Origin of the sequence: Streptomyces sp. NBC_00984 (assembly GCF_045162475.1) — a bacterium.
Lineage (GTDB): Bacteria > Actinomycetota > Actinomycetes > Streptomycetales > Streptomycetaceae > Streptomyces.
Genome location: NZ_CP108734.1, coordinates 691,290 through 748,960 on the forward strand (window position 1 = coordinate 691,290; position 57,671 = coordinate 748,960).

General features: G+C 70.7%; 46 protein-coding genes, 3 pseudogenes and 1 riboswitch (2 of these 50 cut by a window edge). Of the genes and pseudogenes, 27 read left to right on the forward strand and 22 right to left on the reverse strand.

What is annotated here, in order from left to right:
• From OG520_RS02900 to OG520_RS02910, 3 genes are all read right to left on the reverse strand, one after another.
• Positions 1 to 576, reverse strand: partial view of a LysM peptidoglycan-binding domain-containing protein gene (locus tag OG520_RS02900; RefSeq protein WP_266430806.1) — the 5' portion only. Its footprint begins 147 nt before the window's first position; 576 of the gene's 723 nt are visible here — the first part of the coding sequence; it begins with the start codon at positions 574 to 576; its stop codon lies beyond the left edge, outside the window.
• A 60-nt stretch (positions 577 to 636) separates the two neighbouring features.
• The gene (locus OG520_RS02905; RefSeq protein WP_266430804.1) at positions 637 to 1,062 is read right to left on the reverse strand and encodes a phage tail protein; all 426 of its coding nucleotides are present in this window, start codon (positions 1,060 to 1,062) and stop codon (positions 637 to 639) included.
• Positions 1,063 to 1,124: 62 nt separating this feature from the next.
• The gene (locus OG520_RS02910; protein ID WP_406012050.1) at positions 1,125 to 1,517 is read right to left on the reverse strand and encodes a hypothetical protein; all 393 of its coding nucleotides are present in this window, start codon (positions 1,515 to 1,517) and stop codon (positions 1,125 to 1,127) included.
• 748 nt (positions 1,518 to 2,265) lie between these two features.
• Between OG520_RS02910 and OG520_RS02915 the strand changes: the two genes are divergently transcribed.
• The gene (locus OG520_RS02915) at positions 2,266 to 2,718 is read left to right on the forward strand and encodes a hypothetical protein (RefSeq protein ID WP_406012051.1); all 453 of its coding nucleotides are present in this window, start codon (positions 2,266 to 2,268) and stop codon (positions 2,716 to 2,718) included.
• Between the two features lie 399 nt (positions 2,719 to 3,117).
• On the forward strand, positions 3,118 to 4,008 hold the full coding sequence (locus OG520_RS02920; protein WP_406012052.1) for a hypothetical protein: 891 nt from the start codon (positions 3,118 to 3,120) through the stop codon (positions 4,006 to 4,008).
• Between the two features lie 129 nt (positions 4,009 to 4,137).
• Here the strand turns inward: OG520_RS02920 and OG520_RS02925 are convergent, their stop codons facing one another.
• The 5 genes from OG520_RS02925 to OG520_RS02945 form a co-directional block, all read right to left on the reverse strand.
• The gene (locus OG520_RS02925) at positions 4,138 to 4,296 is read right to left on the reverse strand and encodes a DUF6760 family protein (RefSeq protein ID WP_266430796.1); all 159 of its coding nucleotides are present in this window, start codon (positions 4,294 to 4,296) and stop codon (positions 4,138 to 4,140) included.
• Positions 4,293 to 4,796 carry a hypothetical protein gene (locus tag OG520_RS02930; protein ID WP_399330937.1) on the reverse strand — a complete coding sequence of 168 codons (504 nt, stop codon included), beginning with the start codon at positions 4,794 to 4,796 and terminating at the stop codon, positions 4,293 to 4,295. The genes OG520_RS02925 and OG520_RS02930 overlap by 4 nt, the downstream gene beginning before the upstream one ends.
• A complete protein-coding gene (locus tag OG520_RS02935) occupies positions 4,793 to 5,233 on the reverse strand; it encodes a phage tail protein (protein WP_072486912.1) in 441 nt (146 codons plus the stop codon). Before OG520_RS02935 ends, OG520_RS02930 begins: the two co-directional genes overlap by 4 nt.
• A gap of 40 nt (positions 5,234 to 5,273) precedes the next feature.
• Positions 5,274 to 6,803 carry a phage tail sheath family protein gene (locus OG520_RS02940; protein ID WP_406012053.1) on the reverse strand — a complete coding sequence of 510 codons (1,530 nt, stop codon included), beginning with the start codon at positions 6,801 to 6,803 and terminating at the stop codon, positions 5,274 to 5,276.
• A gap of 521 nt (positions 6,804 to 7,324) precedes the next feature.
• Positions 7,325 to 8,641, reverse strand: coding sequence for a hydrolytic protein (locus OG520_RS02945; RefSeq protein WP_406012054.1), 1,317 nt, complete (start codon positions 8,639 to 8,641; stop codon positions 7,325 to 7,327).
• 204 nt (positions 8,642 to 8,845) lie between these two features.
• Here OG520_RS02945 and OG520_RS02950 point away from each other — a divergent pair, with 204 nt between their 5' ends.
• The 4 genes from OG520_RS02950 to OG520_RS02965 all read left to right on the forward strand — a co-directional run bounded on the left by OG520_RS02950 (position 8,846) and on the right by OG520_RS02965 (position 15,791).
• Positions 8,846 to 9,574 (forward strand): LuxR C-terminal-related transcriptional regulator, encoded by a 729-nt coding sequence (locus OG520_RS02950; protein ID WP_406012055.1) that lies wholly within the window; start codon positions 8,846 to 8,848, stop codon positions 9,572 to 9,574.
• 216 nt (positions 9,575 to 9,790) lie between these two features.
• Positions 9,791 to 12,958: a hypothetical protein gene (locus OG520_RS02955; RefSeq protein ID WP_399330929.1), complete on the forward strand. Its 3,168-nt coding sequence runs from the start codon at positions 9,791 to 9,793 to the stop codon at positions 12,956 to 12,958.
• Positions 12,955 to 13,659: a DUF4255 domain-containing protein gene (locus OG520_RS02960; RefSeq protein ID WP_406012056.1), complete on the forward strand. Its 705-nt coding sequence runs from the start codon at positions 12,955 to 12,957 to the stop codon at positions 13,657 to 13,659. Before OG520_RS02955 ends, OG520_RS02960 begins: the two co-directional genes overlap by 4 nt.
• The gene (locus OG520_RS02965) at positions 13,656 to 15,791 is read left to right on the forward strand and encodes an ATP-binding protein (protein ID WP_406012057.1); all 2,136 of its coding nucleotides are present in this window, start codon (positions 13,656 to 13,658) and stop codon (positions 15,789 to 15,791) included. The genes OG520_RS02960 and OG520_RS02965 overlap by 4 nt, the downstream gene beginning before the upstream one ends.
• Positions 15,792 to 15,832: 41 nt before the next feature.
• Here the strand turns inward: OG520_RS02965 and OG520_RS02970 are convergent, their stop codons facing one another.
• The 5 genes from OG520_RS02970 to OG520_RS02990 are packed head-to-tail and all read right to left on the reverse strand — an operon-like array spanning position 15,833 to position 21,246.
• Complete coding sequence (locus tag OG520_RS02970; protein WP_406012058.1) at positions 15,833 to 16,657, reverse strand: ECF transporter S component; 825 nt, start codon at positions 16,655 to 16,657, stop codon at positions 15,833 to 15,835.
• A complete protein-coding gene (locus OG520_RS02975) occupies positions 16,654 to 18,318 on the reverse strand; it encodes an ABC transporter ATP-binding protein (RefSeq protein ID WP_406012059.1) in 1,665 nt (554 codons plus the stop codon). Before OG520_RS02975 ends, OG520_RS02970 begins: the two co-directional genes overlap by 4 nt.
• The gene (locus OG520_RS02980) at positions 18,315 to 19,499 is read right to left on the reverse strand and encodes an energy-coupling factor transporter transmembrane component T (protein WP_406012060.1); all 1,185 of its coding nucleotides are present in this window, start codon (positions 19,497 to 19,499) and stop codon (positions 18,315 to 18,317) included. Before OG520_RS02980 ends, OG520_RS02975 begins: the two co-directional genes overlap by 4 nt.
• 5 nt (positions 19,500 to 19,504) lie before the next feature.
• Positions 19,505 to 20,425 carry a hypothetical protein gene (locus OG520_RS02985; protein ID WP_406012061.1) on the reverse strand — a complete coding sequence of 307 codons (921 nt, stop codon included), beginning with the start codon at positions 20,423 to 20,425 and terminating at the stop codon, positions 19,505 to 19,507.
• Positions 20,422 to 21,246 carry a prenyltransferase/squalene oxidase repeat-containing protein gene (locus OG520_RS02990; protein ID WP_406012062.1) on the reverse strand — a complete coding sequence of 275 codons (825 nt, stop codon included), beginning with the start codon at positions 21,244 to 21,246 and terminating at the stop codon, positions 20,422 to 20,424. Before OG520_RS02990 ends, OG520_RS02985 begins: the two co-directional genes overlap by 4 nt.
• A gap of 229 nt (positions 21,247 to 21,475) precedes the next feature.
• A riboswitch (cobalamin riboswitch) is annotated at positions 21,476 to 21,550 on the forward strand.
• Between the two features lie 122 nt (positions 21,551 to 21,672).
• Between OG520_RS02990 and OG520_RS02995 the strand changes: the two genes are divergently transcribed.
• Positions 21,673 to 23,085 (forward strand): hypothetical protein, encoded by a 1,413-nt coding sequence (locus tag OG520_RS02995; protein WP_406012063.1) that lies wholly within the window; start codon positions 21,673 to 21,675, stop codon positions 23,083 to 23,085.
• A 164-nt stretch (positions 23,086 to 23,249) separates the two neighbouring features.
• Here OG520_RS02995 and OG520_RS03000 read toward each other — a convergent pair whose 3' ends face one another.
• The gene (locus tag OG520_RS03000) at positions 23,250 to 23,744 is read right to left on the reverse strand and encodes a carboxymuconolactone decarboxylase family protein (protein ID WP_406016410.1); all 495 of its coding nucleotides are present in this window, start codon (positions 23,742 to 23,744) and stop codon (positions 23,250 to 23,252) included.
• 132 nt (positions 23,745 to 23,876) lie between these two features.
• Here OG520_RS03000 and OG520_RS03005 point away from each other — a divergent pair, with 132 nt between their 5' ends.
• The gene (locus tag OG520_RS03005; RefSeq protein WP_406012064.1) at positions 23,877 to 24,866 is read left to right on the forward strand and encodes a pirin family protein; all 990 of its coding nucleotides are present in this window, start codon (positions 23,877 to 23,879) and stop codon (positions 24,864 to 24,866) included.
• Positions 24,867 to 24,907: 41 nt separating this feature from the next.
• A complete protein-coding gene (locus tag OG520_RS03010) occupies positions 24,908 to 25,246 on the forward strand; it encodes a GNAT family N-acetyltransferase (protein WP_399330907.1) in 339 nt (112 codons plus the stop codon).
• Between the two features lie 216 nt (positions 25,247 to 25,462).
• Here the strand turns inward: OG520_RS03010 and OG520_RS03015 are convergent, their stop codons facing one another.
• Positions 25,463 to 27,181, reverse strand: a complete 1,719-nt coding sequence (locus tag OG520_RS03015) for a hypothetical protein (RefSeq protein ID WP_406012065.1) — start codon at positions 27,179 to 27,181, stop codon at positions 25,463 to 25,465.
• A 307-nt stretch (positions 27,182 to 27,488) separates the two neighbouring features.
• Between OG520_RS03015 and OG520_RS03020 the strand changes: the two genes are divergently transcribed.
• Together OG520_RS03020 and OG520_RS03025 are read left to right on the forward strand one after the other, a co-directional pair.
• Positions 27,489 to 29,075, forward strand: coding sequence for an IS1182 family transposase (locus OG520_RS03020; RefSeq protein ID WP_266815641.1), 1,587 nt, complete (start codon positions 27,489 to 27,491; stop codon positions 29,073 to 29,075).
• A gap of 245 nt (positions 29,076 to 29,320) precedes the next feature.
• Positions 29,321 to 29,494, forward strand: a pseudogene (locus OG520_RS03025) (N-acetyltransferase); the annotation flags it as partial.
• A 33-nt stretch (positions 29,495 to 29,527) separates the two neighbouring features.
• On the opposite strand, the gene bla reads toward OG520_RS03025, so the two are convergent.
• On the reverse strand, positions 29,528 to 30,478 hold the full coding sequence (bla, locus tag OG520_RS03030) for a class A beta-lactamase (RefSeq protein ID WP_406012066.1): 951 nt from the start codon (positions 30,476 to 30,478) through the stop codon (positions 29,528 to 29,530).
• A 177-nt stretch (positions 30,479 to 30,655) separates the two neighbouring features.
• Here bla and OG520_RS03035 point away from each other — a divergent pair, with 177 nt between their 5' ends.
• Both OG520_RS03035 and OG520_RS03040 read left to right on the forward strand, forming a co-directional pair.
• Positions 30,656 to 31,558 (forward strand): LysR family transcriptional regulator, encoded by a 903-nt coding sequence (locus OG520_RS03035; protein WP_406012067.1) that lies wholly within the window; start codon positions 30,656 to 30,658, stop codon positions 31,556 to 31,558.
• Positions 31,555 to 32,457, forward strand: coding sequence for a serine hydrolase (locus OG520_RS03040; protein ID WP_399330897.1), 903 nt, complete (start codon positions 31,555 to 31,557; stop codon positions 32,455 to 32,457). The genes OG520_RS03035 and OG520_RS03040 overlap by 4 nt, the downstream gene beginning before the upstream one ends.
• 294 nt (positions 32,458 to 32,751) lie before the next feature.
• Here OG520_RS03040 and OG520_RS03045 read toward each other — a convergent pair whose 3' ends face one another.
• Positions 32,752 to 34,542: a protein kinase domain-containing protein gene (locus OG520_RS03045; RefSeq protein WP_406012068.1), complete on the reverse strand. Its 1,791-nt coding sequence runs from the start codon at positions 34,540 to 34,542 to the stop codon at positions 32,752 to 32,754.
• A gap of 478 nt (positions 34,543 to 35,020) precedes the next feature.
• Entirely contained in the window at positions 35,021 to 35,545 is a 525-nt protein-coding gene (locus OG520_RS03050; protein ID WP_406012069.1) for a transglycosylase SLT domain-containing protein, read from the reverse strand.
• 404 nt (positions 35,546 to 35,949) lie between these two features.
• On the opposite strand from OG520_RS03050, the pseudogene OG520_RS03055 reads away from it, so the two are divergent.
• The 5 genes and pseudogenes from OG520_RS03055 to OG520_RS03075 form a co-directional block, all read left to right on the forward strand.
• Positions 35,950 to 36,691 (forward strand): annotated as a pseudogene (locus OG520_RS03055) (AraC family transcriptional regulator); the annotation flags it as partial.
• A 39-nt stretch (positions 36,692 to 36,730) separates the two neighbouring features.
• Positions 36,731 to 37,792: pseudogene (locus tag OG520_RS03060) on the forward strand (MFS transporter); the annotation flags it as partial.
• Positions 37,793 to 37,846: 54 nt separating this feature from the next.
• Positions 37,847 to 39,292, forward strand: a complete 1,446-nt coding sequence (locus OG520_RS03065) for a glyceraldehyde-3-phosphate dehydrogenase (protein ID WP_399330038.1) — start codon at positions 37,847 to 37,849, stop codon at positions 39,290 to 39,292.
• Between the two features lie 224 nt (positions 39,293 to 39,516).
• On the forward strand, positions 39,517 to 40,116 hold the full coding sequence (locus OG520_RS03070; RefSeq protein ID WP_406012070.1) for a GNAT family N-acetyltransferase: 600 nt from the start codon (positions 39,517 to 39,519) through the stop codon (positions 40,114 to 40,116).
• A 52-nt stretch (positions 40,117 to 40,168) separates the two neighbouring features.
• A complete protein-coding gene (locus tag OG520_RS03075; protein ID WP_406012071.1) occupies positions 40,169 to 40,681 on the forward strand; it encodes an amidase family protein in 513 nt (170 codons plus the stop codon).
• Between the two features lie 63 nt (positions 40,682 to 40,744).
• On the opposite strand, the gene OG520_RS03080 is transcribed toward OG520_RS03075, so the two are convergent.
• Together OG520_RS03080 and OG520_RS03085 are read right to left on the reverse strand one after the other, a co-directional pair.
• On the reverse strand, positions 40,745 to 42,379 hold the full coding sequence (locus OG520_RS03080; protein ID WP_406012072.1) for a beta-N-acetylhexosaminidase: 1,635 nt from the start codon (positions 42,377 to 42,379) through the stop codon (positions 40,745 to 40,747).
• A gap of 106 nt (positions 42,380 to 42,485) precedes the next feature.
• Positions 42,486 to 43,637 (reverse strand): ROK family protein, encoded by a 1,152-nt coding sequence (locus tag OG520_RS03085; protein ID WP_406012073.1) that lies wholly within the window; start codon positions 43,635 to 43,637, stop codon positions 42,486 to 42,488.
• 79 nt (positions 43,638 to 43,716) lie between these two features.
• Between OG520_RS03085 and OG520_RS03090 the strand changes: the two genes are divergently transcribed.
• From OG520_RS03090 to OG520_RS03110, 5 genes are all read left to right on the forward strand, one after another.
• Complete coding sequence (locus OG520_RS03090) at positions 43,717 to 44,967, forward strand: Gfo/Idh/MocA family protein (protein WP_406012074.1); 1,251 nt, start codon at positions 43,717 to 43,719, stop codon at positions 44,965 to 44,967.
• 69 nt (positions 44,968 to 45,036) lie between these two features.
• Positions 45,037 to 46,299, forward strand: coding sequence for an ABC transporter substrate-binding protein (locus OG520_RS03095; RefSeq protein ID WP_406012075.1), 1,263 nt, complete (start codon positions 45,037 to 45,039; stop codon positions 46,297 to 46,299).
• A gap of 4 nt (positions 46,300 to 46,303) precedes the next feature.
• Positions 46,304 to 47,257 carry a carbohydrate ABC transporter permease gene (locus OG520_RS03100; RefSeq protein ID WP_406012076.1) on the forward strand — a complete coding sequence of 318 codons (954 nt, stop codon included), beginning with the start codon at positions 46,304 to 46,306 and terminating at the stop codon, positions 47,255 to 47,257.
• On the forward strand, positions 47,254 to 48,120 hold the full coding sequence (locus OG520_RS03105) for a carbohydrate ABC transporter permease (protein ID WP_385547088.1): 867 nt from the start codon (positions 47,254 to 47,256) through the stop codon (positions 48,118 to 48,120). Before OG520_RS03100 ends, OG520_RS03105 begins: the two co-directional genes overlap by 4 nt.
• 101 nt (positions 48,121 to 48,221) lie before the next feature.
• On the forward strand, positions 48,222 to 50,234 hold the full coding sequence (locus OG520_RS03110) for a discoidin domain-containing protein (RefSeq protein WP_406012077.1): 2,013 nt from the start codon (positions 48,222 to 48,224) through the stop codon (positions 50,232 to 50,234).
• Between the two features lie 131 nt (positions 50,235 to 50,365).
• Here the strand turns inward: OG520_RS03110 and OG520_RS03115 are convergent, their stop codons facing one another.
• Positions 50,366 to 52,018, reverse strand: coding sequence for an amidohydrolase (locus OG520_RS03115; RefSeq protein ID WP_406012078.1), 1,653 nt, complete (start codon positions 52,016 to 52,018; stop codon positions 50,366 to 50,368).
• A 101-nt stretch (positions 52,019 to 52,119) separates the two neighbouring features.
• Positions 52,120 to 53,535: a purine-cytosine permease family protein gene (locus OG520_RS03120; protein ID WP_406012079.1), complete on the reverse strand. Its 1,416-nt coding sequence runs from the start codon at positions 53,533 to 53,535 to the stop codon at positions 52,120 to 52,122.
• A gap of 175 nt (positions 53,536 to 53,710) precedes the next feature.
• On the opposite strand from OG520_RS03120, the gene OG520_RS03125 reads away from it, so the two are divergent.
• From OG520_RS03125 to OG520_RS03140, 4 genes are all read left to right on the forward strand, one after another.
• A complete protein-coding gene (locus OG520_RS03125) occupies positions 53,711 to 54,316 on the forward strand; it encodes a TetR/AcrR family transcriptional regulator (RefSeq protein ID WP_399330027.1) in 606 nt (201 codons plus the stop codon).
• A gap of 82 nt (positions 54,317 to 54,398) precedes the next feature.
• Positions 54,399 to 55,820 (forward strand): NAD(P)/FAD-dependent oxidoreductase, encoded by a 1,422-nt coding sequence (locus tag OG520_RS03130; RefSeq protein WP_406012080.1) that lies wholly within the window; start codon positions 54,399 to 54,401, stop codon positions 55,818 to 55,820.
• 413 nt (positions 55,821 to 56,233) lie between these two features.
• The gene (locus tag OG520_RS03135; protein WP_406012081.1) at positions 56,234 to 56,563 is read left to right on the forward strand and encodes a hypothetical protein; all 330 of its coding nucleotides are present in this window, start codon (positions 56,234 to 56,236) and stop codon (positions 56,561 to 56,563) included.
• A gap of 48 nt (positions 56,564 to 56,611) precedes the next feature.
• A protein-coding gene (locus OG520_RS03140) for an MFS transporter (RefSeq protein WP_406012082.1) crosses the window boundary here: on the forward strand, positions 56,612 to 57,671 show its 5' portion. Its footprint extends 191 nt past the window's final position; 1,060 of the gene's 1,251 nt are visible here — the first part of the coding sequence; it begins with the start codon at positions 56,612 to 56,614; the stop codon falls past the right edge of the window.

The window sequence follows — 57,671 nt, forward strand, 5'->3', positions numbered from 1 at the left end:
CGGCAGGCTGTCCCCGGCGACGACCCGGTGCGTACGGCGTGCCTCCCGCGAGCCGGACGTGGGGTTCTGGCCCGCCGGATCCACGCTCGCCTCCTCGATCGACAGGGCGCAGGTGGCGCGCAGCGGCTTCCCGTCGACGTCGAAGAGGGTGTACGAGACGGAGAGGTTGGACAGCACACCGTCGAACGAGGTGGTCTTCGACGTGCCCCAGTCGAAGCGGACCCAGGGGCTCGCGGGTGTCTTGCGGGCCAGGCTGCTCGGTGTGGGCACACACGCCGTCATCAGCTGCTCCACCGCCTTCTCCACCGAGTTGTCGTGGGTGGCCGTGGAATCCAGGAAGACCTCCAGGGACAGCGCCCGGGGCCCGCTGCCCACGAATTCGGGCAGCGCGGACTGTCCGGCCATCCGGGACGGCGTGCGCCGCCACTCGGTGCTCTTGCTCAGCGACAGCTTGGCGGGGTTGAACTGCAAGGTGAGCCGGGCGAGGGTCCCGCCCGGTTTGGCGCCGACGGTCGCCGGCGGTTCCATGATGGTCAGCTGGGCGCGAGCACGGCTCGTACGGACAGCGGGTGACATTGCGCTCCTCCTTCCCGATCTTCTCTGCTACCTGTACCTGCTAAGGACTGTGACGATCCATCAGGAAGGCTCCAGGCCCTCGTGCGCGATCTCCAGCGTCTCGATCGCCGCCTGGGAACTGGCGGGGTCGAATGACGGCCCCTGCCAGCGGACCGGCACGATGCCGTGCACCTGCCAGCTGATGATGCGGCTGAGGTCCGGACGGAGCGCGACGATCTCGCCGTCCTTGGGTTCGACCCGCTGGATCGTCTCGTTCAGCCACCGTGCGATCTTGAGCGTGTCGGCGGTGACGGGGCGGGTCAGCGTGATGTTGGTCCAGGTGATCCGTCCCGGCAGCTGCCAGGTGAACCCGTTGTTGCCGCCCTCGGCGTACTGCTCCATCTCCACCTCGGCGCCCAGGCCCGAGCAGGTGTGGAAGGCCCCCAGGTCACTGCCGCCGATGACGAGCTTGAAGAAGACGCTCGTCGCGAAGATGTTGTCCGTCATGTGCTTCTCTTCTTCTCTGCTGTTTCCAAGTACCGTGCCGTGTCCAGCTGTTCGGGCCGCCGTCAGCGGCGCCCGTCGTACAACCGTCCGGTACGTTCCCGTCCTCTGCGCATGTCCGCGCGGATCAGCCGGCTCACCGGATCGAGCAGACGACGGGCCAGTTCCTCGATGTCCGCCGCGGTGACCCGGTTCGCGGGCGGAGCGTCCGCGGTGGCCGAGTCGGCCGATCCGGCCGGGCCGGTCCTTCCCGACGGCGCGGCGGGCTTCACCGGGGCCGCCCTCACCGGAACACCGGTGATTCCGGCGTCGGCCGCCGCGCGCTGAAGCACTTCGGCCGTGGCCCCGGAGGCGCCCGCTCCGGCGGCCGGAGCGGGTGCGCGTCGCGGAACCCGTACCGAAAGGCTCGGTGGTCCGGGAAGGGGAGCACCGGCTCCGGCCGCCGGTCCGGTGGCCATGGGAGCGCCGGAATCCGCCACTACCGGAAACGCCATCCGCTGTACGGGCACGGCGGCTGCTCCCGGCCGGTCCGTTGCGGGCGGATGCGGACGCACGACCGGAACCGGCTGTGCGGCGGACGGCGCGGACAGGGGTGCGGAGGGGGCCACGTACGCGGTCGGGGGTGCGGGTCGTGGTGGCGGGGACGGCGGTCCGGGGCGGCGGGCGGAGTCTGACTCCACGGGGCTCCGCTCCGGCAGGTGGGCGTCGGGACGGGACGGCGGCGTGGTCGCGCCGCCGCGTACCGAACGCTGCACGAGCCGCAGGAGCGAGCCGCCGACTCCCGTTCCGCGCCCCGTCCGGTCGGCGCCGACGCGGGCCACGGTCCCGGGACCGGCGCCCGGAACGCGAGTGGGGTCACCGGCAGGCGTCCGGCCGGAGTGCGTCCCGCTCCGCGTGGTGCCGGGCGACGGGCTCCCGGGCACGAGACGTTGGACGGTTCCGCCGGGCGCCGTAGTCCCGCGCTCCGTAGTCCGAGACACCGTAGTCCCGGGCGCCGCAGTCCCGGGCGTCGGCCCACCGTGCGTCGGCGCCCGGCCGGTCGCACGTGTCCGGTGCGGCGCAGCAGGATCGGAGGGGCGGGTGCTCGGGTGAGGAAGTGCCGGCCCGGATGCGGCGCCCGGCGGCGTCCGGTGCTCCCCGGTCCGCGTGCTCCCGGGCCCCGGCGACGGCACATCGGACCCCGGCTGCCGGCCATCACGGCGCCAGGTGGCTGCCACGACCGGCCGGGCCGCGCTGCCTGACGCAGGCGCCGAAAAGCCCTCGCTGGAGCCGGTGCTCACCTTCAGGGCCCTCCCCGCGAGCAGGGCACGCGACCGCTGCACGGCGGGCATCGGCCCCGCCGCCGAGGAGGCGGGGCCGGATGTCCGTCCCTTTCTCCGCTCCGGGGTGATCCTCCGGACACGTACCGGCGCGACGGGAGCGGCGGGGGCAGGGGTGCTGACGGGCGAGCTCGGACGCGTGGTGTCCGCCGCGCGCTGGACAACCGCGGGTTGCGGTGCGGACGCATCGGACCGGGCAGCCACGGGGGGCGTCCGCACCGGCATCGCGGAAGGCTCGTTCGGGAGCTTCGACATCGGCTTGGCGGGTACGGAGGGCGGGGGCGCCCCGGGCTCCCCCGTCGGCGTCGCGCCTTGCCGCGGGCCCGCGGTTCCCGGCTGAGGCCCACGACGGTCGCCGAGCAACGGAGCGTCGTTCCGGAGCCTGGCCGTCGGCGGAAGCGAGGGAAGGGGGGTACCGATCCCGCCCCGGGCACGAGCCGGTGAGCCGGACCGGTCGGGCTGTGGCGGCCGCGGGGCCCGAACCTCCGGAGACCTGGCTTCCGTGGACCGAATCTCCGGAGACGACGGCTGACGTACCGACGGCTTCGCCGCTTCTGGCGAACGCGCGGTCACCGGAGAGGTTGCCGAAGGGGTTGCCGGAGAGGTTTCCGTCTCCGATGTCTGGCGTTGGAGTACGGGCATGTCCGCTGTCCGTTGCCCCTCCGGGGCGGACGGTACGACCTCGCTCCGCACTGCCGGACCTGACGGTACGGCCCCGGTGGGCAGTTCCCTCAGGGGCTTGCCCAGGGCGGGACGCACCGGTGCGGCGGTGGGACGGTCGGTGCCGGCGTCCGGACCGGCGGGCGCGGTCTGGTGCGACGCGCCCTGCTGCACAGCGGCGGTGGTGGTGACGGGAGTGGCCGATGCGGAGGTCGTGGCCGGCAGAATCCCGGCGATGTGCCGCAGTGCCATCGCCGGACGCCTGGCAATGATCAGGGGTGGGGCGGTCCGCCGCGGACGTACGGCCGCGGGCCGGGCCCGCTGGGGCGAGACCGGTGCCGGCGCGGCGCCCGCGGGATGCCGCGACGCCGACGCGGCGGCCGGACTCGAAGCCGGTCCCGGGGCCGCGGCGGGCGCCGTGCCCTTCGCCGGGGCCGCCTCCGCCGTGGCTTCCGGAGCGGTTGCGCCACCACCGCCGGTCCGATGCCCCGGTGCCCCGCTCCCGGAGGAACGGGAGGACGAGGAGCGGGGGGGCGAGGCAGGGGCGGGCGAGGGACGGGAGGACACCGTGCGGCTCGCCCGCTGGACGGTTGTGGTCGCAGGGGCCGGCTTCGCGCCCGCCCTGCCCCTGCCGACCTCGCTGCCCGCTGCGGCGGACGGCAGGCCCGCAGCAGGTTCCGCTTCCCCGTCCGTTCCGGTCCGGGCGGCACGCAACAGCAGCGGTCCACCGGGAGACTCGGAACGCGCGCTGCCCGGACGGGCGACGCCGTGGATGAGGCCCACCGGCGCGGACGGCAGTACGGCATGGCCGAGTTCGCTTCCGAAGGCGAGGTCCTGCCACGAGGCGAGGCCGTCCCTGAACCGCAGTCCGTCGCTCACCCCGATCGAGGACCGGGCGACGGTCACCGTCGGGGGCGCGACCTGCCGCCAGCCGCCGTCCCAGTCCCCGCCCCCGACGCCGTCCCGCTGACCGGCCCCGCTGTCGCTCCGGTCGGCCTCCGGTTCCGGAGCGTGCCCGGTCTCGGCTCCGGCTCCGCCCCGGGGCGGCGTTCCGGGCTGCCGGTCCCCCCGGCGGAGCCAGATTCCGATCCCCACACGATCACCCGCCTTCGTTGACGCGGGTGTTGATCCGCGCTATCTCCCGCACCCATTCCTGACGCTCGCCGTGGGTGAGGTCGAGAATGTCCTCTCGCTGCCAATGGAAGTGGTAGGCGACGTACGCGATCTCCTCCCGCAACCGGGGAAGCGCGTACGTCACGATTCCCCCAGGCGCCCACCCGAGAGGTCCACCTCGAACGCCCCGTGGCACAGCGGGCAGGTCACCGCGGCGTGCGTGTGGCCCTCGCTGTTGATCCGGCGGTAGAAGTCCTGGAGGAACGCGACATCCGTCGCGTACATCCGCTCGACGACCCCGGCGTGCACATCGGTGATGGTGCCGAGCTGGGTGATCACCTGGCTCAGCAGCACCACGGACAGGTACGCCGGGTTCTCCTTCACCCGCAGGTCGATCTGCGGGCGCAGCTCGTCCCGTGCCGTCGCGAGCCGCATCGAGCCGCGCCGGTGGACCTGGCCCTCGTCGTCGACGTAACCGCGCGGGAGCTCGAACTCGAACTCCGTACGCAGATCCATCTGGTCACGGTCGCGGTCCCGGGCCGAAGGCGGTACGGGAGCCGCCTCCTCGCGTGCGGCGGGCGGGGCGGACGCGAGGCTGTCGAGGACTTCGTCGAGCCCGCCCGACGTAACGGTCCTACGCCTCATTCGACCACGATCTCCTCGAAGGTGATGGTCACCGACTCGGTGGCCGCACTGGACTCGCCGGCCTTCAGCGAGGGCCCCTCCCACTTGCTGGCCCAGCCCTGCATCAACTGGATGCGCCGGACCGTCTCACCCTTCGAGTCCTTGATCTCGATGGTCAGGTTCTGGCGCGCGGTGTCGACGGCCCCGTTGTTGAGCGTCTCCTTGATCCATTTGGTGAACTCACTGCTCTTGTCGAGTCCGCGGGTGATCGTCACCTCGCCCGCCTGGCGTGCGCCGGGCTGCTTGCGGATGATCTGCTTGCCCTCGGCGGTCACTTGACGGACCTCGACGACTTCCTCCTCGACGGTCAGGCCGCTGATCTCTTGGATCGACTCGACGAGATAGCCGCCGAGCTGCACGCCGAAGACGTGGGTGGAAAGAGCGTCGCCCTCTGCCATGACTCTGTGTCACCTGTTCCGTTTTGCGGACCCTGCTGGGTCACTCGTTGACGAGGCTGGTGCTGTCGGAGAACTGTGCGAGGCGGAAGATCACGAACTCCGCGGGCTTCACCGGGGCCACGCCGATCTCGCACACGACCTGGCCGAGGTCGATCGACTCCTGCGGATTGTTGTCGCGGTCGCACTTGACGTAGAACGCTTCCTCGGCCGTGCGGCCGAAGAGGGCGCCCCGGCGCCACTCCTCGGTGAGGAAGGCGGTGACGTTGCGCCGGATGCTCGACCACAGGCGGTCGTCGTTCGGCTCGAACACCACCCACTGGGTGCCCAGGAGGATCGACTCCTCCAGGTAGTTGAAGAGGCGGCGTACGTTGAGGTAGCGCCAGGCCGGGTCGGACGAGAGGGTGCGCGCGCCCCAGATCCGGATACCGCGCCCGGGGAAGGCGCGCACGCAGTTGACACCGATCGGGTTGAGCAGGTCCTGCTCGCCCTTGCTGAGGCGGATCTCCAGGTCCAGCGCACCGCGGATGACCTCGTTGGCGGGGGCCTTGTGCACACCGCGCTCGCCGTCGCTGCGCGCCCAGACGCCGGCCACATGGCCGCTCGGCGGCACCAGGGAGTTCTGGCCGGTCGCCGGGTCGAAGACCTTGACCCACGGGTAGTACACGGTCGCGTAGCGCGAGTCGTATCCGGCGTCGTCGTTGCGCCAGGTACGGACGCGCTGGGCGTTCATGCCCGGCGGGGTGTCCAGGATGGCGACCCGGTCGCCCATCTGCTCGCAGTGCGAAATCACCGCCAACTGAACGGCCTTGACGCCCTCGGCGTCGATGTCGCCGCGCTGGTGGGCGCTCATCAGGTCCGGAACGGCGACCATGGTGATCTCGTCGATCGCTTCGAGGCCCGCGAAGCCCGTACGGGCGGCGGCGTCACCGACGTACTCGGCCGGGTCGAGCCGTGCGACACCGGATCCGGGGGCGGCGGCGGTGGACGCGAGGGCGAGGGTCTGGTTCTCGGGCCGGGTCTGGGCCGCGCCGGGCTGCTCGGTGACCTGGATGAGCTTGGACTGGCGGGTCTGGGCGACCAGATAGCCCTTGACGTTCTTGCGGGTGGAGACGTCGTAGGTCTCCACCACTTTGCCGGCCTGCCGCACCAGCAGCCGGAACCGGTCCTCCGGAACGTTCTCGCCCTCGGCGTCGGCGACCTCGACGGAGAGGTCTCCACTCGTTCCGGGCCGTGCGGAGACCAGGAATCCCCCGATGGCTGCGGGCGGGACCGCTTCGGCGGCGGATCCCTGCGCCGAGTCCTGTGCGGGGCCCCCGATGCGCACGATGTAGGCCGCGCCGCCACCGTTGGCGAAGAAGCCGTAGACCGCGGGCGTCAGGTACGTGTCGGCGGTGAAGGTACCGAAGGTCTGGACGTACTGGTCCCAGTTCGTCACCAGCGTCGGCTGGTGGAAGGGGCCGGACTCCGCGAAACCGACGAAGGCTGCGACCGCGGTGCCGACTCCCTCGATGGGCCGCGCTCCGGACTGCACCTCCTCCACGTATACACCGGGGGTGAGGTACGACGGCATGCTCGCTCCTTCGCGTGGTCGTTCGTTCGCCGCCGAGTCTTCCTCGGCGGCTGTGGCGGACAGTAGGTCTCAAGGTCCTGGGCACGGGGCAAGGGTGCTGCCTTCCCGGGCACCTGTGGGACAGGAAAATCTTCCCCTTGTGGACCGGTCGCGGCGACCGCCGCATTTCCCGTTCCGATCGTGTGACAGCAAGGTGTACTGCGGATTTCCGGAAGACGTCCGCCGGCAGGGGAACAGACAGGAATCAGCCAGAATTCGCGGATATCGGCCGTCCGCTCGGGACCGGGCGACCGAATCCGATCCTTGACCGGGCCAGGTGCCCTTCCAGAGGTACCCGAGAGGCCTGTGGTCGGAAAACTCCTCACCCACTGCCGACATCGCGGAACCCGGACGGCCCGGATGGCCTCTCCTGTGCGCAGGAGAAGGAAACTGCCAAAGACCGGCAAGCCGGGTTCCCCTCGGTCGGGATTTCTGCTGTTCTCATCTCCTGTGGGGGAAGCAGGAGGCCGGGCACTTTGTTTCTACGGTGCGAGATCGCTCAGCACACCGCTGACATTGAGTACTTGGTGGCATTCGGAGGCCTGAGTTCCGGTTGCCGGCGTACCGGGTTTGGCGCAGGTCACGGACGCGGTGACCGTGTCGTTCTCCTGGATCTCGATGGGGGTGACCCAGTGGTAGTCCTGGTTCCGGAAGGTCTCCAGAGCGATGGTGGTGATCTTCCGCTCCCCGAAGGAGATGGTCAGCACTCCTTCGTCGCCCTGGAAGTTCGCGACCACGATGTCCGTGATGCCGAATACCTTCCCCTTCGGAACCCGGTACGTCCCGTTCTTCTTGGCCCCGGACCCGGTCTGCACATCGATCGTCGCCGAGCTCTGCTGTGTGCCCCCCGTTCCCCCGCCCGTTCCCGAACTGGAACCGCCCGAGCCGGAGCCTCCGGACGCGTTGGGCTTGCCCTGCCCCTTGTCATCTCCCTGACCACCGGTCGGGTCGCCCGTGCCGCCCCCTGTCGCCGAACCCTGTTGCCCGCCGGGGGGCGTCTTCTCCTGTGCGGCCTCGTGCGCCGCCTGCTTCGCGGTGCTCCGTACCGCGGGCCGGACCAGCGCGAACCACGCGAGCAGCAGCGCGAGCAGCGCGGCCAGGACCATCAGCAGCCACCTGGGCAGTACGGGCAGTTGCGCGAACTCACCGGGCAGTGCCTCGGACCGGCCGGCCTGCTCGCCGTCGGTGTCCCCTTCGGTGCCCTCGGCGGACTCGACCTCGAACGGCCAAGTGACCGGTTTCCCGAACCAGATGAGCTTCCGGGCCCGGATCCGCAGTCCCACCTCGGCAGACTCGCCCGGTTCCAGTCGTCGTTGGCCCGGGGTGAAGGCCAACCGGAGTTCCTCACCGGCCTGCTTGCCAGTGACAGCGACATCGACCGCGGTGTTGCCCCGGTTCTGCACCGAGGTCCGGAACCGGGCGCCCAGCCAGCCGGAACGCCGTCGCGGATCGAGCTCCGCCCGGAGCTCGTGAAAGGGCCCGACGATCACCGTGGCCTCGGGGACCGCCACCGACTCGGGGTGCTCCGTGGGCAGCACGCGGACACCCAGGGGTATCTCACCGGCCCGTACCTCGTGGGACCGCGGCGGCGCGAGCCGTACGGTCACCACCTCGGAGGTGCCCGGGTAGAGGGACACCCGCGCCGGCTCCACGGTGCTCCAAGCCGCGCAGTCGCCGACCACTTCGAGTGTGTACGCCTCGACGATGTCGCCGTCGTTGCGCACGGTCAGTGTCGTCGTCGCTTCGGCGCCGGGCGACACCGTCACCGTAGGCGTTTCGAGTTCGGCAGATGTGGTCACGATGCGACGTTAGGCCACCCCTGCGGCACCGCAGCAGAGACGCGAGGGCAACGATCGGGCAGGGGTGGTGCCCTGAGGGCACAACGCCACGATGTCCCGGCGACCCTCCCCCGGGCCCGTTCACCGTGCCGGAGGCCGACGCGGTCGAGTGCGGCAACGGGCGTATCGGACGGAAGTATCTGAGAAGGACAGGCACACAATCGAATGACGACGACAGCAGACACGCAGTACAGGGCAGTGGAGCGCGGCCAGTACCGCAGGCCCACCGCTTCGGAGCGCTCCGCCGGGAGCGGCGCCAAGGAGGCTCCCGGGGGCAGAGTCTCCGTAGCCGTGTACGCGGAGGACCTGATCCTGCGGACCGGTGTGGTTCACCAGATGCGCCCACGGCCCGAGATAGAGCTCATCGCGGAGTCCGAGGCGGACCGGGCCCAAGTCTCCTTAGTAGTAGTGGACATGGTGGACGAGCGCACCGTCCAGCTCCTGCAGCGTCTCCAGCGCAATACCGCGACCCGCACCGGGCTCGTCGTCGGGTTCTTCGAATCGGGCGCGCTCCAGACCATGATCGAGTGCGGCGTCGCCGCCGTGCTGAGGCGCGGGGAGGCCGACCAGGACAGTCTCGTCCACCTGGTGACGGCGATGGCGAACGGCGAAGGTGTCCTGCCGGGCGACCTGCTCGGAAAGCTCCTCGACCACGTCAGCAGCCTCCAGCGCACGGTCCTCGACCCGCGGGGACTCTCGCTCTCCACCCTCACGACGCGCGAGGCGGAGATGATCAGGCTGGTGTCGGAGGGCTACGGCACCGCGGAGATCGCGCAGAAGACCTCGTACTCCGAACGCACCGTCAAGAACGTTCTGCATGAGGTGGTGACACGGCTCGAACTGCGCAATCGGGCCCACGCCGTCGGCTACACCATGCGACACGGACTCATCTGAGTCCCGCCTCGGGCCCTCGCGCGGACGGCCGTTCGGACGTCGCGGCGCGGGGGCCCGTCGGTGCTCCTGGCCGGAGGGGCCGGGCGGGGTGGCCGGGTGGGCGCCGCAAAGGGCAACGGCCGCTTCCCCCGGTCCGGGTACTACGGACCTGTCGCTGTCCCTTCGCAGGCATGATGCTTGCCTTGGAGAGTCATCAACAGGACTGTGAGGTGGGCCGTGACCGGCACTGCTGGCCCTGCCCGGCATACCAGGCTGGGCCGACTGGTGGGCGCTGTGATGCTGTTGGCCCCGCTGCTGGTGGCGGGCTCCGCGTCCGCTCCTCAGGGTGCGCCACGGCTGGCCGCCGCCGCGGACGAGGCCCCGGTCGATGCCGGGCGCATCACCTACGCCGGGACCGAGCACCGCAGCATCGGCCGGGTCACCAGTACGACCGACTCCGACCCGCTGTTCGGGGACGGGCCGGCCCACTACGACCAGGACCCTTTCGTACGCGGCGATGTGATGGTCTTCACCAGCCTGCGCGACAGCGTCCGCCCGCAGGTGTACGTGCGTGGGGCGGACGGAGCGGTACGCAAGCTCACCAGCGACCGGGACGCCGCGCACCCCGAACTCTCCCCCGATGGACGGACCGTGGCGTTCGACTCCGCGGAACGGGACGCGGACGGCACGGTCCAGCGCGAGCTGTGGATCGTCGGCGTGGACGGCACCGGTCTGCGGCGGCTGACCGACACCCCCAACAACGAGACCTCCCCGACTTTCTCCCCGGACGGCACCCACCTCGCGTACTCCTGCGACTCCGGCTACGAGGGCGCCGGGCTCATCTACGAGCGGCGGGTGGACGGCGGCTCGGCGGTGGTGGTCAGCGAGAACCAGGGCGCAGAGGGTGGCAGCGCGACCGAGCCGGCGTGGAACCCGGTGGACGACGACACCCACCGCGCCCAGGTCGCGTACACCCTCACCAAGGAGACGGACGATCCGAGACTGTGGGTGACCGAGGGTCGCCCCGGCACCAACCGCCAACTGCTCGGCGGTGGACAGGCGACCTGGCGCACCCGCTCGGCTGCGTGGCTGCCGGACGGAGAGGCCTTGCTCTTCCTCGGCCGCGACTGCACCTGCCAGTACGAACGTGTCTACCGGGCAACCGCCTTCGCCACGGCCGCGCCGACCACCGAACTGGACGAGAGCCGCAAGCTCGAATCGCCCACCTGGACCGGCCCGCTGGACACCGGGACCGTCATCGTCTCCCGGCAGACGTCGCGCAGGCCGAACAACGACAACGAAGACAAGACGGTTGTCGCGACGCTCCAGGACGTCCGGCAGGACGGCTCGGACCCGCGCGACCTCGGGATCCCCGTCCTGTGGGAGGACCCGGACGCCACCGGCAACGCGGACCTGCTGTTCAACCCGGGGAAGGACTACGACCCGTGGACCGAGCGGCAGAGCTACACCCCGGACGGCCGGCGCATCGTCGTGACCCGCTTCGAGGGCGAGAAGGGCTCGCGCTCCGAACGGATCTGGCTGGCCGACGCCGACGGCGGCAACGCGGCGGCGATGCGGCTCGCCGGGCACAACCCCGGTGACTGGGACACCGACCCGGCGTTCTCCCCCGACGGCACCAAGCTGGCGTTCACCAGGACCTCGCCCGGCGGGGTCGGCGAGAACGCGGGGCAGAGCAGCGTCCTCATCGCGGATGTCGCGACGGGCGCGATCATCGGCAAGGTCGTGCCGCCGGCCGGGCAGCTGACGGGGCAGGACGCACAGCCCGCCTGGTCGCCCGACGGCACCACCCTCGCCTTCACCCGCAACCATGTGATCCGGGGCCTGGGCGGCATCAAGCACATCTGGACCGCGCCGGTGAACGCGCTCGGCCAACAGCGCGACCTCAGCGCCACGATCTGCCCCGGTGAGTGCAAGAAGATCGACGACAGTCCCGCCTTCTCCCCCGACGGCACCAGCATCGCCTTCAACCGCAAGGACGGCGGCAACGACCAGAACAGCGGCCGCGGCGGCATCCTGATCACCTCGCTCAACGGGGACGAGTGCCGGATGGCACTCCCGGCCGGCCAGGGCGGCAACCCCGACGCCTGCCGCCAGGAACTGCCGGACACCCCGCCGAACGGCCCCTTCCAGCCCCGTGACGTGGCCTGGTCACCGGACGGCGGGCGGCTGGTGCTGAGCTCGCGCCGTCAGGCCGAATCCGCCTCCCAGGAGCAGCTGTCCATGCTGGACCTCGCCTCCGGCACCCTGACGCCGTTCGGCGAGCGGCTGGCCGGGCGGCAGAAGGAGCCCGCCTTCCAGCAGTCGGTCGACCTGTCCCTGACCGCACCGCCCACCGGGCCCGAGGTGAAGGTCGGTGACTCCGTGTCGGTGACGGTCACCGTCACCGACAAGGGTCCCGCGCCCTCGCCCGGCACCACGTTGACCGTCGACGCCCCGCCCGGCGCGCGCCTGGAGGAGCTCACCACCCCGGCCGGGTCCTGTGCCGCCGATTCGCCCCAGTGCGACCTGGGTGTGCTCCAGCCGGGGACCAGTGTGGAGGTCACCGCCCGGTTCACCGGGGTGACGGCCGGGGACCAGCAGATCGGTTGGTCGGTCGATGGAGCCGTGGTGGACCCGAACCCCACGGACAACGCCGGCGACACGACCGTCGCTGTCACGGACGCGCCTCCCACACCGACGCCCACCCCGTCTCCTTCGACCTCGCCGCCCAGGCCCCCGGCCCCCGAGCCGCCAGCGCCGAAGGCCGGACCGGGCGTCACGGTGCGGGCACAGCCCAGCCCCGGCTTCGTCGGCGGCCGGGTGGTGGTGACGTACACCGTGCGCAACGGCCGGAACGCGCTCGCCACCGGTCTGCGGCTGAGGCTCGGACTGCCCGCGCGGATCCCGGCGGGTCCGCTTCCGGCGGGCTGCGCCGCCGGGGTGTGCACGCTGCCCGACCTGGCACCCGGCGCCTCCACGGTCGTCCGTGTCGTGCTCAGGCCGGACCGGGCGCTGAGGACGACCATCACCGGAACGCTCACCACGACCGGCACCGACGCCGACACCGGCGACAACGTCTCCAGGAAACCGCTGCGCATCCTCCAGCCCCGGATCGTCGCGGTGCCCGCCGTCGGCAAACCCGGGTTCGTCACCTCCGTACGGGGCAAGGACTTCCCGCCCGGGGCACCGGTGAAGCTCAGCTGGAAGCCCGGGATCACGGCAGCCGCACAGCCCGCCTTCCCGCGCCGGGACCGTACGTTCATCGCGCAGTTGCTGATCCTGGCGAAGGACCAGACGGGGCCGCGCACGATCACCGCCGGCGGACCGGGGTTCAGCCCGGTCACCACGCCCTTCCTGGTGGTCGCCGGCACCATCGTCCCGCCGGACGAGGTGGGGCGCCGATGATCCACGAAGTGGACGAGGGGCTGCGGCTGCTGCTGGTCGACGCCGGCCTCCAGGAGAGCGGTGTCGACCTGGTCTTCGACGCACCGACGAAGGACTGGTCCGCCCGGCGCAACGCCCCCACGATCAGCGTCTTCCTCCACCGCATCCGTGAGGATGCGGCCCGCCGCCGCACCGGCACGGCCGAGGAGCACGACGACCAGGGAGTGGTCATCGGCTGGCGGACCCCGCCGCGCTGGTTCGAGCTGACCTATCTGGTGACCGCCTGGACCAATCGACCGCAGGACGAACACCGCCTGCTTGCCGAGGTGTTGCGCTGCCTCGTGCGGTCGGACGTCCTGCCCTCCCGCATGTACACGGGCAGCCTCGCCGAGCTCGGGCTGGCCGTGGAGATCGAGGCGGCGGGTCCGGGCACCGACGGGCCGTCCGCCTCGGACGTCTGGTCCGCGCTCGGCGGTGAGCTGAAGGCCGCGATCGACCTGCGCGTGTGGGCACCGCTGGCCGGTGAACGGACCGACGCCGGCCCGCCGGTCACCGAGGGGCTGGTGGTGAGGACCGCGCCCGGCCGGGACGGCGACGGTGCGGGACCGGGGCGCCGGCTGCGCTACGACGGGGCGTCCGACCCCGGCGCGCAGGGCTTCGCCGCGGAACGCGAACGGCAGTTGCCGCCCGGCCGGCGCAGGCGCGGGGGCGCGGCCCGATGACCACGACACAGGGCACCCGTGCCGTCCGCGAACCGGCCGACACCCCGGCGGCGGTCATCGAGGACCTCTGGGAGCAGTTGATCCACGTCGAGCAGCGGGTCAGGAACGCCGTGGCTCTCCGGCGGGCCGCCGACCCGCAACCGGACGATCCGTACCGGGGGCAGTACCTCACCCCCGAGGCGGCCGCGCGGATCGTGGAGTCCCGCGACGCGTTCGCACCCGTACCGGCGCACGGCTCCGAGCCTTCGCCGCAGTCACCGCCCGGGAGCCGGATCCGGCAACTCGCCGAGGACTTCGGCCTGATGCCGCTGGACGTCGACCTCCTGCTGGTCGCGATGGCCCCGGACATCGACAACCGGTTCGAGCGGCTCTACGGCTACCTCAACGACGACCTCACCCGGCGAAGGCCCACCATCGGCCTGGCGCTCGACCTCTGCGGGCTGCCCGCCGCGAGCTCCGGCCGCTTCCGGTTCTCGCCGTCCGCCCCACTGGTCGCGGGCGGACTGCTGGAGGTCCTGGAGGCCGACCGCCCGCTGCTCTCTCGGGTGCTGCGCGTGCCGGACCGGGTCACCGCCCACCTGCTCGGCGACGACGAGATCGACGGGAGGCTGCGCGGCCTCGTCCGGGCGGTCGCGCACGCGGAGGAGCCGGACACCGGGCGGGAGGCCCTGCGGGTCGCGGCGGCGCTGGGCACGGGCAGTGGCCTGGTGCATCTGCTCGACCGGGGAGGCGACCCCGGCGGGCTGGCGGTCGAGGCGCTTCTCGCCGCGGGACGTCGTGCGCTGGTGGTCGACATCGCGGCCCTCGCCGCCCTTCCCGAACCGGCGGAGGTCGTACGGACCCTGGCGGCCGAGGCCCGGCTGAGCGGCGGCGGGGTCGTCCTCGGGCCACTGGAAGCGCTCGCCCCCGAGCGGCCCGAGAGAGCCCGGCTGCTCGGCGGCCTCTGTGCGGCGGTCAGCGGTGCGCCTCTGGTCGCGTACGGGAAGAAGAACTGGGATCCCCTGTGGACCGGGGAGAGTCCGGTTCCGGTCCACGTCCTGTCTCCCGGCCCCGCGGGCGTGGCGCGGCAGTGGCGCCGGGCGCTCGCCGAGGCCGGCACGTCGGTCGGGCTGCCCGCCGGGAGCGTGGCGGCCGACGAGGAACTCATCGAGGCCACCGCCTCCTACCGGCTCGACTCCGAGCAGGTGCGCAAGGCCGCCGTTGTCGCCTCCCGGCTGGCTGTTCTGGAGGACCGCCCGGTGGACGCGCAGGATCTGCGCACGGCGGTCCGGGCACAGAACGGCGCGGGGCTCGAACGGCTCGCCCGTCGCATCGAGCCGGCGGTCGGCTGGGACGACCTCGTGCTGCCCGCCGCGACCCGCCACGAGCTGTCCGAACTCGCCCTGCGCGCACGCCACCGCGAGCAGGTGCTCGGGCAGTGGCGGATGCGTCCCGGCGGTGGCCGGGGACGCGGGATCATCGCGTTGTTCGCGGGCGAGTCCGGCACCGGCAAGACCATGTCCGCCGAGGTGGTGGCATCGGAGCTCGGCATGGAGCTCTACGTCGTGGATCTGTCCACCGTGGTGGACAAGTACATCGGCGAGACCGAGAAGAACCTCGAAAGGATCTTCGTCGAGGCGTCCGACGTCAACGGCATCCTGCTGTTCGACGAGGCGGACGCCATCTTCGGGAAGCGCTCACAGGTCAAGGACGCGCACGACCGCCACGCCAACGTGGAGTCGGCCTATCTGCTGCAGCGGATGGAGTCCTTCGACGGGATCGCGGTGCTCACCACCAATCTGCGGGGCAATCTCGACGAGGCCTTCACCCGGCGTCTCGATGTGATCGCGGAGTTCCCCATGCCGGACGCCCGGCAGCGACTGGCCCTGTGGGACCGCTGCCTCGGGACGGCGATCCCCCGCGAAGCCGGACTCGACCTGGAATTCTGCGCGGGACGCTTCGAGCTGGCGGGTGGTTCGATCCGCGCCTGTGCGGTGACCGCCGCCTATCTGGCGGCGGAATCGGGCAGTCCGCTCGGCATGGAGCAGATCGTCTCGGCCGTGCTCCAGGAGTACCGCAAGCTCGGCCGCCTGGTCCGGGAGAGCGAGTTCGGCCCTTGGCTGGACCGTACGCGAGGAGGCGGGGCGGGGTAGCGCCGTCGGAATCCCCGGTCGTGCTCTCCCGGCCGTCGGCCTCAGTTCCTGTCGGGTGCGGCCGGGCGGGCGGGCGCGAAGCGGACCGGAGCCCTGAAGCGGGCGCGGCGGGCGGCTCGGCGGAAGGTAGTGAGTACGGCCGGGCCGGCCAGCGTGATGCAGACGAAGTTGGTGACCGCGCGCCCGGTGTCCCAGCCGAGCGAGGTGGCGAGGTCGAAGGCCAGGTAGCGGTGCCACTGCTCCGTGAACGCCAGTCCTGGGAGGTAGGCGATGGAGCTGTTCGGGTCGAGGGAGAACGGCCAGAAGGAAAGGTTTAGCAGGAATCCGAAGAGGTAGCCCGAGACCGATCCATAGGCGGCGAGCATCAGGACCTCGCGGCGGCCGGCGGCGCGGGGCAGGAATCCGGCGAGCATGCCCACGAAGGCGCAGCCGAACATCTGGTACGGCATCCACGGTCCGACACCGCCCGTGATCAACGCGGAGGTGAAGAGCGAGGTGCAGCCGAGGGTGAACCCGAAGCCCGGCCCGTAGACGCGCCCCGCCAGGACCAGGACGAAGAAGACCGTTTCGATGCCGGCCGTTCCGGCGCCCAGGGGGCGCAGGGCCGCGTTGACGGCGGACAGTACGCCCAGCATGGCCAGGGCCTTGGAGTTGATGCCGCCTTCGGCGATCTCGGAGAGCGCCACGCAGAGCACGAGGACCAGGAGGACGCCGAAGATGAGCGTGGGGGTGTAGTTCGAACCGAACTCTCCGGGCGCGACGACGAAGGGCCAGAAGAAGGCCACCACGCCGACGAAGGCGGCCAGGGCGATGACCAGCGAGACCCGGGGGCCGAGCCGGATGGCCGTCGTGCCTTCGGCGCTCATGTCCGGTCCTCGCCGTCGGGAAGTGGGGCATCGCCCGCGTCGAGTGCCGAGGTCACCTGGTCGACGGTGAGGAAGGGCAGCGGTGCCAGGATCTTGGCGGTCTGCGGGGCGAACACCGGTGAGGCGACGATGACTTCGGCGGTGGGCCCGTCGGCGACGATGTCGCCCTCGGCCATGACGACGACCCGGTCGGCCGTCCGGGCCACGAACTCGACGTCGTGCGTGGAGATGACGACCGAGCGGCCTTCCCCGGCGAGTGCGGCGACGATCCGTGTCAGCTCCGCCTTGGCCCGGTAGTCGAGCCCGCGGGTCGGTTCGTCGAGGAGCAGCACCTGAGGCGTCGCGGTGAGCTGGATCGCGAGGACGAGGGCCAGCTTCTGTCCTTCGGACAGGTCCCGGGGGTGGGTTTCTTCGTCGATGCCCGGGGCCAGGCGGTCGAGGATATCCCGCGCCCCAGGGCCCTCGCTCCCGCCGGCCGACTCGCGGTCGGCCTGGCCGAGTTCCTGCTTGACGCTTTCCAGGTAGAGCAGGTCGGCGGGTGTCTGCGGAACGAGCCCGACGAGCCGCCGCGCTTCTGCCGCGGACAGGGTGTGCGGATCGCGCGGTTTCCCTTCGCCGATGACGCGGACGCTTCCCGCTCTGCGCGGGCCGGATCCCTGCAACGCCCAGAGCAGGGAGGACTTCCCTGAACCGTTGCGTCCCATCAGGGCCGTGATCTCGCCGCTGCGCAGGTCGAGGTCGACCTCGCGGACGGCGGGGACGCCGTGATAGCTGACGGTGATGCCCCGGGCCGTCAGCGACTCCGGACGGTCGGCAGCCGGAGCGGGACGTACCGGGGTGGGCGTCGCACCGGCCAGCGCGGCACGGAGCGGGGCGGCGGCACGGCGGGCGTCGCGGATGGACAGCGGTAGCGGGTGCCAGTCGGCGGCACGCGCGAGTTCGACGATCGGCGGAGCGATGGAGGAGGACCTGAGGATCTCGGCGGGGGCCCCGTGCACGACACACCCGTCGCCCGGCAGGTGGACCACGCGGTCGGCGTACTGGACGACGCGTTCGAGGCGGTGCTCGGCCATGAGAACGGTGACACCGAGGTCGTGGACGAGCCGGGTGACAGCCGCGAGTACCTCGTCCGCGGCGGTCGGGTCCAGCGCGGAGGTGGGCTCGTCGAGAACGAGGACACGGGGATGTGCGGTGAGGACCGACCCGATCGCCACCCGCTGTTGCTGTCCGCCGGACAGTTCGTGCAGCGCGCAGTGGCGGAGGTCGGCCAGGCCCAGCAGATCGAGGGTCTCTTCGACGCGCTTGCGCATGACCTTCGGAGCAATCGCCAACTGTTCCATCGCGTAGGCGAGTTCCTCCTCGACGGTGTCGGTGACGAAGCCGTCGAGCGGGTCCTGCCCGACCACGCCGACCACGTCGGCGAGCTCCCGGGGCGGATGGGTGGCGGTGTCCCGGCCGTCGACGGTGACACGGCCGTGGAGCGTGCCGCCGGTGAAGTGCGGTACGAGCCCGTTGACGGCACCCAGGAGAGTGGACTTGCCGACACCGGTGTGACCGACGACGAGACAGAGCTCGCCCTCCTCGATGGTGAGGTCGACCTCGTGCAGGGCGGGTTCGGCCGCGCCGTCGTAGTGGACGGTGACCTGATCGAAAGTGATCACGTGGCTCCGGCTTTCTCGGTGCGCTGCGGGGGAACGACCGGGTGCGGCGCGTCCGGCGGCGGCGCAAGGAACCCGGCGGTCCCGGCGAGCAGGATCGCGAACGTCGGCACGAACGGCAGCGAGGGCCAGCTGAGCGGGTAGATGGAGGGATTGAGCTCGGCCGCGTCGTAGCCCGCATTGCTGAACAGCAGGACGGCGGAGAGCACCCCCGCTCCGGTGACAGCCCATTCGGGCAGCCGCCACGGGTCGGGCCGGTAGGTCGTACGGCTCACCCTGCGTCCCCCCAGACGCAAGCCCGCCATACACAGCACGGCCCCCACCACCATGGCCGGAAGACCGAGGAACGTGGGCGTGGTCGCGTCGAGGAGCCCGTAGGCCCCTGTGCACAGACCGCACATGCCGAGAAGCATGAGTGCCCCGGTGATACGGCGGGACCGGCGCGTCGCAGTGCCGGCGCGTCCGTAGCCCCGGGAGTCCATTCCGGCGGCCAGGCGCAGCGAGCGTTCGAGGGCGTCCTCCAGGACAGGGACGACGATGCCGCGCAGCGCCTTGAGCCCCTTGCTGCGCCCGGCCCGGAGTCTGCGGGCGCGGGCCACTCGCTGCACACTCTGCACGAGTTGGGGGGCGACGCTGATGGCGACGGTGACGGCGACGCCGAGTTCGTGGAGGGCACCGGGCAGGACTCTCAGGGCCCGTTTGGGGTTGGCGAGGGTATTGGCCGCGCCGATGCAGCAGAGCATGCAGGCCAGGCGCAGCCCGTCGGTGGCGGCCGAGAGGAGGGCTTCCAGGGAGACGGGTCCCCCGAGCCGGATGCCCGCGTACCAGTCGGGGGTGGGGATGTGCGGGAGCGAGAAGAGGAAGTGGTCGTGAGGGGTGATACCGGTGGCGAAGACGGCCCGGAACAGGACGCGGATCGCGACCACGGTGAGGGCGAGGTAGAGGTAGTACTTGAAACCGCGGGCCCAGGGAGCCTCGGTGCGGCGCGCGGTGACGACGTAACCGAGAACGGCGAGCACGAGGAACAGCAGCAGGGGGTTGTCGGTGCGGCTGACTGCGGTGGCCAGGGCGAGTGCCCAGATCCACCAGGCGACCGGATGAAGCGTTCTGGGCAGGCGACGGCCGCCCGTGTCCGGTGCTCGTCCGGACGCGGGCGTCGTCGCTGCGGGAGTGGTGTGCGACACCGCGGCTACTCCGTACGGCGTCGGCGTCTGGCGGCCAGGACGGCCGCTCCGCCGACGAGCACGATCAGCGAGCCACCCACCACCACCGGCAGGCGGGGACCCGCGTCGTGCGCGGCGTCGGGTGCCGGGGCCGCGTCGACAACCCTGGTTCCGGAGCCCGCGGGCTCCGTGACGGGTGTGGTGATGCTCGGGGAGGGGCTGGGCGACGCGGACGCCGACGCGCTGGGCGACGGGCTTCTCGACGGATTCGCCGAGGCGGAACCGGACTTCGACGGTGAGGGCTTCTTGTCCCCGGGCGGCTCGGGTCCGGTGTCGGTGCCCGGTGGCAGCCCGGGAGCCCGGTCGGTCGACGCGGGCTTCCCGGCGTTGCCGTTCGGCCGGGCGTTGTGGGCGCGCAGTTGGTCGGGAGTGAGCTCGGGCCGGCCCTTGGTGCCACCGATGTCGGTGCCGCCGAAGATCCACAGGTCGACGCTGCCGGGCTCCGGCTTGTAGAGCATGGCGCCGAGCCGGCTGTACTCCCAGGTGTTCGCGCCCGGGTCGGCGTGCCAGTACGACCAGTAGGCGGAGGCGGGTGGCGTCAGGACGCAGTCGTCCTGCTCGGGCGTCGGGTACTGCTTGCCGCCCCGGTGTCCGCTGTACCCGATGCGGCAGATGAAGGCGGGGCCGTCGTGGCCGGTGCCGGTGGTGCGCCAGCCGCCCTGGTTGAGCAGCTCGTAGCCGGTCGTGGGTGTAGTACCGCAGGAGCGGTAGACCGGGCCGCCCCAGTGGCTGAAGTCGACGGCGAGAACGGCTCCGGATGTGGTGGTGCACTGGCCCATGGGCTGCGGATCCGCCGCCGCTGACGGCGCGTTGGCCGTCAGTACGGCGGTCGACAGCAGGAGCGCGGCCGACGCCCGTACGGTCCTGCGCCGCACGGGGCTAGTCATATCCGTCCCCCTGTGGCTGCCCGGCGGCGGGCCACGACGACCACGCGCCACCCGGCACCGACGAGCACGGCCGCGAGACCGACGAGCGCACCGATCCCCGTGCCGGTCGAGGCCAGCGCTCCCCCGCCGGATCCGCCCGCGTCGGTGTCGACGTTGCCGCCCGCTCCCCCTGTCGTGTCCCCGGGGGTGACGATCTGCGGGGTGGAGGCACCGGGGCTGGGCGTGGGCTGCGGCGTGGTGCCGGTCAGGCTGCGCTCCAGGGTGCCGAACGAGATACCGGTCGCCCCTCCGACCGCCTGGGTGGAGGCGCGCAGGTCGGAGCCGCGCTGCCCTTCCTTCGCCACGTTGAACCCACCGTCGTTGTTCTGCTGGCCCGCGAGGAACTTCCGGGCCCCGGCGATCTCGGCGGTGTACCGCTTCCCTTCCAGGGAGAGCGCCTGGACGGCGAGGGCGGCGGAGTTGACGGAGTCGCCGGCCGCGCCCGGGAAGCCGCCGTCGGACAGCTGCTTGCTCGCGATCCAGGTCAGCGCCTTGTCGACGGCCCTGTCGGCCTTCTCACCGCCCGCAAGGTCCAGCGCCATGGCCGCGATGGCGGTGGAGTCGACATCGGAGTCCCCCGTGGCGGGAATCAGGCTGGGCCAGGCACCACTGCCGTGCTGAAGGCTTTCCAGGTACGCGATCGGCCTCTGGGCGGCTGTCTTCTCGTCGGCCCGCAACTGGGCCATGATCGCCAGCGACTGGGCGAAGACGGAAGGGGCATAGGCGTAGGCCCCCTTGGCGGCGCAGCTCCGGTCCGGAGCCTTGCTCGGCCCGGCGCACACCGCCTTGTCGAGAGCGGCGACGAGGTCCTTGCCGCCGAAGGAGCGCGGGTCCCGGCCGACGGTCTCGGCCAGCAGAGCGGCCTTGCCGATGGAGCCACCGAGTGCGTACTTCGTACCTGTCCCGGTCCAGTCCTGAAGGGTCCTGCCGTCGCCGTCCTCGCCGCCGTTGTCGAGGAAGTCGACGATGCCGCGGAGCTTCTCGTTGTTCAGTCCGGTTGCCGCGAGTGCGGGGGAACCCGGTGAGAGTCCGGGGCTGGCGCGCAGCGGTGTGGGACGGCTGGGGCCGTTCCGAGCCCGAATGCCCAGGCGGCGACGCACCACAGGAAGCCGGTCCACGCGTTCGGGCGGCGGCCCTGCCTGCTGTTGTCTCCCGCCCGGGAAGGCCGTGGGCCCAGGGCGGCGCGCCCCTCATCCCAGGAGCAGGCCATGTCCCGTCCTTTGATCCCACGTCGTCTTGCGTTCACGGCGACCGCCTCCGTCGGGGCGTTCTGTCTGAGTGTCCTGCCGGCCGCTGCCACTGCCACGCCGGCCCAGATCGCCACGTCGAAGGCGAACGGTGTCACGTACCTCAAGTCCCTTCAGTCGTCGGATGGTTCCTACGCCGGGGCCGGACTGTCGAACGAGTGGGCGTTCAGCGCACTCGCCTCCGCCGGCACCGCGGCCGTCGACGTCACACCTGGCGGCGACACCACGAAGAACGCGAGATCCGTGTACCGAACCCTGCTGTCCACGGCCAGTTGGCCGTCCGCGACGCCGGTGGTCACCGACTACGAACGCGCCACCCTCAACTCCTACGCGGCGGGCATCGACCCGGCCCGCGTCTCCGCCTCACGCAATCTCATCGGCGACATCTACAGCTACTGGCAGAAGGCCGAGCCCGGATACTTCGGCCCCTCGGCGAACTTCAACGGGACCGTGTTCGCCGCGCTCGCCCTCGGCGGCGCCCGGACGCAGGCGGGAACGCAGCGGATACCCAAGTCCCTGCGCGACTCCCTGATCACCCGCATCCGCGCCAACCAGCACAACGACGGCGGCTGGAACTACAGCAAGGCCGAAGGTGATCCGGGACAGCTCGGCTCGGCCGGCGATGTCGACATGACCGGCGCCGCGATGGCCGCGCTCTGTGTCTCCGGCGTCCCGAACACCTATGCGGACATCGTCCAGGCCAAGGCATTCCTCAAGAGCAAGCTGGTGCCGGGCAGCGGTGCGTTCAACGCCATGTTCGGCGTCAACACCGACTCCAACGGCTGGGCCGTCTCGGGGCTCAACGCCTGCGGCATCAATCCGCAGACCGGCGATTTCCTCACCTCCGCGGGCAAGACACCCGTCGACTTCCTCATCGCTCAGCAGTTCAACCCCGGTGGCGGCTTCAAGTACCTGCCCGGCGACACCGAGCCGTCCGCCTACGCATCCATCGACGGCCTCCGCGCCGTCGCGGGAGGCGGCTTCACCGCCGCTCCCCCGGTCCCGGCCACCGGCGGCGCACCCCAGTGGGTGGCCCGGAGCACCTTCGCCTCCGGCACCGCCACAGAACTGGCCCTGACCGTGGACGACGGCGCGGGCGGCTTGAAGGTGTGCTCCGTCGCCTTCACCCCCACCGGCACCACAACCACCCTCGGCGCGGTTCTGGACTCGGCCACGACCGCGGCCACCCCGTCCGGCTGCGTGAGCGGCGTGACCCCCTCCTCCGGAACGGGCACGATCACCGCTCTCAACGGCAAGTCCAACAGCGGGTCGAGCACCTGGAAGGTCAGCGTCGACGGTTCGGCGTTCACCGGAGCCGACCGCGGCAAGGTGATCAACGCGGGTGACACGGTCGCTCTGCGCTGGGGTGCCTGAGCCCACGAGAACGCACGGTGCTGATGGAGGTTTCTGGAAGCCAAGGGCTGGACCGATGCGAACCGCTCCTGATCCGCGGTTCGAGCGGCGACCCGGAACCCGATCGTCCGATGATTACCTTCCATCGCGTCATGATCCCAGACCGCCGTGCGTACGCGAGGGAGTCAGCGTCCCGAGGCCGACGTTCCGGGTGCCCTGCGTACGGGATGCCTGCTCAGAATGGAGACCCGGTTGAAGGCGTTGATCGTGATCGCCACCCATATCACCGCGGAGATCTCGTCGTCACCGAACACCTCACGGGCCGCACCGTAGGCGGCCTCCTGCGCGGCGGCGTTCGCGGGATCAGTGGTCGCCTCCGCCAGAGCGAGCGCCGCGCGTTCCCGCGGTGTGAACACCTCCGTGTCCCGCCAGGCCGCCAGCACCCCGAGGCGCTGCGTGGACTCGCCCGCGCGGAGCGCCGCCCTGGTGTGCACGTCGAGGCAGTAGGCGCAGCCGTTGAGCTGCGAGACGCGGAGGTTGATCAGCTCCACCAGTACACGGTCGAGGCCGGCGTCGACGGCGGTCGCACGGACCGCCTCGGAGGTCTGGACCAGGGCGTGGTACGCCTTGGGCGCCTGCTTGTCGACGAAGACCCGTCGGTTGCCGGGCGTTGCCGTCACGTCGCTCACTCGGTTCTCCTTCTCGCCGTACCGGTCCGCCCCGCCCTTGCCGTGCGCTTCGGACGTTGGTGCTCTAGGATTCAAGCATGATAGTTGAATATGCAACAAGCACTGTGACGGGGGTGACACGCGATGAACGACACTGAGACCGAGCCGGCCGGGGCACGCTGCGCGGCTTCGCCGGGCGAAGGGCACAGCGACGGGACGCCGCAGGTCGAGGTGCTGTCCGCGCGCGATGTCCCGTTGGGCGGCCCGCGGGCGATGACGGTGCGGCGCACCCTGCCGCAGCGGAGCCGCACTCTGATCGGCGCCTGGTGCTTCGCCGACCACTACGGCCCCGACGACGTCGCCGAGACGGGCGGCATGGATGTCGCGCCCCACCCCCACACCGGGCTGCAGACCGTGTCCTGGCTCTTCAGCGGGGAGATCGAGCACCGCGACAGCCTGGGCAGCCACGCCTTCGTGCGTCCCGGTGAGCTCAACCTCATGACGGGCGGGCACGGCATCAGCCACACGGAGGTCTCGACCCCGGGGACCACGATCCTGCACGGTGCCCAATTGTGGGTGGCGCTGCCCGAGGAACACCGGCACGCGGAGCGCGACTTCCAGCATTACGTCCCCGAGCCCGTCCGCCTGGACGGGGGCGAGGCCAGGGTCTTCCTCGGAGCACTCGCCGGCAACGCGTCCCCGGTGCGGACCTTCACCCCCCTGCTCGGCGCCGAACTCCTCCTCGACCCGCACGCGAGAGTCACCCTCGCCGTGGACGCCGGCTTCGAGCACGGCGTGCTCGTCGATCAGGGAAGCATCCTCCTGGGTGAAACCCCCGTACTCCGGGCCGAGTTGGGCTACGTCGGCCCTGGACCCGACACGTTGACGCTCACCAATGCCTCCGATGACACGGCACGGCTACTGCTGCTCGGCGGCACACCGTTCGACGAGGAGATCGTCATGTGGTGGAACTTCATCGGCCGTAGCCACAAGGACATCGTCGAAGCGCGCGAGGACTGGGAAGGCGCCTCCGAACGCTTCGGCACCGTCCACGGCTACGCCGGTGACCGCCTCCCCGCACCCATCCTGCCGAACGCCACCGTCCAGCCGCGCGGGAACCCGTCGCGCCGTTGAACCACCAGCCTCCGCAACCAGTTGAAGGAATGGAAAACGCCATGACGCAGAATGCCTCCGAGCCCGTCGTGGAGCGAATCGACGCGAAGCACCGGTACGCGATCCGGGTGGACGGTGCGACCGCAGGCTTCACCGTCTACCGCGACCGGGACGGACAGCGGGTCTTCTACCACACGGAGATCGACGACGCCTTTGCCGGACAGGGCCTGGCCTCGGTTCTCGTGACAGAGGCCCTGAACGACGTACGCAGGAGCGGCATGCGCATTGTTCCCGTCTGCCCCTATGTGGCCAAATACCTCAAGAAGCATGAGGAGTTCGCCGACATCACCGACCCCGTGACCCCCGAGATCCTTCAGTGGCTCAGGGGCGAGCAGCCGTAGCCGGTCTCGTTCCGATCACCACGCGGTGAGCGCGTCCGTCCGGGACGTACGGGAACCGTCGAGGCATCCGCGACCGGCTGCGGTGCGACCGGCCCACGTCCCCGTCCGGTGCTGCTCAGTTCGTGAGTGGCTTGGTGCGGGAACAGTTGGTGAATTCCTTCCACGGGCGGGTTCCGTCCGGTCCCGGGCACCACTCCGGTCGGGGCTTCCGGTCGCTCAGCCGGCGCCGGCTTCGGCGGCGGCTTCGGCGAGCAGTTCCGGCAGGGGGCCTTCGCAGTCGGGCAGCCGCTCGGCCAGTACGCGCCACAGGCCGGGCCCGCCCCGGTCTGCGGCCCGCCGGACCAGTTGCGCGCACACGGCCCGCCACGCGTCGCGGCCCGCTGCGTCCCGTGGCTGTTCGTATCCGTGGCGCAGCGCCGCGCTCGCGGGCTGGATGGCGGCCACCACCGACTCGTCGTCGAGCACGCCGGACGCGCGGACCCGATGGATCACGTGGTCGGACATGGACGCATCGCCGACGTCGGACAGCGCCGACCGGGCAGCGGCGGGGCCGTGCGTCGACCAGTAGAACCGGGTCGAGCCCGGCAGCTCCTGCGCGAGAACGTCGGGAAATCCCGGGCACGCGGCCAGCGTGTACAGCACGGGCAGCGGGAGCGGCTCGGTGGCATGGGCGCGGACCAGTTCCGGCCACGGGGTCGCGGCGTCGCCGCAGGCACCATCCAGAACGGCCTGTGCCGCGACGGAATCGGTGCAGAGCCGCAGCTCCGCAACCCGGTCCAGGCTGAGGGGCAAGGGCCGTCCGAGGGCGGCGAGCCCACGGCGCAGTGCCCGGTCGTGATCCGCTTGCCTGACGAGGCGCTCGTCCAGCCGGTCGTCCAGGCCGTAGAGCCAGAGGCAGTCCGCAGAGCTTCGGTACGGTGCGGCCCAGCGCGCGAACAGTGCCCGGCGCGGAACACCGGCCGCGTGCAGTCGCGGGGTGACGGCCGACCGGAACGAGGGCTGGTCGCGGACCCCGTGCCAGGAGTCCTCGGCCGCCTGCTCCAGCTCCTCGTCGTCGAGTTCGCCGACGACGGCGACCACCACCGCGGCCGGAGCCGTCAGCAGGACGCGCAGATCGGGGAAGGGACGTTCCGCACCCTTCGCAGGCTCGCCGAGCCCCTGGAGCAGCCGCTCCAACGTGCCGTGATGAAGAGGGAAGCGCTGGGCGGCGACGTACCAGCTTCGCGGGTCGTCGCCCAGTCGCGCGTGCAGCACCGCGCCGACCACTGTCCAAAACGCCTCGGCCGCAGGGAAGTTGTTGTGGTCGTAGCCGTTCACGGCGCGCACCAGGTGGTCGAGGTATCGCGCCGAACGCAGCACCTCGGGCAGGTTCGCCCCGGTGAGTACGTGGCGCAGCAGTGCGGGCCGGGTCTCCCCGATCCGATCCAGGCAGGGCCACCATGCGGAGGTGGGCAGCTCCTGCCGACGGGCCACCAGTCGGTTCGCGATCCTGGGGTCCCAGGGTGTGAGGAGAGCGACGGTGAAGTCGTCCGGGCAGTCGGCGCGGGCTATCAGGGCCCGTCGCTGGGTGCGTGCGAACGGTTCACGCCGGTGTGCGGCAGCCAGCGCGGGCCAGTCGACGGGGCCTGCGGCGAGTACCACGTCGGCGTCCAGCACGGTGCCGGCGGCACGCAGTGCGGCGATCACTTCCTCGGGGCGGGCCTGCGGCGTCGGCGCCGGCCGGGCGTGGGCCGCCGTCCCGTCCTCGCCGCTGTGCAGCAGCGCGTCGAAGCGTCGGCTCCGGGCGGCGAGGGCCGTGTCGTTCAACTCTGCCGCGGCGGGTGGGCGCGCCTCCGACGACAGCAGCGAGACCGCCCAGGTGAGCAGCCTGTGGAAATGCGCGGCCTGTCTGTCCGCGGCTGCCTGCGCCGTCGCGAGCCTGGCGTTGTGAACCATCCGACCAACCGTTTCCGTAGGTGCTCCGCCGTGCGTCGTCCCCGTCGCGTCGATGCGGGCGGCCCGTCATGGCCCAGCCGTGCCCCCGCATCGCGGTGGCTGCCGGCCGATGGTCAACCGTAGGCGACGGAGCGCCATGGCCGCGCGGAGGCTTCTGCCTGGGCCGGCGATGGCGGGACGGGGTGTCCCTGCCTCGCCGTATCCACGTATCGGCGCACGCGCGCGGTGGGTCGCTCCCGCCTAGAAGATTGCTGAAAATCTCGGGTTCTGGCCCCGGCTCGGTGGAGTCGGGGCCAATCTTGTAGGCATGCAGGGGGAATGGGCCGGGGAGATGGTCGGGCCGGATGTGTGGGAAACGTGCCGGGAGTTGATCCCGGCCGGCAGTGCGTTCGCGTTCCTGGCGGAACATCGCGAGGTGCTGTTCCCGCTGGGGATGTTCGCGGACATGTATCCGTCGTCCAACGGCCGTCCGAGTCTGCCGCCGCAGGTGCTGGCCGCGACGGTGGTGCTGCAGAGCCTTCAGGGGCTGTCGGACTTCGAGACGGTCCAGGAACTGCGGTGTGACCTGCGGTGGAAGGCCGCGTGCGGGCTCGGGCTGTACGACACCGCGTTTGATCCGTCGCTGCTGACGTACTTCCGGCGCCGCCTGCGTCATTCGGCCGACCCGATGCGGATCTTCACCAAGGTCAAGGAAGTCGTGGCCGCGACCGGCGTGCTCAAGGGCAAGCAGCGGCGCGCGCTGGACTCCACGGTGCTCGATGATGCGGTGGCCACCCAGGACACCGTCACCCAGATCATCTCCGCGGTCCGCCGGGTGATCCGCGAGGTCCCCGGCGCCGGGGAAGTGGCCGCGGAGCACTGCCAGGCGCATGACTACAGCGACCCGGGCAAACCGAGGATCGCCTGGGACGACGAGACGGCCCGCGCCGCGCTGGTCGACGCGCTGGTCACCGACGCCCTCAACCTGCTCGGACACCTGCCTGAGCAGAACCTGGGCGAGAAGGCGGCGAACGCGGTCGGCCTGCTGGCCCTGGTCGCCGGGCAGGACGTGGAACCCGCCGAGGACTCCGACGGGCGCGACGGACGCTGGCGCATCGCCAAGCGCACAGTGGCCGACCGGACGGTGTCCACCGTTGACCCCGACGCACGGCACATCCACAAGAACCGCAGCCGTCACCAGGACGGCTTCAAAGGGCATGCGTCTTTCGAGCCGGAGGCAGGCCTGTTCACCGCCGTCGCCCTGACCAGCGGCTATGGCCCCGACAACCACGAGGCCGCCGTCGCCTGCGGTCTGCTGGCCGACGAGGAAGAGGGCACGGCGTTAACCGTGCTCGGCGATTCTGCCTACGGAACCGGCGATCTGCGCGCACAACTGCAGGCCGACGGCCACACCCTGGTGATCAAGCCGCCGCCGCTGCGGCAGGCAGTCCCCGGCGGCTTCACCATCGACGACTTCCGGATCGAACTGGCCGCCGGCACCGCGACCTGCCCTGCGGGACACACCGCCGGCCTTGGCCAGATCAAGGCGGACGGCGCCCGCACCGCCCAGTTCAAGCGTGTCTGCACGGGCTGCCCTCTTCGGACGCGTTGCACCACCTCCAAAACCGGACGCACCCTCAACGTCCACCCCCAGTACGAACTGCTGGCCGCCGCCCGGGCCCAGGCCGCCACCGACACCGTCTGGCAGGACGAGTACCGCCGATGGCGGCCACCCGTCGAACGCGCCATCGCCTGGCTCGTCGCCAAGGGCAACCGCCGGGTCCCTTACCGGGGCGTCATCGCCAACAACATCTGGCTCCACCACCGCGCCGCCGCTCTCAACCTCCGCCGACTGATCACCCTCGGACTCACCCACACCAACAACATCTGGCATCTCGCCCCGGCCACCGCATAGCGAAAGGGGCCGTCCGGCCTGCGGCCGCACAACCCCTCGACAAGATTTTCAGCGGTCTCCTAGGGCCTGTCCGGCGGATCAGGGTCGGACAGGGCGCGGCGGCTGGTGCGGTGCATCGCAAGGCGCCGGAGCGTCCTAATAGCGGAGCTATTCGGATGTTTCGGCAACGCTGCGAGGTGCCGTGTCAGCCGCCGCGACCCCGGCCATGATCCGCCGGACAGGCCCTAGATGACGGTCAGCGGTTCGCCGGCTCGGTGACTCGGTGGCCGCAGTGGACCGGCCTGCCGTTCGACCGGGACGGGTACGTCGACATACCCGGCGCCCTGGTCCCGGTGCACTGCGACACCGCGCACGATGACGCCGTCCACGTCGAACCCAACGTCCGGATCCGGCACGGCGTACCCTCGCGCACCGCTTGAGAACAGACTCCCCGCCGGAGAACACACTCCCTGCTACGACAACGTGTCGGCGACCACGGACGCCGCCTCCGCGATGAGTTCGTTGTCGTACTCGGCATCTTCCCTGCTCCGGTTCGACAGGATCGCCACGACGACGGGGGCGGCGTCGGGGGGCCACACCACGGCGATGTCGTTGCGGGTGCCGTAGGTGCCGCCGGCCCCGGTCTTGTCACCGATCACCCAGCCCTTCGGCATCCCGGCCCTGATGAGCTCGTCCCCGGTGGTGTTGGTCCGCAGCCACTTCGTCAGCCGGGCGCGTTCGCCCTTGCCGAGAACGTCTCCGAGGACGAACGCGCGCAGATCGCCCGCGAGTGCCCGCGGCGTGCTCGTGTCGGAGACAGAACCCGGAGACCACTGGTTGAGTTGCGGTTCCTGGTGTTCCATCCGGGTGACGTCGTCGCCGATCCCCGCGAGTACGGCATCCAGGCCCCGGGGACCGCCCAGTCGGTCGAGGAGCAGGTTGGCCGCGGTGTTGTCGCTGAAACGGACGGCGGCGTCGCACAGGGCGCCCAGGCTCATCCCGGTCCCGACATGCTTCTCGCTCACCGGGGAGTTGCTGACCAGATCGTCCCGGGAGTACGTGACCACCTCGTCCAGCCCGCCCACGGAGTACTTGCGCAATACGGCACCGGCTGCCAGCGCCTTGAACGTGGAGGCGTAGGCGAAGCGCTCACCGTCCTTGTAGGCGACTTCGCGGCCGGTGCCGGTGTCGATGGCATAGACGCCCAGCCGCGCGTCGAACTTGCGCTCAAGTTCCTTGAACCGTCGATCGACGGGCTTCACGGCCCTGGTCGGTCCCGTCGCCCCGGCGTGCGGGGACGACGCCACCGGGGAAGAGGGGGACGAGGGACGGGGGTCCTCTCCGCTGCACGCCGCGAGCGGTACGAGGGCGAGCGCGGCCAGCATGCCGAAAAGGGCACGGCGGGCAGGGCTGTGCTGCTGCATGGGGTCCGGACCTCCAGGTCACCCCGCGGGCGGGGCGCATAGGGGATGGAGCGGCAGGTCCCCATCCCGGGGTGTGGTCATGAGTGCCGGGCCCACCTTCTCCGTCCGACTGCCATGCGGTCCAATACGCCCACGCGCTGTTTCATGCCGATCCGGCATGACGTTAGGGTTCGGGCTGTGGATCTGGTCGGAGCGTGTCGGGCATTCATCAGTGTCAGCGAGCACGGCGGTTTCACCGTGGGAGCAGCCGCGGCCCGGATGTCCCAGCCGGTGGCCAGTCGTCGCATCGCCGCCCTGGAGGAGCGCCTCGGCGAGCAGTTGTTCGAGCGAATGTCGCGGCGGGCCGTCCTCACGCCATTCGGCCGGGACATGCTGCCGGCGGCAAGACAGCTCGTGCAGGCGGCGGACGTGCTGCTGCACGAGGCCGATGCCGCCAAGTGCAAGCCCTGGCGGCTCGCGGTGCCCGGCCTCTGCTCGACAGCCGCTCTCGCCCGTCTGATCGCGGAGGCACAGGGCCACGGCATCACACTCGATCTCCGTATCGCCGCGCCCGCGCAGCGCGTCGAGTTCATCCACTCGCAGCTGGTACGTGCCTCGCTGCTCGCCGTGCCCGCGGACGAGGCGACGTGGTCCCTGCCGCTCGGGCTCGCCGGTGTCCAGGATCCCGGCGTGCGGCGCATCTACATCGAGACGCTACGGATCGGGCGGGCGTCGACGGGCCCGGCCCGCCGGATCTGGATCCAGCCGGAGGACGACGTGCCGCACATCCGTGACCCGCTCACCCGGCTGCGGGACGCGGTCGGTCTGCGGCCCGCGCAGCTCGTTGCCGCGACCGACCTGACGACAGCCGCGGCGGAAGTGCTCTGCACGGGCGACCTGCTGCTGTGCTCCCCCGCACAGGCCGAGGAACTCGCCCTGAACTGGCGGCCCATCGGTGAGCTCACGCTCAGCCGGGGCTTCGCGCTGGTCGCCGCCGCGGGCGGCAATCCCCAACACATCGAGGCGCGGCTGGGCGAGGCCATCGGCCGTTGCCTGGGCGCAGGCAACGGGGCGGGCAGTGCGGGAGGGGCTGCGGCGTGAGCACCGAAGCACTCCTGAGCGAGATGCGTCAGCAATTGCACGACGGCGGACTGCACGGCTGTCTGCTCGTGCGGGATCTCCTCACGGGCGACGAAGTGGGAATCGCCCCGGACACCCAGTTGCCCGCCGCGTCCCTGGTCAAGGTTCCGCTCGCACTGGCGACGGCGGAGCGCATCCACCGGGGCGAACTGGACGGGGCGACGATGCTCGACGTACACCCCGGGCGCACGACCACACCCGGCCCCACCGGGCTGAGCCGCTTCCGTCACCCCGCCAGGATCGCGATCGACGACCTGCTCTACATGAGCACCTGCGTGAGTGACGGCGCAGCCGCCGACGTGCTGTTCGGTCTCACACCGCCCGCCCGGGTCACCGACATGCTCCATGAGTTCGGTCTTCGCGGCGTCACTGTCCGGCACGGTCTCGACGAACTCACCGACACCCCCCTGGAACGCTTCGATGCCTCCCAGGCCCATCTCGCCCTCTCCCTCGCCATCGACGCCGGCACCAGCGGTCGCGGGCATCGGGTGCCCCAGCTCGACACCACCCGCGCCAGCAGCGGCAGCGCACGCGCCTATGTCGAGCTGCTGCAAGCCCTGTGGACGCCGTCCGCGATCCATCCGGACGTGGCCGAACGCGTACGTGGCCTGATGGCCCACAACCTCATCCGGCACCGGCTCGCCCCCGACTTCAGCTCCGACGCCGCCACTTGGTCCTCCAAGACCGGCACTCTCCTCAACCTCCGGCACGAAATCGGCGTCGTCGAGCACTCCGACGGCCAGGCCTTCGCCATCGCTGTGCTCACCGAGTCACTCGTCCCTGCGAGTGTTCAGCCCGGCGCCGACGCCCTCATGGCGCAGGTGGCCCGCAGACTGCGTGATCATCTTCGGCAGCTCTAGGCCCTGTCCGACCCTGATCCGCCGGACAGGCCTTAGGTGTATTGCCCTGTGGGGCCGCGAGCGCGGCCGGCGCGACTGCCACTGGTGCCGGGCCGAGTGGGCCGGTGCTGGGCGTGATCACGAAGTCGCGGACCCGGAATGGGGACAGCCCCATGGAACGTGGTGGAACGGGCTCCCCGGGTCACACCGCGTACCCATGACGTATCCGGACACAACACGTCCCGGTCCGGAAGTGGCCCACCGACTGCCCGCTCCGCACCGGCCGCACCACCCTCGTCGTCGAGGCGCCGCGTCTCAGGCGTGGAAGCCGTTGCACACGACGGAGGTGTACTTCGTGGGCCCGCCTTCGACGTGGTACAGCACCACGGTCCAGTCGCCCCTGTCGTCTCCCACCGGGAGCGCGTCGACGGTGCCTTCGCCGAAGTGGGCACGGAAGTCATCGGGGTACTTGAACTTGACGGTTCCGCCGGAGGTCCAACGGGAGTACATGTCGACGGGCTTGCTGGTGAAGCCGATGCCCTTGCTGACGGACCGGAGGGGTCGTCCGGTGGCAGGGTCCGTCTCGTGCGGGGGACGCACCCCCACGGCTATGTAGTACGGCGCAGGTCTCTTCCCCTCGCCCGCGTTCTTGGGGCGCAGCTCCAGCGAGGCCGTGTCCGTGCCCGTGGTGTGGGAGACGGAGGACTGCAGTCCCGAGGGCGGTGAGGAATCGGTGAGGCTGGACAGATCGCAGGAACCGATGCCCTGGGCCGCCTGCTCCGGCTCGTCGGACAGGGTCCAGCGGTCCTGCGAGACGCGATCGTTCACGATGTGGTCCGGCGGTCCACTGGCCGGGCCTCTGGTGGCCGTCCGCGGCGCGGTCGGCTGCCCGGACGTGGTGACCTCCGTCGTGGGGGCGGCGCCGGTGTCCCTCGTGTCCGATTCCGGAAGCAGCCAGACCGTCATGGGCACCGCGAGCGCCACCGCGCATACGGCGAGCCAGGCTCTGCCCCGTGCGGCCTGGCCGGGGCGTCGCTGCGGATCCGGACGGTCGTCCGGCGCGGTGTCCGGCAGGCCCGTGGGTGCGGTGGTAGCGGCCCGCTCCGCCCTTTCGACGACCGGCTCGTGGTTCTTCGGCCGTGTGCCGGCCTCGCTCCGCGGTGCCCGGACCGTCCCCGTCTCCGGCGCCGTCTCCGGCTCCGTGTGCGCGCCGGACGATGTGGGCGGCGTGTCCACGCACCCGGGTTCGGGGACGGGTTCGGCGGTACGTGCCAGCATCCGGTAGTGGGCGTCCGACGCCAGCGGCGAGTCCACCGCGCACCGGGCGATCACGGCGGCCGGTTCGGGCCGGTCCGCCGGGTCCTTGGCGACGCACAGCCGGATGAGCTCGGCCAGCGCGGGCCGTACCCCCGCCAGGTCGATGTCCTCGTGCACGGTCCGGTAGCTCACCGCCGCCGGTTCGCCCGTGCCGTACGGAGGCCGGCCCGTCGCCGTGTACGCGAGGGTCGCGCCCAGTGCGAAGACGTCGGCCGCCGGGCCCACTTCGTTCCGCAGGAGAACCTCGGGTGCCGTGTAGCCGGGTGTCCCCGAGACCATCCCGTCCCGGGTGAGGATCGTCTGCTCCAGTCCTCGCGCGATCCCGAAGTCGATCAGTTGCGGTCCCTGCGCGGAGAGGATGACGTTGTGCGGTTTCAGGTCCCGGTGCGTGACTCCATGGGCGTGGACCGCGGCCAGTCCCTCGGCGAGCGCGGCGAGCAGTCTCAGGGCGCTGTCCGCCGGGAAGGGACCGCTCGCGCCCACGGCACCGCGGAGAGTGGGCCCTGCCACGTACTCGGTGGCCAGCCAGTAGGGAGGCGCGTCGAGCGAAGCCTCGATCAACTGCGCGGTGTAGGCGCTGCGCACGGCCTCGACGGTCGCGGTCTCCCGCCGGAACCGGGCCAACGCCTCGGGGTGGTCGCTGATCTCGTCCCGGATGACCTTCACGGCCACCAGCCGTCCGCCGGGCGACCTGCCGAGATACACCTGCCCCATGCCGCCCGCGCCGAGACGGGCGAGAAGGTGATAGGCGCCCATGCGCGCGGGGTCCTGGGGTCGCAGTGCATCCACGGCACGACTGTGCCATATGCGCACACACGGCGGAGTGACGGCCCGCAACTCGTGACCGGATCGATGGGTGTCAACATGCGTGAGGGGCAGCCCGGTTGAGAACCGTACGAGGTCCCCCCGGGAACGGGGGTGCTTCGGTGCCGTCGAGGATCGCGGCGCGGCAGGCACGGGGCCGGGCTACGGACCAAGTGCGTCGAGCGTGGCCGCCGGCCACGCGCACGGCGGCGCTGAGCGCGCTGCTGAGCCGACCCATGACTCCGGCCGCGTGCAGGCCGTGCCCGACGAAGTCCCGGACGGCCACCGCGATCCGGTCCCCGAGGGCATCTCCCCGGCCGCCCACAGCCGCTCGATCATTCCCATGATCCCACCCCGCCCGTCCAGCAGTCCTGTACGCATGACCGCGAGGTCCTTCGGGCCTCACAACGGCCCATCGAACAGTCCGCACAGTGTCGCTTCCGGACACTCAAGCAGACCTGGCTCAGTAGGCGGAGTTGACGTTGTCGATGGATCCGTAGCGGTCGGCGGCGTAGTTGGCGGCCGCGGTGATGTTGGCGACGGGGTTGGTGAGGTCGTGGGCGGTGCCGGCGACGTGGTAGGCGCTGAAGGTGGGCTGGATGACCTGGAGCAGGCCCTTGGAGGGAGTGCCCTTCTGGGCGTTGATGTCCCAGCCGTTCTGGGCGTTGGGGTTGCCGCCGGACTCGCGCATGATGTTGCGGTGCAGTCCTTCGTAGCTGCCGGGTATGCCCTTGGCCTTCATGACGGCCAGGGATTCCTTGATCCAGCCGTCGAGGTTGTTGGCGTAGCCCTTGCCGGTCTTCTGGGTGTCCTGGACGTCGCCGGTGGGGGCGGTCCGGACGACGGGGGCGCTCTGCTTCGTCTCGGCCGCCTGTGCGGAGGTCGAGGTCAGGGTGAGGGCTGCTGCGGCTGCGCCGGTGGTGGCGAGGGCGGCGACGGACAGGGTGCGGATGCGGGCGATGCGGCCGGTGCGGGTCTGCGTGGTCATGCGGAAGTGACTCTCCTGTGGGTGTGGTGTCGCCGTCCGGTGCCGGAGGCGGGGGGTGCGGGGCGGGGCCCTGCGTGGTGCGGGAGGGGCGAGCGGTCCGGCGGTGTCCGTGCGGTCCGGTCGCGGTTCCCCGCTACGACAGCCATGGTTAGCGGCGGCCGGGGTGGGGGTCAATGATGTGACGTACTACCCCAATACGGAGCAATGTCCGACATAGACCGATCTGAGGCGATTCCATGCTGTTCGGGCGACTCTGTTCCTACTACCCTCCCTAGGATGTGACGTGGCCCCTATGGGTGGCATCACATCCACAGGGCCGTTCCGGGGCCATTTCGAGGTGCCCGAGCCCGGTTCGACGACAACGGCGCCGTACGGTCTGGCGCGCTTCCGATGGAGCTTCATTCATGCCGGATATCCGCCACTCCCCCCGAGGCGCCCACCCGCACACAGGCGATGGCACCCAGAGAGCGCATCGACGCACACCGGCACGACGACCGCCAGGTCGTCCACGCGGGCTCCGGCGTCCTGGCGGTCACCACCGACGCGGGCACCTGGTTCGCCCCCGGCACCCGGGCCATCTGGGTCCCCGCCGGCTGCGTCCACGCCCACCGCGCCCACGGGCACCTCGCCCTGCATCTGCTGGGCCTGCCCGCCGGCACCAACCCCCTCGGCCTCGATGCCCCGACCGTCCTCTCGGTCGACCCCCTGCTGCGCGAACTGATCCTCGCCCACACCCGAAGCCCCCACGACGACACCCCGGAGCGGCTGCGGTTGCGCGCGGTACTTTTCGACCGGCTGCGCGCCTCACCCCAGCAGCCCGTGCAACTGCCCGCCCCCACCGATCCCCGCCTCAGAGCCGTCTGCGACGCCCTGCACCACGACCCCGCGGACCCGCGCACACTGGCCGCCCTGGCGACCGCGGCAGGAGTCGGGGAGCGCACCCTCAGCCGTCTCTTCCATCGCGAACTGGGCAAGACGTTCCCGCAGTGGCGCACTCAACTGCGCCCCTACCACGCCCTTCGCATGCTGGCCGACGACGTACCGGTGACCACGGTCGCCCACCAATGCGGCTGGTCGTCCACCAGCGCGTTCATCGATGTCTTCCGCCACGCTTTCGGCTACACCCCGGGCACCCACAACGGCCGGCCCCGACCCGACCGCGCACAGTTCCCGGCGGCGCCGAGTCTCGGTGTCGCGCTCAGCGGCCTCAGCGGTTCGCACCCACTGACACTGCTGTTCGTGGCGCGGTCCGGAAACGGGGGCGCCGCCTACCACCCCGAATCCGCCCGCGTCGCACGGCTCGCCGGCAGAGGGAGCCACAGTTCGATGGGGTGGTTCTCCTTCGGCGGCAACGTCGGCTTCGCCGTGGCCCCCCTCATGGTCACCGCCGTCGTGGCCACCGGCGAGCTGCCGTTCTCCCCTCTGCTCGTGGTGCCGGCCATCGTCGGCAGTGTGTTGTGTCTGCCCGTCCTGCGCGCACTGGAGAAGTCGACATCCAGCGGCCCCGGGGCCGCGGCCGCGACGGGGACCGACGACAAGGCCTCGTTCGTGAAGCTGTCGCTCGCCGTGGTCTGCCGGTCGATCGCCTTCGTCGGCCTGAGCACCTTCGTCTCGTTCTACGCCCGGCAGCGCACGGGAGGCGGTACGGCGGCGGGCACGACCGCACTCTTTGTCCTCTGTCTGGGTGGCGCGGCGGGCACCGTGCTGGGCAGCCGCCTGGCCAACCGGTGGGACCGGGTCGCGGTGGCGCGGGTGTCGTATCTGATCACGGTCGGCGCCGTCGCCGGGATCGTCTTCGTCCCCGGCCCGTCGATCTACTTGTTCACCGCCCTGACCTCCGTCGGCCTGTACGTCCCGTTCTCGCTGCAAGTCACCCTGGCCCAGGACTACTTGCCCTCGCGCGTCGGCACCGCCAGTGGGATCACCCTCGGGCTGACCGTCAGCATCGGCGGCCTGATCAGCCCTGTCATCGGCAACATCGCCGACGCCACTTCCCTGCAGACGGCCCTCACACCGCTGATCCTGATGCCCACCCTGAGCTGGCTGCTGTATCGCGCCCTGCCCGAGCCCGCCATGCCACGGCAGTTCGCACCCTCGACGAAGACGGCCTCGGCGGCAGGACCGCCCCGGGGATGCGTGGCGCCGAACGTGGCCACGCGGACACCGAGGAACTCGAACGACGCGGAGGTGTGGGCGTCGCCGAAGGGGCCGATCACGGCCCCCGGCCCGGGTGACCCGTTTGAATGATCAAAGTAGCGAGGGGTTACCATATGAGCGCCGCCTAGCTCGAAAGATAAACCTGTGACTGTCAATGACGACTCGTTCACCAGCTGGAAGAACCGCGAGGAGATCGCGGAGTCGATGATCCCGGTCATCGGGAAACTGCACCGGGAGCGGGACGTAACGGTCCTGCTCCACAGCCGCTCCTTGGTGAACAAGTCGGTGGTCAGCATCCTGAAGACCCACCGATTCGCCCGCCAGATCGCCGGTGAGGAGCTCTCGGTCACCGACACGCTGCCGTTCCTCCAGGCCCTCACCACGCTCGACCTCGGCCCTTCCCAGATCGACATCGGCATGCTCGCCGCGACCTACGCGGCCGACGAACGCGGCCTCTCGGTGGAGGAGTTCACCGCCGAGGCCGTCGCCGGTGCCACGGGTGCCAACAAGATCGAGCGCGGTGACGGACGCGATGTCGTCCTCTACGGCTTCGGCCGTATCGGCCGCCTCGTCGCCCGCCTGCTCATCGAGAAGGCCGGCTCCGGCAACGGGCTGCGGCTGCGCGCCATCGTCGTCCGTCAGGGCGGCGACCAGGACATCGTCAAGCGTGCCTCGCTGCTGCGCCGCGACTCGATCCACGGCCAGTTCCAGGGCACGATCACCGTCGACGAGGCGAAGAGCACGATCGTCGCCAACGGCAACGAGATCAAGGTGATCTACGCCAACGATCCGTCCGAGGTCGACTACACGGCGTACGGCATCAAGAACGCCATCCTCATCGACAACACCGGCAAGTGGCGTGACCGCGAGGGCCTGTCGAAGCACCTGCGTCCCGGCATCGACAAGGTCGTCCTCACCGCTCCGGGCAAGGGCGACGTCCCCAACATCGTGCACGGTGTCAACCACGACACGATCAAGCCGGACGAGCAGATCCTGTCCTGCGCGTCCTGCACCACCAACGCGATCGTGCCGCCGCTGAAGGCGATGGCGGACGAGTACGGCGTGCTGCGGGGCCACGTGGAGACCGTCCACTCGTTCACCAACGACCAGAACCTGCTGGACAACTACCACAAGGCCGACCGCCGCGGCCGCTCCGCGCCGCTGAACATGGTCATCACCGAGACCGGTGCCGCGTCCGCTGTCGCCAAGGCGCTGCCCGAGCTCAAGGCGCCGATCACCGGCAGCTCGATCCGTGTTCCGGTGCCGGACGTCTCGATCGCCATCCTCAGCCTGCGGCTCGGGCGCGAGACGACTCGTGACGAAGTCCTCGACTACCTCCGCAACGTGTCGCTGACCTCGCCGCTGAAGCGCCAGATCGACTTCACCACCGCCCCCGACGCGGTGTCGAGCGACTTCATGGGCTCGCGCCACGCCTCGATCGTGGACGCGGGTGCCACCAAGGTCGACGGCGACAACGCGATCCTCTACCTCTGGTACGACAACGAGTTCGGCTACTCGTGCCAGGTCATCCGCGTCGTCCAGCACGTCTCCGGCGTGGAGTACCCGACCTACCCGGCCCCGGCGGTCTGAGACCGGCGGAATCCCCTCCCCCGGGCCGGCACGCCCGCCCCGGGACGAGGATCATCCGGACGCGCCACAACGGGCGCCCGATGGGCAGCTGCTCATCGGGCGCCTTTGGTGCCTCTGCGATTCCCGGTGCGCGAGACGGTCCACGTACGCGGTCTCCGTGGCGGATTGTCTTCGCGGCGGACTATCGGATATCGCGCGCCGAAGGCCCGTGGCACGATGCCCCGATGATCTCCAGTGCACCCATATCCCCTGTCGTTCCCGCAGGTCGGATGGCCCGCAACCGCCAACCGGTACTCGGCCTCCCCAACGGCCTGGAGCTGCGCCCCTGGTACCAGGACGATGCCGATGTGCTGGCAGCCGCCGGCCAGGATCCGGCGATTCGCCGATGGAACCTCCTCGTCCTGGAGTCGGTACAGGACGCGCGCGACAGGATCGAGCGCATGCACGGGCGTTGGCAGGCCGAGACGGGCGTGATCTGGGCCATCGCCCGGCCGGGCGGCGAGGCCACGGGACTCATCGGGCTGAACGACGTCGATCTCGAAGGCGGCAGCGCCGAGATCATCTACTGGCTCCTGCCGGCGGCCCGTGGCGGTGGTGTCGCGGTCGAGGCCGTGGGACGGGTCAGCCAGTGGGCCCTGGAGGATCTGGGGCTGCATCGCCTGCGGCTGTGCCACTCGGTGGCCAACCCGGCCTCCTGCCGAGTGGCGCACAAGGCCGGATACCCCTTCGAAGGCGTCATGCGCGGCGCACTGCTGCACGCGGACGGATGGCACGACCAGCATCTGCACGCCCGCATCCGGGGTGACGCCTCGGACGCGCTGTGAGAGCGTCTGGACGTCACATGAGCTGCGGGACGCAGTGGGAGGTGGGGTCCTGATGATGCACTACAGCGAGTACCGAGCCCATGATGCGGTGGGTCTGGCCGAATCGGTCGCCCGGGGAGAGGTCTCACCGGACGAACTGCTCGATGTCGCCATCGCCCGCGCGGAGGCCGTCGACGGCAGACTCAACGCGATCGTCCGGCCGATGCACGAACTCGCCCGGGAGCGGGCGAAGGGGCCACTGACCGGGCCGTTCGCCGAACTGGACACCCCTCGACCGGTACGTGCCGTGGCCCGGACCCTGATGCGAGTGGGGCTGCTGGGAGCCCTCGCCGGGACCAGGGCATGGGAGCGCGCGGTGATCGCCAACCTCTCGGCGACCCCGTACACCCAGCTGGCCAACATCACCGGCCGGCCCGCGATGAGCGTCCCCACCTACCGCACTCCCGACGGTCTGCCCCTCGGCGTCCAGTTCGTCGGCCCGCTGGGCGGCGAGGGTACGCTCCTCGCACTCGCGGCCGGGATCGAGGCCGAACGCCCCTGGGCGCACCTCGAACCATCGCTCTGAGCACACGGTCCTCCGCAACCCGCGCAGGAGCTCGCGGGTTGCGGAGGACCGCCGTGCACCCGCTCAGGAACGGATCGCCTCCACACGTCGGTTCATGTGCGCCTCGCGATCGGCCCTCGTCGCGGGTGCGCCCACGATGCCCGGCCGCGTCTGCCAGGGCAGTGGGCCCGCCGGCGCCCGGTACTCCACACCGATGGCGTCGAGCCGGGGCAGGTGCGCGTCGTACAGACGGGTTCGGAACTCGTCGAAGTCACGGTCGCCCGCGCCGCGCCAGAGCGCCTCGGCCACCGCGCACAGGCGGGGGAACGCGTAGTAGTCCACCATGCGCGGCGTGTCCATGTGCTCGGTCCACAGATTGGCCTGTCCCCCGAGCACCCGCGCGGCCTGTTCGTCGGTCAGGCCGTCCGGGACCGGGTCGAAGGAGTAGGCGTCCTCCAGCGTCACGGGGACGGAGACCGGAATCGGCTCGTCGGGATGTTCCGACTGGCGGTAGTCGAGATAGACCTGGTCGTCCGGGCAGGACACCACGTCGAAGCCCCGGCGTGCGGCGGTCACGGCGCCTGTCATTCCGCGCCAGGAGGCCACGGCGACACTTGGCGGGAGCTCCCCCTCCAGGATCTCGTCCCAGCCGAAGACACGCCTCCCGCCTTCCGCGACGTGGGCGGCGATCCGGGCGATGAACCACGCCTGCAGGGCCTTCTCGCCGGGCAGGCCGCGCTCGGCCATGAGTTGCCGGGTGCGCGGATCGCCCTTCCACTGGTCCTTGGGGCACTCGTCTCCTCCCACACCGATGAAGGTGCTGGGGAAGAGCGCCATGACCTCGTCGAAGACCCCCCGGAAGAAGTCGATGGTCGACTCCTCCGCGTTCAGGGTGTGGGGGCTGACGCCCCATCGGGTCATGACTTCCAACTGCTGGCCCGTCACGCCCAGTTCGGGGTAGGCGGCGATGGCCGCCTGGGAGTGTCCGGGGACGTCGATCTCCGGTACGACCGTGACGCCGCGCTCCGCCGCGTGGGCGACGATCTCGCGGATGTCGTCCTGGGTGTAGTAGCCGCCGTGCGGCCTGTCCTCGGTCCTGTCGTCGTCCGTGGAACCCAACTGGGACGAACTGCGCCATCCACCGGTCTCCGTGAGACGCGGGAAGCGCAGGATCTCCACGCGCCAGCCCTGGTCGTCGGTGAGATGTAGGTGGAGGGTGTTGAGGCGGTGCATCGCCATCAGGTCGATGAAGCGCAGCACCTCCCGCTTGGGCAGGAAATGCCTGGCCACGTCCAGCATGGCTCCGCGCCAGCGGAAGTGCGGCGCGTCCTCGACGACCGTCCCCGGCACCGCCCACCGCTCGTCGGTGGTCCGGGAGCTGCGGTAGACCCGTGGCGGCAGCAGTTGCAGCAGGGCCTGGCAGCCGTAGAACACCCCGCCGGCGTCCCCGCCTTCGATGCGGACACCGGTCCGCCCGGACTCCAGCCGGTATGCCTCGGCCCCCAGTTCCGGACGCAGCGTCAGGGCGATGCCCGGTCCGGACTCCTCGCCGGTGAGGGGCAGGGGCAGCCCCGTCGCGGGGCGCAGGGCCGACTGCAGCCAGGCGGCGGTCGTGGCCAGTTCGCCGGGGGCCTTGATCGTGGTGGCCGCGTCGAGCGGGAACTCTCCCGGGGCGGGTCGGACCGTGACGGGCCGGGGCAGCAACATGGGGGTCGTCATTCCTGCCGATTCCTTTCGACGGGCCCGTGTCCCGAGGACACCCGCCCTACATATACAGAGACTTTGGTTAAGACCGGACCTGGATGGACCGCGCCGACGGGAACGCTCAGGACGACGGTTCGGGCAGCATCGTGTCGACGTCGTACAGCCGGGCGTCCACGTGATCGAGTGCGAGCCGTACGGCGCCCAGCACCACGGCCTGGTCGGAGAGGGAGGAGACCGCGAGCGCCGGGGGTTCCAGGCACAGCGGGTCGAGGTGCCGCCGCAGCGGCTCCAGCAGTACGTCACCGGAGCGCGAGACCCCGCCGCCGATCACGACGAGTTCCGGGTCCAGGGCCAGGACCAGGGCGGCGATGCCCTCGGCCAGGTCGTGGGCGTACTGCTCGACGGCCCAGCGGGCCGCCGGTTCACCGGTGCGGGCCTGGGCGAAGACGTACTCGGCGGCCTCCTGGGGCAGGGTGTCCGACGGCATCTTCGGATAGCCGGTCAGATGCGAGGTGGCCCGGTGCCAGCCCACCAGGGACAGTGCGCCGATCTCGCCGGCCGCTCCCCCGCGCCCCCGGTGCACCCGGCCGCCGATCAGCAGACCGGCCCCGGTACGCACTCCGGACAGGACGAAGGCCACGTCGTCGACGCCCTGGGCCTCGCCGATCCAGCCCTCGGTGAGTGCGGCCAGATTGCAGTCGTTCTCCACCAGGACCGGGCAGTCGAAGTCGACGGCCATCTCGCCCGCGAGGTCCAGCCCGTCCCATTCGGGCAGGCCGACGCAGCGTTTGACCAGGCCGTCATGGCTGACCACCCCCGTGGTGCCGACGCAGACGGCGGCCAGCTGGGCGCGCCCGACCGCCGCCGACTCCAGTGCGTCCACGGCCGTCGCGCGCACGGCGGCCAGCCGCTCGGCACGCCCCGCGTCCGCGCTCACCCGCTGGGTGCGGGACGCGACGACGGTGCCGTCGAGGTCGGCGACGGCCGCCCTGATGCTGTACGAACCGATGTCGATCCCGAGCACGTAGTCGCCGGTGGAGTGGAAGCTGAACAGCCGGGCGGGACGGCCCATGTGGCCTGGCTGCGGCGGCAGTTCCTTCAGCCATCCGGAACCGAGCAGCTCCTCCGTCAGGCTCTCCACGGTCGGGCGGGACAGACCTGTGCGCCTGGTGACCTCGGTGAGGCTGAGGGGGCCCTGGCCGCGCAGGGCGCGAAGTGTCGTGACCAGGTTGATGCGCCGCAGCCGCGAGGTGTCGCCTCCGGAAATTGTCACCGTCACTCCCTTGACAGGCTCTGTACCCGAGAAATAAAAACAGGTTGCATTAGTAAGTGGCAAGTCCGAGGGGGTATTTGTGGTCACTCTCGCCATCATCGGGGCGGGGCTGCGCGGTATGAGCTACGCGCGGCGTGCTCTGGAGACCGGCGCGGCGCGTGTCGTGGCCGTCGCCGAGCCCGATCCGGAACGCAGGCGCAGCATGGCCGCAGCGCACGACGTACCGGCCGAGAACGTCTTCGCCGACTGGCGGGATCTGCTCGCCCGGGACCGGCTGGCCGACGCCGCGGTGATCTCGACGCAGGACAGCATGCACACGGCGCCCGCGGTGCGGGCGGCGGAGCTCGGTTACCACCTGCTCCTGGAGAAGCCGATGGCGCAGACGGAGGAGGAGGCCGCCGCCATCTCCGCGGCCGCCGACCGCAATGACGTTCTGCTGGCCGTCTGTCACGTCATGCGCTACACCCCCTACACCGTCAGGCTCAGGGAGCTCATCGCCGAGGGCCGGATCGGCGACGTGATGAACATCCAGCACCTGGAACAGGTCGGCTGGTGGCATCAGGCCCACTCGTTCGTCCGGGGCAACTGGCGCAGCCAGGAGGAGTCGGGCCCGATGCTGATGACCAAGGCCTGCCACGACCTCGACTGGATCGCCCACGTCAAGGGAGCACTGCCCGAACGGGTGTCCTCGTTCGGCAATCTGGTGCACTTCCGGGCCGAGAACCGGCCCGCCGGCGCGGCGGACCGATGCGTGGCGTGCCCGGTGGAGTCCACCTGCCCGTACTCCGCCAAGCGCATCTACCTCGATTGTCTGGGGGACGTGGACAAGGAGTTCTGGCCGCTGTCCGCGGTCACGGCCGACCACACCGAGGAGGGGGTGCTCGCGGCGCTGCGCGAGGGCCCGTACGGCCGGTGCGCGTACACCTGTGACAACGACGTGGTCGACACGCAGGTGGTGACCATGGAGTTCGCCGACGGCACCTCCGCCACCTGCACGGTCACCGCGTTCGCGGCACTGGAACACCGCAAGACCCGGATCTTCGGCACCCGCGGCTCCATCGACGGCGACGGCGTCGTCCTGCGCCTGCACGACTTCGTGACCGACGAGGTCACCGTCATCGACACCGGTGCCAACGGCGATCCCACGGCAGCCACCGGGCACGGCGGCGGTGACGCGTCCCTGTTCGACGCCTTCGTCGACGCCATCAGCGGGAACGACCCCTCCCTGGTACTCACCGACGGCGCCGAGAGCCTGGCCACGCACCGGGTCGTCTGGGCGGCCGAGCGCGCTCGCCGCACCGGCACCGTCGTATCCCTCCTGCCGGACTGATCCCCGGCCGTCGCACCACGCCCGCGGACTCCCGCGCCCACCAGCCACCCTCACGAAAGGCACACTCCCGTGCGTAAGTTGACAGCCATGCTCACCGTCGGAGCTCTCGCCCTGAGCGTAGGCGCCTGCGGCAAGAAGAACGGTTCCGGCTCCTCGGACAAGGAACTTGTCTACACCTCCTCCTGGGGTGCCGACGAACCGCAGGGGAAGCTCATCAAGTCGATAGCCGACGACTTCACCGCGGCGACCGGCACCAAGGTCGACCTGAAGTTCGTGGGCCGCAAGGGCACCGACACGCTCCCCACCGAGATGAACGCGGGCCAGGGCCCGGACCTGTTCGACACCTCCACCGACAGCGTCGGCGCCTTCGTCGCACAGAATCTCGCCGAGCCGCTCGACGACGTCCTGGACATGGAGGTGCCGGGCGAGGGCAAGAAGGTGCGGGACGTGCTGCCGGATTCCGTGCAGAAGGCGTCGACCGACAAGGGTCATGTGCGCTTCATGGCCCACACCGTGATCTCCACGGCCGTCTGGTACGACGCGGCCAAGCACGCGGGGCTCGCTCCCAGGACGTGGAAGGAGTTCATCGCCTATCTCGACGAGGCGAAGAAGGACGGCCGCACGCCGCTGGGCCAGGACGGCACGGTCAACTTCTACAACGCGTACTGGTTCTACTCGGCCCTGGTCCGCTCCGAGGGTGCCGGCAGCCTCAGCGCCCTGGGCCAGGATCCGGCCGCCTGGGACAAGCCGGCCGTTCTCGCGGCGGCCGAGAAGGTGGAGCAGCTGGCCGACGGCGGCTACTTCCAGAAGGACTTCATGGCCACCAAGTACCCTGCCGCGCAGGATGCCTGGGCCCAGGGCAAGTACGACCTGAACCTGAACGGCACCTGGCTGGCCGCCGAGACCGGATCCAAGCTGGCCAACGGCACCGAGGTCGCCTCGTTCCAGCTGCCGGCCGGCGGCAAGAACTCCGTGGAGGTCGGCACGCTCGGCTGGGGTGTCAACGCCAAGGGCCACAACGTGGAGACGGCCAAGGAATTCCTCGCCTTCGCCCTGCAGAAGAAGTACGAGGAGAAGATCTCCGGCACCGCACACAACATCCCCGCGCGCCCGGACGTCCCCGCGCCGGGCTATCTGGCGGGCGTGCAGAAGGACGTCGCCGAGGCGAAGTACACCCATCGGACCTACGACGACATGGCCGCGGACAAGAACTGGTGGAACAACGTCTTCCTGCCCCTGGACGACCAGTTGCTCTCCGGCAAGATCGATGCGGCGGCCTTCGTGAAGACCGGCAAGAAGAAGGCCGCCGGCTACCTCGCCAGCAAGGGCTGAGCCCATGGGGACAGCAACACTCACCCCGCCCACGACAGCGGCGGCGCCCGTCGCGGGCAAGGCGGGCAAACGGGTGCGGCCGGCGCGCGAGCGGGCCTTCTGGCCCTTCCTGCTCCCCGCGCTGATCGCCTACACCGCGCTCTTCGTCCTGCCGTCGTTGTTCGGCTTCTGGGTCAGCTTCAACAAGTGGGCCGGTCCCGGCTCCGCCATGACGTGGAACGGCCTCGGCAACTACCTGGAGCTGACGCGCAGCGAGGCCTTCCGCACCGCCTTCGTCAACACCTTCGTGCTGGCCTTCGGGGGCGGAGCCCTGGTCTTCGCCTTCACCTTCCTGTCCATGATGGTGCTGCGGCAGGTCAAGGGCCGGGCCTTCATCCGGTCCGTGATCTTCCTGCCGATGATCATCTCGGTGATCGCGGTCGGTGTCGCCATCGGCTTCCTCCTCAATCCCGACGGCGCGGTCAACACGATCCTGGGCTGGGTCGGCATCGAGGCACGGCCGTGGCTGGGTCCGGACATGGTGTTCAAGTGCATCGTCGCCGGTCTCGTGTGGTCGAGCACCGGCTTCTACGTGGCGCTGATGATGTCGGCCGCCGACTCCATCCCGCCCTACCTGTACGAGGACGCCAAGCTGATCGGCGCCACCAAGTGGGAGCAGTTCCGGCACATCACACTGCCGCTGACCTGGGACGTGTTCGCGGTGTCGGCCGTGTTGTGGGTGGTCAACAGCCTGAAGGTGTTCGAGATCGTGATCGCCTTCACCACGGCCGGCACTCCGGCCAGCCCGCCGATCCAGGCCCGCACCGTGGCGGTGCAGCAGTACGCCTCGGTGGCCGGCGGCGGTGTGCCCGAACTGGGTTCGGGTGCCGCCATGGGCGTCGTCATCCTGATCGTGACGACGATCCTCATCGTACTGACCCGGCGTGTCACCCGCCGCGAACGTGTGGAGCTGTCATGAGGCGCCTGCTCGGCGACATTCTGGTGCCGCGCGCGACGACCGTCGCGCTGTGGGCCTGGGTCGTCTTCAACCTCGCGCTGGTCGCCTGGGTCGGCCTCCAGTCGCTCAAGGAGTCCGGGCAGGTCTGGCTCTCGCCATTCGCGCTGCCGGACACCGTCGAGTGGGGCAACTACTCCGCGGCGTGGAAGGCGGCCGGCTTCTCCGCCGCCGCGCTCAACAGCACCGTCCTGACCCTGGTCGGATCCCTGCTGATCGTCGCGCTGTCGGCGCCCGCCGCGTACGTCCTGGCCCGCTCCGACCGGCGCGCCGCGGGGCGGCTCACCGGGTACTTCGCGATGGGGCTGAGCATCCCGGTCCAGACGATCGTGATCCCCATCATCGTGATCAAGCTGTCCGTGTCCACGTTCATGATCGACTGGGTGACCGGATGGTGGGACAACCGCATCACGCTCCTGGTCTTCCAGGTGGTGCTGTCGCTGCCGTTCGCCGTGTTCGTGCTCACCGGCTACATGCGCTCGCTGCCCCACGAGATCGAGGAGGCGGCCGAGCTGGACGGCGCGGGTCCGCTGCGCGCCTTCGTCCAGGTCGTGCTGCCGGTGGCCAAGCCGGGCGTGATGACCGTGTTGATCCTCAACGTCATCGGCCTGTGGAACGAGACGCTGCTCGCCCTGTTGATCACACCCACGCCTGAGGAGCGCACGCTGCCCGCGGCCCTTCTCAGCCTCTATGGCTCCATGCAGTACAGCTCCGACTGGGGCGCCCTGTTCGCCGGAATCGTGATCCTGGTCTATCCCATGATCGTGCTCTACCTCTGGCTGGGCCGCCGCATCGTCGAGGGCATGACTGCGGGGATCGGTAAGTAACGCGCGACAGAGACCGGCAATCCGATCGGAAGGACCGAGACTTGCGTACCTTGCGTACCTCACGTATCCCAAGCACCTCACCCACCCCGCGGAGGCATCTCGTGGGGGCGCTCCTGGCGGCTCTCGCCCTCCCGCTCTCCGCGGTGGCGGCGGGGTCCGCGCAGGCGGTGACCCCTGCCCAGCACCATCCGCGCGCGGCGGGCACCACGTACTACGTGGACGCCGAATCCGGCAACGACAGCGCATCGGGCCGAAATGAGTCCGCTGCCTGGAAGTCCCTGGCCAGGGCGAGTCAGTTGACGCTGGGTCCCGGTGACCAGCTGCTGTTCAAGTCCGGTCAGCGGTGGAAGGGACGGCTCGACGTCCAGGGGGCGGGGGCGGTGGGCGCCCCGGCACTCGTCGGCTCGTACGGCAGCGGCGCCAAGCCGGTGATCGAGGGCGGCGGCACGACCGATGTCGCGGTCAAGCTCAACAACGTCCACGACTTCACCCTCGACGGGCTGGAGGTGACCAACTGGAGCGACGGCACCACCCCCCGCTCCGGTGTGAACCTCTTCGCCAAGGACGCGGGCAAGCTGTCCAACATCACCCTGCGCAATCTGAACATCCATGACGTCGACGGCCCCGGCGGCAGCACCGTCAGCTCTGCCGGGCTGCTGGTCTCCATCCGCGGCAACCAGACGCCCACGTACTTCGACAACCTGGTGGTGGAGAAGAACGAGGTCAGCAGGATCCGTTCGTACGGGATCATCACCTGGTCCACCTGGTCCCGGCGCAACGGCATGACCAGCCTGTACCCGGTGGAGACCGGCATCCCCGACAGCGAGGTCGTCACCTGGACGCCCAGCACCGGCGTCAGGATCCGCGACAACTACGTCCATGACGTGACGGCCGGCGGCATCACTCCCATGCACACCAGGGGCGCCGTCGTCGAGGGCAACCGCGTCCACAAGGCCGCCAGCGGCCGGCTCAACACCAAGGGCGGCAACGTCGCCATCTGGTGGCAGGGCAACGACGACCTGCTCGTGCAGCGCAACGAGGTGTCGGGCACCGGCTTCAACGGGCCGGGCACCGACGGCCACGGCTTCGACGCGGACGCCGACAACAACCACAGCGTCGTCCAGTACAACTACAGCCACGACAACGACGGCGGGTTCTTCATCACCGTCTCCTTCAACGGAGCACCGACCAAGGACACCGCGGTCCGGTACAACCTGAGCAAGGACGACGGCTACGAGGTCTTCAGCCTCTCCACCAAGACGTCGGGCACCCACATCTACAACAACACGGTCTACGCGAGCGGCCGGGTCGTCACCGTGCACCCGCCCTACACCGGAGCCGGCGAATATCCGCTCGGCAAGATCGTGCACATCTACAACAACGCGAGCGGCATCGAGATCCGCAACAACATCTTCTACAACCGCACCACCGCCGGCTACGACACCGCCAACGGCACCGTCTACGACTCCAACCTCTACTGGGGCACCGGCACGCCCGTCGCCCCCTCCGGCGACATCAACGCGATCAAGGCGGACCCGAAGCTGGTCTCCATCGGCACCGACCCGGCGGGCTACAAGCTCCAGGCCGACTCCCCCGCACGGGGGCGCGGCGCGACGGTGGCGCAGGGCCTCAAGGACTACTTCGGCAACCCGGTCCCGGCCACGGCTCCCGACCGGGGCTTCCACCAGTTCACCGGAGCCCCGTACCGCCCGGCCGTCACCACGTCGTACCCCACGCTCGGCAACAGCCATCCCTACCGGATGACCGACGGCGACACCTCGACCGCGTGGAGCAGCGCGGCCGCAGGCATCGCCTTCCCCGGCACCATCGACGTGGACTACCGGCGGCCCACCAGCATCGGCTCCGTCACCCTGCACACCGCCTTCGCCACCGGCCAGGGCATCAAGCAGCTCGACGTGCAGACCTGGAACGGCTCGTCGTGGGTGACGCAGGTCGCCGGGCAGCAACTGGCCTGGACCGGCAACACGTCGACCGTCGAGCAGCGCACGATCACCCTGCCGCAGCGGGTCACGACCGAGCGTCTGCGCCTGACGGTCCGCGACGCCCACCTCCAGTGGGGCAACTTCGCGGTCTACGAGATCCAGGCCGCCTGACGGGTGGGGCGGCCCGTACGGCATCCGAGGGCCGCAACCCGGGCCGCCCCGCCGAGTTCGTGAACGGATGGAACCCCGACGGCCTCCCGGCTGCGCGGACGCGTGGAACTCCGGGAGGCCGTCAGGGCCGTTCACACGGTGTGCTCGACGACGCCGCCGACCACGACGGTCTCCGCCACGGTGCCGGGGATGTCCTCGGGTGCGGCGCGCAGGATGTCGCGGGAGAGGACCACGAAATCGGCGGCCTTGCCGACGGTGAGCGAACCGCGTTTGTCCTCGAGGAAGTTGGCGTAGGCCGAACCCATCGTGTAGCCGTGGACCGCGGTCTCCACGCTGATCGTCTCCTGCGGCATCCAGGGCTCCCCACCGCTCAGCGGACGCCGGGTGACGGCGGTGTGGATGCCGACCATCGGGTCCATCTCGGCCACGTTCCAGTCGCTGGACAGCGCGAGCACGGCCCCGGCCGTGTGCAGGCTGCGCATGGGCCATGCCTTGTGCCAGCGCTCGGCCCCGACGTTCTCCGCCCAGTCCTTTCCGGGGCCGGCGACCTCCGGGGCGCTGTGGCGGGGCTGCATGCACGCGACCACGCCCAGGGCGGCGAAGCGCGGGGTGTCGTCGGGGTCGAGGCACTCGACGTGGACGACCTGGTGGCGGGCGTCCCTCGCCCCGTTCACCGCGCGCGCCCGCTCGACGGCGTCCAGGACCGTACGGATCCCCCTGTCGCCGGTGGCGTGGACGAAGCACTGGAAGCCGCGGGCGTCCAGCTTCGTCAGCAGCTCGGCGAACTCCTCGGGCGGGTAGAAGGTGTCGCCCTGGTGGTGGCGGCAGCCCGCGTAGGGCTCCAGGAGGGCCGCGGTCCGCGGCTCCACCACGTCGTCGATGTAGAGCTTGAGCGGTCCGACCCGGATCCGGTCGTCGTCGTGGCGCCGGGCGGCGTCGGCGAAGTTGTCGAGGTCGGCGTCCGTGGTGCCGCGCGGGTGGAAGAGGGCGGCGACGATACGGGACTTGAGCCGGCCCTCGGCGCGTGCGCGCTCGAAGAGGGGGAGGTCGTCGAGCGAGTTCTGGGGTTCTACCACCGTGGTGATGCCGAAGCCGATGGCGTCGTCCAGGGACTTGGCGAGTCGCCCGTACTGCCGGTCCGGCGAGGCCCACGGCAGACCCAGCTCGCGCAGGGCCCGGTGGCCGTCGCGGGAGAGGCCCTTGACCGCGAAGTCCTTGATGAAGCCGGTGGGTTCACCCGTGGCCGGGTCCGTGGCGGCCTCGCCGAAGGGCAGGTGGGTGCGGTCGCGGTCGATTCCGAGGCGGCGCAGGCCGGCGGTGTTCACCCAGGCGGTGTGCACGTCGTAGCTGAGCACGAAGGCCGGTACATCGCCCGTGGCCGGGTCGAGGTCCGCGGCGGCGGGCATCCGGCCGTCCGGGATGGCCGAGTAGTCGAAGGCCTCCGCCTCGATCCACTCGGCGTCGGGGTTGGCCGTGTGCCAGGCGCGGATGCGGGCGTGGACCTCGTCGAGGGTACGGGCACCGGAGAGCTGGACGCAGGCGTCGTCCGAGCCGAGCCGGACATGGTTGTGGGCGTCGATGAACCCGGGGAGCACGAGCCTGCCTTCGGCATTGATCACGCGTGTCTCCGGTCCGGTCCACCCCCTGGCGTCCTCGTCGGCACCGAGCCAGGCGATGCGGCCGTCGACCACCGCCATGGCCTGCGCCTCGGGAAACGCCGGGTCGACGGTGTGGATGCGGGCGTTGCGCAGGACGAGATGGGCGGGACGGGCGGGGCTGGCCATATGAGGTGACTCCTTGTGGTGCGGTCGGTCCGGTGGTTCGGTGGTTCGGTGGTTCGGGCGACGCGTTGCCACACGGCCGGTGGGCGTCGCGTGGCGGCCGGTCAGGAAGGGTCGGTGTGCGGTGCGACGGTCCGGCGGGCGAGCACCCAGTAGACGAGCCCCGAGACGACCGCGCCGAGCAGGGTCAGGTCGGCGCCGCCCAACGGTGCGACCAACGGGCCGGTCCACAGCTCGGAATCGCAGGTGAGGGCGGCGAAGACCATGCCGGCGAGCAGCGCGGTCATGCCGGCGGGGTGGTAGCCGGACCGGTACCAGTAGGCACCGTCGGGTCCGGCGTGCAGGGCCGGGGCGTCGTAGCGGCAGCGGCGCATCAGCATGTCCGCGAGGAACACGCCGCCCCAGGGCGCGAACACGATGATGAGCAGGGAGAGGAACGACAGCAGCGAGCTGGTGAAGTCGGAGAGGAAGAGCGCGCACAGGGAGCCGGCCGCGGTGACGGCCGCGCTGATGATGATGGCCTTGGAGCGGCTCCAGGGGACGCCGAGCACCTGGAGGTTCAGGCTCGACGAGTAGAGCGTGACGATCGAGTTGGTGACCGAGCCACCGAGCACGAGGGCGAGGAAGAGCGGCTGGAACCAGCCCGGCAGCAGCTTCTCCGTGCCCGCCACGGCGTCGGTCATGTCCGTCTGCGTGGCGGCGGCCACCCCGGCCACGCCCAGAGCGACCGAGGAGACGAAGCCGCCGAGGGCTCCGTACCAGGTGAGCGACCGCATCGAGGTCGTCTTCGGAAGGTAGCGCGTGTAGTCGGCGGGCATCGGAACGTACGAGAACGGCCCGGCCAGCATCACCACGAAGGCCAGGCTCCACCCGGAGGCGCCGGGGTGGACCGCCGCCCCGCCCGTGTCGGCGCCCGGCAGCAGGAACATGAGGAGGGCGGCGAACCCGACGGCGAGGACGTACGCGATCCAGCGCTCGGCGAACTGGACGGTGGCGTGGCCCCAGAGGGCGACGACGAAGGTCAGCGCGAGGGTGATCAGCAGGGCGAGGGCTCGCCCGGTGCGGCCGGACGCCCAGCCCAGATCGGCGAAGAACGCTTCGAGTGCGAGCGTGCCGACGACCGTGTTGAGGATCGTGTAGCCGATGCTGACCACCCAGTTGAGCATGCCGGCGGGCCAGTTGCCGCGTACGCCGAAGGGGGCCCGGGAGATCACCAGGGTGGCGGTGCCGGTACGCACACCGCTCAGTCCGGCGGCGCTGATGGCGAGGAACGCGAGTCCGCCGAGGACGACGACACCGGTCGCCTGCCAGAAGGACAGCCCGAAGGCGACGGCCAGGGCGCCGTTGATGACGTAGGTGAAGGTCAGGTTGGAGCCGAACCAGAGCCAGAACAGGTCCTTCGCGCTGCCGTGGCGGTCCTCGTCGGGAATCGGGTCGATGCCGTGTGTCTCGACCTGGAAGACCTGGTCGGTGGCCGTGGCCCCGCCGGGCGCCCTCGCGGTCGTCTCCTGCTGCGTCATGCGGCCTGCCCCTCATCCGTGCGCGCTCCGGGAGCCCGGAACAGTACTTTGAATGCCGTTCTAGAAGTTAGAACGGCATTCAAGATGCGTTTCCGGGGGCCCGTCAAGACCTCTGCCGAAATCGGCGGCTAAGGTCGTCACCGGGTTCATCGCAGTGGAGGGGTGGAGGGGTGGCGTGGCAGCGACGGCGCGACGGCGTGACGGGCACCTGGCCCGGGAACGCATGCTGGAGGAGGCGATGGCGGCCATCGCCGAGGACGGACTGGCCGCACTCACCATGTCGGCACTCGCCAAGCGCCTCGGCACCAGCGGCGGCCACATCCTCTACTACTTCGGCAGCAAGGACCGGCTGCTCCTGGAGGTGCTGGGCTGGAGCGAGAGCGCGCTCGCCGAGGAACGCCGGGCGCTGCTGACCGGCCGGGCCGGTGCCGAACGCAAGCTCGGCCAGTTCCTTGAGCTGTACCTTCCCCGCGGGCCACGCGATCCGCGCTGGACGCTGTGGATCGAGCTGTGGGCGCGCACGGCGTCCAACGAGCCGCTGCGACAGGCCCAGGCCGAGATCGACCGCGGCTGGCAGGAGGACCTCGAAGCACTCCTCGCCAAGGGCGTACGGCAGGGCCGCTTCGCCGCGGGCCTCGACACGGCGGAACGCGCTTCCGAACTCCTCGCCCTGCTCGACGGGTTGAGTACGCGCGTCGTCCTCGGTCAGCGGGGAGCGGACCGGGCGAGTGCACTGCGCATGGCGCTGTCGGCGACCGAGCGGCTGGTGGAACGGGGCTGAGCGCTCCGACGCCCCGCAGGTCGGCTCCCCCCTGGGACCCTGGGATACGGTGGGTCGGCAACACGGCGTGGAGGGGACCACATTGACGCGGGTTGCGATAGTCGGCGGCGGGATGGGCGGCCTGGCCGCAGCGCTGTTCCTGGGGCGTCGGGGCCATCAGGTGACCCTGTTCGAGCGGGACGGCCACCGGCCGGGCCACGATCTCGACAGGGACTTCTTCGACTGGCACCGCCCCGGTGTGCCGCACGCGGTCCAGCCGCACGGACTCCTGGCTCCGGTCCGGACCGTGCTGCGTGCGGAGGCTCCGGACGTGTACCGCGAGATGCTGCGCATGGGGGCCCGCGAACACAACGAATTCGCCTGGTTCACCGAGCGTCCGCCCGCCCGCGCGGGAGACGAGGATCTGGTGACGATCCGGACCCGGCGCATCGTGCTGGAGGCCGCTCTGCACGATGCGGTGCACCGCGAGCCGGGCGTCGATGTGCGACTCGGGGAGCCTGTCGATGGCCTCCTCGTCGACCGGCACGGCAGCATTCCGCGGGTCACGGGAGTGCGGTCCGCATCGCGGACTCACCGTGCGGAGCTGGTGCTCGACGCCGGCGGGCGCCGGTCCCCGGTGCCCCGGTGGCTCACCGAGGCGGGCTGCCGGGAAGCGGTCGTGGAGAACCACCGCGTCCCGATCGCCTACTTCTGCCGCTGGTACCGGCTGCGACCCGATGGACCGCGCGACCCCGGACGCGTCAGACCCGGCTCGTTCTCGGCCTTCGCGGTCGGCGGGGTGTTCCCGTCGGACAACGGTATCTTCGCGGCGTCCTTGACGGTCTCCACCGCCGATCCCACCCGCGCGGCCCTGCGGGACCCCGTGGTGTTCGAGCGGGCCGCCCGGACCTTTCCCGCCATCGCGGCCTGGCTGGACCTGGAGCCCGAGCCGGTCTCCGGAGTGCTCGCGATGGGCGGCCTGCACAATCGCTGGACCGCACTGGCCGACGCCGACGGGCCCGTGGTCACCGGCCTCGTGGGCATCGGGGACTCACTCGTGTACACCAATCCCACGATGGGGCAGGGAGTCGCCATGGCCCTGCGGGCGGGGCAGTGGGTGGCCCACCATGCGGGCACCGCCCCGGACCCGGCGTCGTTCACCGCCGAATACCACCGATGGGCCGCGCGAGCCCTGCGCCCGTGGTTCGACGTCCAGGTCGCCGCGGACCAGGCCAGTGCGGCTCAACTCGGCGATCCCGCAAGGGCGTCGAGCGAACCTCCCACCGCGGCCGGCCGCGAGAGGGCCGCCCTCGCCGCCTGCGCCTTCGACGACCCGCTGGTCATGCGCGCACGAGCGAAGGTCCGCCACCTCGTCCTGACCGCCGATCAGGCATACGGCACCGAAGAGGTACGCGCCCGTCTGGCGCACTGGCTGGGCGAACACCCGGACTTCACGCCCGCGTTCGACGGCCCCGCACGTGCGGAGTGGGAGTCGGCCATGGGGCATCCGGACCACGCCACCTGAACGTCCGGAGCGACCCGAACATCCGGAGCGACCGGAATGACCAGAAGGCGCCCCTGACCGGTAACGAATGACGTCCGGCGACTAATCGAATACCTTTCGCACCATTTTTGCACTGTTCCCACCCGTACGGGTGGTGTATCACTGGGTGTGGCCATATTGTCGATTCAGGAACGACGGCTGGAAGAAAGGCGCCACGACCGACGGCTGCTCCGGGCGGCGTGGGCTCGACATAAGGCAGCCGAGGAGCCGAAATGCAAAAACGCAACCTCAGGACAGCGGTCATGCTGTGCGCCGCCACAGCGCTCGCAGCGGCGATTCCCGTACCGGCATCCGCTTCCGCAGCCACTTCCGCAGCCACCTCCGCAGCAGCAGCCGCATCCGCGTCCCCGGAGTCCCGCCGATCGGCTCACGTGGTGGCTGTCGACTGCTTCTCGGGGGCGCGGGTGCGCCCCGGCGACTTCCTGCTCGCCTGCGGGGACGGCAACAACCGCCTCATCGATATCCACTGGTCCCACTGGGGACCGGCATCCGCCGTGGGCACGGCACTTGACGCGGTGAACGACTGTCAGCCCTATTGCGCGGCCGGCAAGTTCCACTCCTACCCCGTCATCGTGCGCCTCGACCGCCCGGAGGCCTGGAAGACCCATCCGGAACTGCGGCAATTCACCCGGCTCCACCTCGTCTACACCGACGGCAGGCCGGCGCACACGGAGCGGGTCGTGACACACGAGCTCTGGGACTGACCGTCCCGGGCCCGGCCGCGACGGGGCACCGGCCGCGAGGTGATGTGCGTGAACGTTCGCGAATGCACATGGAACGTCGATGGTGGGTGGCGGCCGGGCTATGTGGCCGCGGCACTGGTGTTCGCCATCGGAATGGCCGGGACCACCCTGCCCACCCCGTTGTACGGGCTCTACCAGGAAAAGATCGGCTTCTCCGAGCTGATGGTGACCGTCGTCTTCGCCGTATATGCCGTCGCGGTCATCACGGTGTTGCTGGTGGCGGGAAACTACTCCGACGAGGTCGGCCGAAGACCTGTGCTCCTGTGCGCCATGGCGCTGTCGGCGGCGAGCGCGGGGTGTTTCCTGCTGGAAAGCGGCCTGCCGCTGCTCTTCACGGGACGGCTGCTGTCCGGCTGCGCGGCCGGGCTGCTGAGCGGCGCGGCGACGGCGGCCGTCATCGAACTGGCGGGTCCTGGGCACAAGGCACGTGCGGGATTCGCCGCCACCGCGGCGAACATGGGTGGTCTGGGCTGCGGGCCGCTGCTCTCCGGGATCCTCGCGCAGTACACGCCCTGGCCACTGACCCTTCCGTTCTGGGTCCACCTGGGACTGGTGGTGCCGGCCTGCGGGATCACCTGGCTCCTGCCGGAGACCGTTGCCGCGCCGAAGCGCCGCCCGCCCCTGAAGCCGCAGGGACTGTCCGTTCCACCCGAGGTGAAGGATGTCTTCCTGCCCGCCTCGCTGGCGGCCTTCGCCGGCTTCGCTCTTCTCGGCCTGTTCACCGCGGTCGCACCGAGCTTCGCCTCGAAGACGCTGGGTGTGCACAATCTGGCTGTCGCGGGGGCCGTGGTCTTCTCCGTCTTCCTCGCCTCGACCGTCGGGCAGTCCCTGACCCAACGGATCGGCGCACGCCGCGCGCTCCCGGTCGGCTGCGGCATCCTCGTCGTCGGCCTGCTGCTGGTGGCGTCATCGCTGATCGCCGAATCCCTGATCCTGCTCGTCCTGGGCGCCCTGTGCGGCGGCACCGGCCAGGGACTGGCCTTCCGTGCCGCGCTCGCCCTGATCAGCGGCGCGGCCCCGGCGCAGCACCGCGGCGGCACCATCTCGGCGTTCTTCGTCGTCGCCTACG

Coding starts and splice junctions, on each gene's coding strand:
- OG520_RS02905 (WP_266430804.1), bottom strand. CDS start 1,062: ATGACGGACAACATCTTCGCGACGAGCGTCTTCTTCAAGCTCGTCATC.
- OG520_RS02910 (WP_406012050.1), bottom strand. CDS start 1,517: ATGGCCACCGGACCGGCGGCCGGAGCCGGTGCTCCCCTTCCCGGACCA.
- OG520_RS02930 (WP_399330937.1), bottom strand. CDS start 4,796: ATGAGGCGTAGGACCGTTACGTCGGGCGGGCTCGACGAAGTCCTCGAC.
- OG520_RS02935 (WP_072486912.1), bottom strand. CDS start 5,233: ATGGCAGAGGGCGACGCTCTTTCCACCCACGTCTTCGGCGTGCAGCTC.
- OG520_RS02940 (WP_406012053.1), bottom strand. CDS start 6,803: ATGCCGTCGTACCTCACCCCCGGTGTATACGTGGAGGAGGTGCAGTCC.
- OG520_RS02950 (WP_406012055.1), top strand. CDS start 8,846: ATGACGACGACAGCAGACACGCAGTACAGGGCAGTGGAGCGCGGCCAG.
- OG520_RS02960 (WP_406012056.1), top strand. CDS start 12,955: ATGATCCACGAAGTGGACGAGGGGCTGCGGCTGCTGCTGGTCGACGCC.
- OG520_RS02965 (WP_406012057.1), top strand. CDS start 13,656: ATGACCACGACACAGGGCACCCGTGCCGTCCGCGAACCGGCCGACACC.
- OG520_RS02970 (WP_406012058.1), bottom strand. CDS start 16,657: ATGAGCGCCGAAGGCACGACGGCCATCCGGCTCGGCCCCCGGGTCTCG.
- OG520_RS02985 (WP_406012061.1), bottom strand. CDS start 20,425: ATGACTAGCCCCGTGCGGCGCAGGACCGTACGGGCGTCGGCCGCGCTC.
- OG520_RS02995 (WP_406012063.1), top strand. CDS start 21,673: ATGTCCCGTCCTTTGATCCCACGTCGTCTTGCGTTCACGGCGACCGCC.
- OG520_RS03005 (WP_406012064.1), top strand. CDS start 23,877: ATGAACGACACTGAGACCGAGCCGGCCGGGGCACGCTGCGCGGCTTCG.
- OG520_RS03010 (WP_399330907.1), top strand. CDS start 24,908: ATGACGCAGAATGCCTCCGAGCCCGTCGTGGAGCGAATCGACGCGAAG.
- OG520_RS03015 (WP_406012065.1), bottom strand. CDS start 27,181: ATGGTTCACAACGCCAGGCTCGCGACGGCGCAGGCAGCCGCGGACAGA.
- OG520_RS03020 (WP_266815641.1), top strand. CDS start 27,489: ATGCAGGGGGAATGGGCCGGGGAGATGGTCGGGCCGGATGTGTGGGAA.
- bla (WP_406012066.1), bottom strand. CDS start 30,478: ATGCAGCAGCACAGCCCTGCCCGCCGTGCCCTTTTCGGCATGCTGGCC.
- OG520_RS03050 (WP_406012069.1), bottom strand. CDS start 35,545: ATGACCACGCAGACCCGCACCGGCCGCATCGCCCGCATCCGCACCCTG.
- OG520_RS03070 (WP_406012070.1), top strand. CDS start 39,517: ATGATCTCCAGTGCACCCATATCCCCTGTCGTTCCCGCAGGTCGGATG.
- OG520_RS03075 (WP_406012071.1), top strand. CDS start 40,169: ATGATGCACTACAGCGAGTACCGAGCCCATGATGCGGTGGGTCTGGCC.
- OG520_RS03080 (WP_406012072.1), bottom strand. CDS start 42,379: ATGACGACCCCCATGTTGCTGCCCCGGCCCGTCACGGTCCGACCCGCC.
- OG520_RS03100 (WP_406012076.1), top strand. CDS start 46,304: ATGGGGACAGCAACACTCACCCCGCCCACGACAGCGGCGGCGCCCGTC.
- OG520_RS03105 (WP_385547088.1), top strand. CDS start 47,254: ATGAGGCGCCTGCTCGGCGACATTCTGGTGCCGCGCGCGACGACCGTC.
- OG520_RS03115 (WP_406012078.1), bottom strand. CDS start 52,018: ATGGCCAGCCCCGCCCGTCCCGCCCATCTCGTCCTGCGCAACGCCCGC.
- OG520_RS03120 (WP_406012079.1), bottom strand. CDS start 53,535: ATGACGCAGCAGGAGACGACCGCGAGGGCGCCCGGCGGGGCCACGGCC.